We start from the raw sequence: 56,181 nt of genomic DNA on the forward strand, positions 1-56,181 counted from the left end.
CAGTTTGCGTGAGCCCCGCGGCCGCGGAGTATGGGTCCCTGCTTTCGCAGGGACGACACTGAGGGTGTGGATTGCTGGAGCGAAACCGTTACGCCTCGCCCTCGGTGTCGAACATCGCTGCGGCCATCGCCTCGGCGGTCGACTTGCCGGCCCATACCACGAACTGGAACGCCGGATAGTAGCGCTCGCAGGCGTGGATCGCGTTGACCACCATGGCCTCGCACTGCGCGGTGGAGGCGGTGAGGCCGCCAGGCAGCACCAGCGCCTGACGGTGCATCACCATGCCGGTGTGGGTCCACAGATCGAAATGGCCAACCCACAATTGTTCGTTGATCGCGGCGACCAGCCGCTGCACCTCGGCGCGGCGCGCCTGCGGCATCTTCATGTCGAAGGCGCAGGCGAGATGCAGCGCCTCGATCTCGCCCATCCAGGTGAACGAGAGCTGATAATCGATCCAGTCTCCCTTGGAGACGATCGTCACCTCGTCTTCGCCGGAACGCTCGAACGCCCAGTTGTTGTCGGTGGCGATATCTTCGACCACCGCAAGCGGGTTGTTCCGGGAATCGATAATGCTTTCGAGGAGGGACATGCCGTCTCGGACCTTGTTCTTATGATCGCTTGATACGCACACGGAAGCCGGCACTTGCGACATACTGCGTCGTGGCCGAGTGCAGTTCCTTGACCGGGCTTCCGGATGCCCCTGGACCTGACGCCGATGAAGTGATGTGATTTGCGGAATCCGCGCAACCGCACGCCGAGTCCGTCCACAGCCAAAGCGCGCATCGTCCACAGCTGATCTCCGCCACATCTGTGATTTTGAGAACAAATCGGAATCTAAGCGTTCGCGTAACGCTTTGTTAACCATTTGCCTGCGCTTCGCCGCGCCTGTGAATCAGTGGTCGGGCCCTCACATCAACCTCGCAGAGCCGCAACGCGCTCATGGGGACATGCCGTTTCCCCATGCCAAAGGCCTTGCCCGGCTGTCGCGCTTTGGTCATATTTCGCCTCAGGCACGTCCATCCCGGGCGTGCCGAGTTCTCAGGGCGGGGTGAAAATCCCCACCGGCGGTAAGGGTGACGAGCCCAAGCCCGCGAGCGCCTTCCTTCCGCGAAGCCGGGGGGAAGGGTCAGCAGATTCGGTGCAATTCCGAAGCCGACGGTTACAGTCCGGATGAAAGAGAACGGTTGCGGCGGCCAACGCGATTTTCGCGTGGGCTCGTGTCGTTGTCCGTGTGCCCTGATTCTGGTCCTGAAAGAGGAAAGCCATGAATCAGATGTTGCAAGACCAAGACGTTCAAGCTTCTCAAGTCCAAACCTCCCAGGCAGAAAGTGCCCCCGATACGCCGGCCATTCCGCCGGCGCCGGAGCATCCGCACTTCGCAAAGCCGCAGCGCGTTGCCTTCGTGCAGTCGTCCTGGCATCGCGACGTGGTGGAAGAATGCCGCATCTCCTTTCTGAAGGAGATTGAGGCGCGTCACATCACCAATGTCGACGTGTTCGAGGTGCCGGGCTCGTTCGAGATCCCGCTGCACGCGCAGCTGCTGGCGAAGACCCGCCGCTACACCGCGATCGTCGCAGCCGGGCTCGTCGTCGATGGCGGCATCTACCGCCACGAATTCGTCGCCGACACCGTGATCAAGGCACTGATGGATGTGCAGTTGCGCACCGAGGTGCCGGTGTTCTCGGCGGTGCTGACGCCGCAGCAATTCCACGAGACCGAGGTGCATTACGAGTTCTTCCGCAAGCACTTCGTGATCAAGGGGATCGAGGTCGCGGAAGCCTGTGCCAACACGCTGCTCAGCCTCGAGCGGCTGCGCGGCCAGGTCGCGGCGGGAATCCCCGGTTAGCATCGGCGGAAAAGCGATTCCGGCATGCGTGCCGGGATCGCTCTCGCCTGCGGCGCGTTCGGTTATGCTTGCGGCATAAAGCCAAAACGCGCGGGAGGCGCCCATGACCGAACAACATTCCTCCGACTGGCTCGGCCTGTCGGGCCGCGTTGCCGTCGTCACCGGCGGAGGCGGCGGCATCGGCCGCGCCACCGCCGTCAGCTTCGCGCGTGCCGGCGCCAGGGTTGCCGCGCTCGATCGCGACGAGCGCTCCCTTGCGGAGACCAAGGCAACGCTTCGCGAGTTCGGTGACGGTCATCTCGTTGCGAGCTGCGATACGACCAGCGAGGACAATGTCGCCGCTGTCGCCGACGCCGTCGCGCGCACGTTTGGCGCTTGCGACATCCTCGTCAGCACCGCGGCGGTGCTGCGCCCGGGCGGGCTCGATACGCTCGCGCTCGCGGAATGGAATGCGGTGCTGGCGGTCAATCTCACCGGCTATTTCATCTGCGCGCAGGCGTTCGGCCGCCAGATGCGCAAGGCCGGACGCGGCAGCCTCATCCACGTCGCCTCGATCGCCGCCAGCAATGCGCAGGGGCAGAGCGGCGCCTACAGCGTCAGCAAGGCCGGCGTCGTGATGCTCTCGCAGCAACTCGCCGCGGAATGGGGGCCGCATGGCATCCGCAGCAATGTGGTGAGCCCCGGCCTTGTCGTGACGCCGATGAGCCAGGCCTTCTACGATACGCCAGGGGTCACCGAGCGGCGCACCGCCGTGGTGCCGATGCGCCGGATCGGCGCACCGCAGGACATGGCGGACGCGACCCTGTTCCTGGCCAGCGATCGCTCGTCTTACGTCAATGGCGAGGAAATCATCGTCGATGGCGGCTATGCGCGGACGCTGATGAGCCACGTGCCGCGGCCGGGGTTCTAACGCGTCTGGCGCCAGATGCTCGGTGTCGTCCCGGCCTTGAGCCGGGCACCCGGTTCGAAAACCGACGCAAAATAGGGAGTATTCGGGGGCGGGTCGAGCCCGGGGCAGCAATGGGGGCATGCGCCGCCCGTGAGCCGCGACGACGCCCAGAGGGGAGGCATCGCCGCGGCCCGCCCTCGACGAGGACGCAGGGCGCGGGCCGCGCCGGGAGCGAACCGGCCGCCCGCTGTGGGTGTTGTTTGCTTGTCGCGGACACTTGCCCACTTGTCCGCGCCCGGACCAGCCGGGTGACGGAACCACTCGCTGCGAGACGAGCGGCCCGAACTCATGCGCTGAGCAGCCACGTGTCGAAGTCCCCCTCGATCAGCGTCAGCATCAAGTCATCGTCCGCCAGCTCCTCGTCGGACAGGCCGAAGAACACGTGAGTGCAGATCGAGCCGTCGGCCTCTCTCACGGTGATCTCGTGGCCGATCTGCGCCTCTCCGGGCGCGAGCGAGACGCCGACCCGCAGCAGAGCGCCGCGCGCCACGGCGTCTCCGCGACGACGGCGGACGAGCTGCACGCCGCCGCGCGAGGCGCGAACGGGACGCTGCTGCCCGGACGCCGCGCCCGCGAGGAGCGCGACAGCGGCCGAGAGCGTCGCGCCGTCTGTCTGCGCGGAAGCAGACGCGTGGCCCGGCACGACGGAGAAGGCGCTCTGCAGCAGGACGCCCGCCGCAGTCGCCGATCCCGACGCAGCGCCCGCGAGCAGGCCGGAGGACGCGGCGAGCAGGACGCCTGCCGCGGTCGCGTTCACGTCGTCGCTCGCCTGACCTATCGCCTGCGTGCCGGGAGCGGCCGTGCCGGGGGCGCTCACGCCTGCGCCTCCACCGGCTGCGGCTGCACGGGAGCAGGCTGCGCGTCGCGAACTGCGAACCGCACGCCGAGAATGGCGAGCGGGCTGGCCTTCTCGCGTCGCCGAATGGCGGTGTTCTCCTGTTCGGCGTCGCGGATCAGGCTCTCCTCCTCGCGCTCCTTCTCCAGAATGAGGCGGTCCATCATGCGCAGCTTGGCCGCGCGCTCCGTCGACGACATCACGGTGAGCCTGTCGGTGGTCTCTCGCGCGCGGCGGCGGTCGATCTCTTCGCGAAGCTGCTCCTTCATGCGATCGGGGAACAGCCACGCTGAGTGGACGATCGCCTGATCGGCGTAGCCCTCGACCTCGTGCCTGATGACCAGCCTGTCGCCCTCGAACCGCAGCGAGGGAGTGCCGCGAGCCGCGAGCGCGTCCACGTGAGCGTCGGCCTGCGCGTACAGCTCGTCGAGGGGAGCCACGGCGCGCGATATCTTGGAGCGAGCCCCGCGCAGCTCGTCTATCTCGGCGCGGACGCGGAGAACAGCGTCTGCGTAGTGCTCGCCGCTCTTCGGCGAGACCAGCTCGCCCTCTGCGTCCTCCAGCTCCGCCGCAGCGCCGAGCTGATCGATCCACGCGCGAACGGCGGTGTGCACCCGCGACAGAGCGACGAAGTTCTCCTGCGCGGCCTCGCTGCGGCTCCGGTGACGCTTCAGCTCGCGCTGCAGTGGAGCAATCAGCGCGGCCTGCGTCTCGGGACTGTAGTTTCTGATCTGCCGCTCGATCTCCCCTATGCGACGCTGCGACGCGTTCATCTGGTCGCGGGCCTCCTCGACCTCGCTCGTCATGTCGGCAAAGCGCGCTGCGGCCCTCTCGGTAAGTCTGCTCAACATTCCTGTTCCCTCCTGAAAGTGATGAGGGCCCCGAAGGGCCCTCGATCACGGTTGCTTCCAAGCGTCCTGGATCATCTGCTCGTATCGCTGGTACTCCTGTCGCAGGCGCTGATCGCTGACGTGCGCGAGCTCTCGATCGCGAACCGGCGTCGGCGCGGCGTCGCGGCGGAACGGCGCAGACGGATCGCGCCACGCGTTCGACAGGCGCTTCTTCTCCTCGTCGCGCAAGGCCTGCCGCTGCTCGTCGGTGAGCGGCGTCGGCGCGCCGTCCATGAGACGCGCTGCGGTGCGCATGGCGTAGCCCGGCCGTATGACGCCCCGGGCGTCGAGGGCCTCTGCGTCGGCGACCTGCTGGCCGTCGACATTGCGGTGGTAGGTGATCATCTGGTGTCCTCTTGTCGGGCGGGAAATCGGCTGATGAACAGCTCTCGGCGCAGCCCGTTGCGCCGAACATTCGGGGGAGAGCTAGTCGGTGATCGCCGCATCGGGCTCCTCCTCCGATCCAACTCCATTGAGTTCGTCCTCGTAGTCGTCGGCCAGCGGGCGACTCGCGCCCTCGGCCAGCCGCAGCAGGGGCGGCGGCACGGGAAGGTGTTTCTCGCGCAGACGCTGGACGGCCTCGGCGGGCGAGAAGATCGGGGCGGTCTTGTTCTCCAGATGGAGCTGCATGGGCAGCACCTTCTCCAGCAGACGCGCGTAGACCGCCTTCTCTCGGACGGCGAGCATCTGCAGATAGCCGACGAGCCCGTCCTTGCCCTTGCCATCATGGCCGACGCGCGTTGCCGCCTCGAGGATGGCGTCCTTCAGGATCGTCGTCGTCCGATTGCGCGTGCCCTTCGCGCGTCCGCTTCCCGGCTTGACGCCCTTCTTGAACGTGCCGTTCGCCCGCTGCCTGGACGCGTCGATGCGGGTGGCTGTTCGCTGATCTCTGGGCATTTGCAGTAGTGATCCCGTATAGAAAAACCATAGGTTGAATGCTGCCCCACCATATGCCCCGTGGTGTCGCGCGAGCAAGCGAGGTGCCGCTCGGCCTACAATTGCAGCGGAATGCGCGTTTCGGGTGCCCGGCCACTTGGCGGGTAGCGCGGGCGGAACGAACCGGGTTCGGGGGAAGGCGCGCGCCGGGCGAATGTGCTTCGCTATCGGCGCAATCTTAGGTGGGCACGCATCGCGTAAGCGCCCCAGAAGCCACGATTTTTCCACCGTTTTGGTGGCCGCGTGCGGGGGGGTGGAAGTGGTCGAAGTGGCCCTTAACCTGAACTGTTCCATAGAGCGAGTACCGAACGGGTACAACGGCTATAGGAAAGTTCTAGGCCCCGGCCACTTCGAACACTTCCTGCCCCCGAATAAAACCACTTTATCTAGCCAAAACAGTGTCTTAACCGCCGGAAATACAACCGGCGGCCCAGTTACCCACAGGGGCGAAATGGTGCCTATTGCGCCGTCACGCCGCGCCGTGGCAGCGTACAACCGCTGTATGGGTGCAGGGCGGTGGCCTGCCAGCACCCAGCCTGTCCAGCGCAACTAAGCGCTTGGCTCCGGGTCAAACGCCACAGGTCGCACGCGCGCTCTCCGCGAAGCCCGACCTCAAGGGGCGAGACATGGGCAAGACCGAACCCTCGGGTTCTCTTGCTTTTGCGCGCCCGGTATTCCCGCCAACGCACATCGCATCGAGAACCCTCCTGTCAAGGAGAGCATTCGTGCGCACCGCATCCAAGCCCGACGTCGTCGATCGAAGCAACGAACGCATCATCAACACCAAAGAGTTCTGCAGAATTCTGGACGGCATCCACCCGCACACGCTGATGCGACGGATGAAGAAGGACAAGCGCTTCCCGCCGCCGATACCGACCATTCGCCTGAACGGACACCACTGGTACGAGGCCGACGCATACGCCTATCGCGAAGCGCCGCGCGTGCGAGCCGCTTGAGACATCATGGCCCGGTCTGCACTCGCCATGCAGCCGGGCCGCGCAACCGACAGAGAAACGCTCATGAACCCTGCCAGCTACTCGGCAACAATTTTACACGCACCACCGAACAACCACAAGTGCCCCATCTCAAGCGATATCGCGCAGGAGGTGAGGCATGGCCAGTAAGCCCAAGATCGCGAGTCTAGACGTTGAAAAGCGCGCTCGCCGCCTCCAGTCGCATTTCCCGGGGGCACCAAACTTCTACACGGTCACGTATCCGAAGAAGCAAGAACCGGGCAAGCTCAAGTCCGCGCTGGGCTACAAGCGCGTTCCCAGTGAAGACGAGATTGCGTCTGGTGCCCCCGAAATGCCAGCGCCGACCAGCGCCTACGTCGATCACATCGAGGGGCGCACCGGCATAGTCGTGCCGCTCTGCGACGTGGCGACAATGACCACGCGATGGGGAGCGGTCGACGTCGACGTCTACGATGCCCCGGACAAGATACGCGAGCTGGTCGAGGCGGTCGGACGAGTCGGGTTGTCGTTCACCTCGCATCTGACCAAGAGCGGCGGACTGCGAATTCTCTTCCGGTATGACGTACCGGTATCGTTGCAGGAGAATGCCGAGGTGATCCGAGGACTGAGCTACAAGCTTGGATTTTCTGGCCTCAAGTACGAGCCATTCCCGCCCATACAGGATTTAGAGTCGGGTGGCGATCCCAAGCAGCTCAACATGCCGTTCTTCGGCGACAAGTATCATGTCATCAGAAGCATCAGCGGCATTGGATACAGATACTTTACCCTCGATCAGTGGCTCGACCGAGTTGAACAGCACCCGCTCGGCGATCAACGCGAATACTACATCGCTGAATCGCAAAAGCATCCGATAGCCGAGGAGAAGAAGGCGGCGAAGGCCAGCAGGCGGCGCGCGAACACGGACGCCAAGAAGGGCAAGGCCTATGCGCAGCACTGGCTCGGCGTGTACTGCAAGAAGCTGGAGACCAGTGTAGAAGGCAGAAAGATCGAGGTCAGCCCCGGTGCGAAGGAGATCGAGGGACGCAACGATGCCGTCGCGTTCTACGCCTACCACATGGGACAGATGGTCGCCCGCGAGTGGATCACGGAGGCGGAGGTCATCGAGGCGTTCGAGACTGTCACCGAGCAGTGGGGCGAAGATAGGGCCAATCGCGCGAAGACGGTCAAGACGCTCCGAACGCAATTGACCAAGGGTCAGCGCGAGCCGCATGACGAACTCGCGAATAAGGTCTTCATGACGGAGGACATCGCCGCCATCGAATTCGTCGAAGTCAATCGTGATCGCCTTCGCTACGACATCGACGAGAAGATGTACTACGCGTGGAATCAGCATCTCGGCTACTGGGCGCCCGACAGTCTCACGCCGATCTATGAGATGATACGCGACTTCCTGCGCGAGCAGGTGGCGGACGAACCACCCAAGGTGCAGGCTCGCGTTGTCACGAAGACGTTCATCAGCGCCATCGAATTCCACGTTCGACACTCCACGGCCATCCGCGTCAAGTCGAACGTATGGAATGCCGACCCGCTTCTGCTTGGCGCCCCCGGATGTACGATCGACCTGCGCACCGGTCAGACGCGCTCGCCTATCCGGGGGGATTTCGTGACGAGGGTCGCCGCAGTTGCGCCAGCGGAGACCTCCGACTGTCCGCACTGGATCGAGTTCGTGCGTCAGATCACGCGCGGCGACGAGGGCTATGCTCGGTTCCTGCAGCTCGGCATGGGGTACAGCCTGATCGGGGACAACCGGGAGAACAAGCTGTTCTATCTGCACGGATACACCGGCTCGAACGGCAAGGGCCTTGTCCTGAGGACGCTGGGATGGGTGCTCGGGCGAGTGACCAGTGGCACGGGCCTTCACTTCGCGGCCCCCGAGAGCATGTTCGCATCGTCGAGCGTTCCAAAGCCGTCATATGACCTAGCCTCAGCGCGGCACGCTCGCGTCATCACCGTAGACGAGAACCCCACCGACAAGTTCTGGAACGAAGAGTTCGTCAAGAACGTGACGGGCGGTGTCGATCAGACCGCCCGCGCGCTCTATCAGAACAACGTCACGTTCGACGCGCGTTTCACTCCGTGGTTTGCTGGGCAGTCGCTACCGAGGATCAGGAACGTCGACGGCGGCATCAAGCGTCGCGTTCTCATCTTCCCGTTCATGATGCACGCGACGGAGAGGCCAGAGGAGGTAAGCGAAGCGGAGTGGGTGTTTCTGAAGGACGTGGAATTGGAGGCGAAGCTGCGAGCGGAGTTGCCCGCCATTCTGCGATGGATGGTGGATGGCACGCTCTTGTATCATGAGCGCAGGTTTCACCGCTTGCCCGCCATCGTGCAGGAGACCACCGACGAGTTCTTCTATGCAGAGGACCACCTCGGGCGGTTCATGGAGAACGGCTTTGCGCGGACGAAAAACCCCGCTGACAGAATAACGGCAGCCAGCATCTACGAGAGCTACAGGTTTACGATGGAGAGGGCCGGTCAGTTTCCGGAGTCGCAGGGCCAGTTCACCAAGAAGCTCCAGGATCGTGGGTACGAAACCGTGAAGGTGGACGGCTACAGGGTGTTCGTAAAGTTGCAGTGGCGGAGGGCCGAGAAGCAGCCCCCGGACGAACTGCCCATCTGAGCGCCCGAGCATCCCATGGGTTGCAGCGCTGGCGCGTAGCCGCTCTCGGGTAGCCGGTTTTGGCGAGCCGGCCAGCGCCGCGGGCACCCCGGGCGAGTATGGGGCACCGCCCCGGGCCGCCACCGCGACCTGCGCGACCGCCAGCGAGCCCGGAAGGCTCGCAAATAGCTGCCAACCGCCGCCCCCGGGGCTGCCAGCGGGCCAACCGGCTCGGCCGCGCGGCCACCGGGCGGGCGCTTGGGCTGCCCGGCCGCTGGGCCGTCCGGCGGCTCGCTGCGGCCCGCCAACCTCGGCCCGTCGCAGTCAATTGGCAGCCCAGACCTATGACTATATTCCTATTTCTCGGCGCGAGCATGCCGCTCGCCGAGGGAGAGGGTCATGGGTGCAAAGCTGGGCGATGCCGGGCGGGCGCGGGAGCTGGCTAGGCTGTTTGAGGCGTGGCGGCGGGCCTGCGACCGCGAGGACCCGCGAATGATGGCGGTCGTCCGGCGGGCCATCGATGCCGTAGCTGCGGGCGATAGCCCATCCAATGATGATCGGCGCGCAATCGCAAGCTTCCGATCCTAGAAGCTTCCGATCCTAGACAGTCTTCTTCACGACTTGCTCTCCGCGCGTGCCTTCGCTGCGGCCTTTCTGTCCGAGCGCGCCTTCTCGTAGGCCTTTACGAAATCGCGCGGCAGGTGGAGGTTGTCCCTTGCCCACGTCCACAGGTCGTCCGCGTGCTTGTCCTTCTCGGGCTTGCCCGCATCCAGCGGATCGAGGAAGCGCCGCACCAGCACGGGGTTCACGGTCATCCAGCCATAGGCCATGCGCGTGTGCCTGAAATCCGACGGGGCGAATGGAAGATTCCAATTCAGCAGGACGTGTCGCTGCAGCTTTCCGCGCTTGCCGCTGATGACCTGTTCGAGGTTCGTGTAGAGATTTCGAGACGACGGATCATCCTGGAGCATTCTCTCGCGTCGCGTCTGATTTGGTATCCAAGCTTCGCTCTTGTATCGGTCGCTGCCGCCGAGGAAATGCACCTCCAGGGGCTGGCACAATCGCCTGACGGCAAACACGAGCTGGTCCAACTTGAGAATGTCCGATCCTCGCCGGATGTAGCCGATGAAGCTGTAGCGATTGTCCGGTTGGCCGTAGAAATAGAGCCGCTTGATGAAGGCTTCGGTTGACTCATCGCCCAGCGAGAACAGGCTCGTCGGCAGATGATCTGGGACTGTGAGCATCGCCGGCAACAATTCGGGGGCAAGCGGCTTCACGTCCGCATAGAGCTTCTCGATGTCGTGGCCATAATTCCTCGCGGGCCTCTCGTTCAGGAGAAGAGCGGCCTTCAGGTACTTCTCGACGCAGTGCGCAGCGAGCCAAAAGAAATCTGTGTCGAGCCCGTTCGCAAAGCACCATCGCGCGACAACATAATTGTCGTCGGCCGTCTTGATGTACAGCTCGTTGACGATGTCGTGCTGATACGGATAGAGGTCGTCGAGACTTCTCACTCCACCTCCGGCATCCTGATCACGTCCTACGAGGTGGGGCTGCCTTATGAGCCTTCTGCAACTCCTCGTCGCCAACTCCCCGTAACAGCTCATTTCTGTGACTCGATGCGCGTATGCTTTCTCGGAGCATTCGCAGCGTGACCCCCCGAACAATGCTCGCTCGCTCGCCCCCGCCTCTAGTCATACCCGCAGGTCGACTGTCTCTATTGGTGATTTCGTCGGGAACGCCAGCCTCCTTGGCGACAATGCGCCACTTGCGTCTAAACTCCGCTGCGCTCCATGGCATGGCGGTGATCTCGTTGATCACAACAGGTCCGTCGGTTGTCCGGTGGATCACGTGCTGCAGTTCATCCGTGACCATAGGAGCCGTTCGGAGATCAACTTCAATTCGACGCTGTCGTTTGCCGACGGAGTGCCGCAATACATTATTTGCATCGATGTCCGACCAGCGCAGGCCTCGTAGCCACTTTTGACCTCGCCATCGAACATCGGACACACCATCTTCGGTGAGGGGCACCCATTCTCCGATCACGTCCCTCTGATTAAGCAGAAGCTCAAACTGCAGTGCCTGCGCCAGCGCTATCGACGGCCAACCAAAATCATGCGCCGCCAAGCGGATTGCGTTGGCCTGGTCTAGGGTCATAGTTTGATAGCGAGGACCGATCATTTCAAAGCGCGTACCCGACAGTGCATCGAACAGCCGGGCGCACTCTTTGTCTTCAAGTATAGTCGCGCCAAATCGAAACAGGACGCGAAGCCGTCCCACGAGCGAAAGCGCCATTGCTACCTTGTCGTCGGCGCCGACCCAGTCGTTGTACCAGGAGATCAAGTTGCGCGTTCGAATACGCAAGAACGAACTGTTCCCATGCTCGCGAGCAATCCTCGAGAGCAATCGCTCGTGTTTGACTCGGACGTCGTATTTGAGCCTGCGGAAATCCGAGTCCGGATCCGTGCGGTAGGCCTCAATCAGCTTTCCGAGCTTCATTCGCCTCTCCGGCCTCAACTTCCGAAGTAAAAAGCCAACACAATGGCGGCAATCGTAACTGCTCCGATGATGCCTGCAATGCCCTCGGCATGAATGTATGTTCCTACAAATTTGAATTCCATACGCGGTGGTTGGCTCACGGTTTGTCTCCCTCTGGTAGAGTCCAGCGGCCCAAGTGGGCGGCCTGTAATGGGTGACATTCGATCCGCGCTTCAAGCAATCAGGCTCGGCGATAAAAGTGATAATCAGCGTAGAATCAATAACATGCGACCCTTCAGCGCTCATGGGAAAAGAGCGCGGACGCCTCGCGGGCCTCCGAGACATACTGGTAAGTGTTTGAGCTGACGAGAGAAATGCTGCGCGATTCACAAGCGGACCGACGCTCGGTTGCGTCGATGGAGAGCCGGCCGAAAAAATTCATAGATCGATCAATACGATAGCGGCCCATCCGCGCTCTTTTCCCGGGAGTGCGGATGGGCCGTTCGAACTCATCGTGGAGCCGCTGGGTTTCGCGCGGCTCAGGCCGCCTTCTTCGCGACTTCGGAGAATGTGAATTTTCTAGCCTTGTAGTCGCGCTTTGCAACCGGCCAGATCGCCTTCTTGTGTCTGTTGACCTCGGGCGCCTCCGTCTTGCTCGTTGGTCCACAGCGGGAGTTGTGCGCGCGGCACATGAGGGCGACGTCTGTCGGCGGCGTGTCGAAGAATGACCGCCACTTCGGAACGATCTCCGCGACCGCCTCGACGAGATGCGAGCCGCGCTTACCGTCGTCCCACGCGGCCGTCGCGAGACAACTTACGTAGGCTCGCATCGGCGCGTTCCATGACTGCACGATGCGCGGCTGACGGTAGCGCGATGATGGCTTGGCCTTCTTGGCCGCGTTCCTGCGAGCGGTGCTTGAGTTCTTTCGCATTGGAGTAGGCTCCTTTGTTTGAGTAGAGCCTCTCTAGATGCATGCATATTTCCGGCCGTCTACAAGCCGTGGTGCGGAGTGGGACAGCGCGCTGCTTCGTGCAGTCGTGTGCTGTCCCGATCCCCCGGATCACGCTCGCAGCGCGACGACGTTGCTATCCGGGGGATGCAGGATGGTGTGCAGACGCGCCGACCAGAGCTCGAAGCCGCGGCGCTTCTGCTTGGCGTATTCGTAGTGATCGTATGTGTCGCTCATGGCTCCCTGCGCATGGGCTACTATGCGCTCGCGTATCTCCTTGCTCAGCTCGTCGATGTCCGACAGGTTTGTGCGCACGGTCCTGCGAATGTCGTGAAATACCCAAGGCTCCTTGAACTCGCCGGTCAGCTTGTCGATGCGCTCCTTGCACTTGGCGAAACCGTTGACCGGCTTCGAGTGATCTCGCGCGGAAAACAGGTATTCGCCGCCCTTGAACCGGGGAAGGTCGGCTAGTATCGCGGCCATCTCGACGGTATAGGGCACCAGATGGCCCTTCTTCTTTTTCATGCGAGCGCCGGGTATCGTCCACTCTCGCTTGGCCAGATCGAACTCCGACCACACGGCATCGCCGACCTCGGAGCGGCGCTGCCCGGTCAGGATCAAGAGGCGAATGATTGGGCCGTAGGGATAGCCCAGCTCTCCGGCGGCGCTCCACACGGCGCGAAGCTCGCCGTCGGACAGCACGCGCTCGCGCTTGACCCGCTCGCCGATCATTTTCTTCGCGAACAACAACTGCACCGGCGAGGAGGCAATGATGTCGCGGTCCACGAGCCACGTGAAGAAGCGCTTGCCGTAGCCCAATAGATTTCGCGCCTGAGCGGGGTGGATGATCGCCTTCGCCTCGATCATGTCGCGTATCTCGGCCTTCGTGATCTCGTTGACCGGTCGTCCGCGGAACCGCTCGACGTACTCGCGTCCGAAGTCCTTCTCGACCTCGCGGCCGCGCCGCTGCCCCCGGATGGTGGCGAACCACTTCTCCGCGAGAACCTCGAACATGATATCCTTCGCTTGCTGCCTGGCGAGCTTCTCGGCCGCCGCCTTTGCGCGGCGCTCGGCGTGCGGGTCGACGCCCAAGGCGACCTTGGCGGCCCAGTCGCGCGCTACTATGCGAGCGGCTTCGACTCCGCTCTTCTCGTCGTCGAGTTTCTCCTTCTTCTTGTTGCCCTCGACGTAGTGCGCGTTCGTGATCTCGCGACGCGAAGCAAAATCGCAGCCCGGCCACTTCTTGAACAGGAAGTATGTCTTGTGACCCGTTTCGGTAACACGCACTCCGAAGCCAGGAACCTCGGTGTCGAACACGTCAACGCGCTTGCCCTTCGGTGCCTTTGGAAGCTGGCGAACATACGTATCGGAGAGTTTTCTGCGCATCCTCTGTCCCTATCAGCACGACCACCGGGCATGACAGGGGGCAAAAGTTAGATTGGTGCCGCGTGCTGCACCGTGATGCGTCGTGGGCTACCGTGCTGCCAGTCCGCCGACGCTGGAGCAAGGGGCAAATGGACTAGTTGCGGCCAAGTGGGACGCGCTGCTACACGTGAAACCCTGCCCTTGAGCCGGGACCCATAACCACCAATGCGAATTGATTTACAACGCTGGAGCCACAGCCTTCGCAACAACAGCGGCTGTGGTTATGGGTCCCTGCTTTCGCAGGGACGACAGCAAATATCGATTTAATCGAACAGGCTCGAGACCGACTCTTCCGCCGCGGTGCGGCCGATCGCTTCGGCGATCAGGCCGGCGATCGAGATCTGGCGGATGTTCGGCGCCTTGTTGACGGCCTCGGTCGGCAGGATCGAGTCGGTGATGACCAGTTCCTTCAGCCGCGACGAGGCGATGCGCGCGGCGGCGCCGCCGGACAGCACGCCGTGGGTGATGTAGGCCGAGACCTCCTTGGCGCCGTGCGCGATCAGCGCTTCGGCCGCATTCACCAGCGTGCCACCGGAATCGACGATGTCGTCGACCAGGATGCAATTGTAGCCGGCGACGTCGCCGATCACGTTCATCACCTCGGACTCACCCGGGCGCTCGCGGCGCTTGTCGACGATGGCAAGCGGGGTGTTGATGCGCTTGGCGAGGCCGCGGGCACGCGCCACGCCGCCGACGTCGGGCGACACCACCATCACCTTGGCGAGGTCGAACTTCTCTTTGATGTCGCGCACCATCAGGGGCGCCGCGAACAGGTTGTCGGTCGGGATGTCGAAGAAGCCCTGGATCTGGCCGGCATGCAGGTCGAGCGTCATGACGCGGTCGACGCCGGCGTGCGAGATCAGGTTGGCGACGAGCTTGGCCGAGATCGGCGTACGCGAGCCGGACCGGCGATCCTGCCTGGCGTAGCCGAAATAGGGCACCACCGCGGTGATGCGGCGCGCCGAGGAACGGCGCAGCGCGTCGGTGATGATCAACAGTTCCATCAGATTGTCGTTGGCCGGAAACGACGTCGACTGCAGGATGAACATGTCCGAGCCGCGGACGTTCTCCTGGATCTCGACGAAGATCTCCATGTCGGCAAAGCGCCGGACCACGGCCTTGGTCAGTTCGATGCCAAGTCCCTTGGCGATGTCCTGCGCCAGCGCAGGATTGGAGTTGCCGGCGACGAGTTTGATTGATCCGTTCTTTGCCGACATCGATGCTTCCCCCCGCGCCTTGCTGGATACGACGTTCAGCATCTCAAGTCCTTACAGAACCGGCGGGTTTTCGGTGCGCGAGGGAATATCAGGCAGGCGCCTCCGATGGCAACCCATTAGCCGGCCTTGGCCGCCGTTTTTCCTGGGCAAAAAACCCATTTCCCCGGGAGATAAGGGGGTTTAGTCGGCGGAATAGCCGAGCGCCACGGTCTCGGGCGCGGCGGAGGCCGGGGCGCTTGCCACCGTGGGCCCGCGGAGGTCCGGTGCCGGGGCGGGCGCGGGGCTGTCCGCCGGGCCGCCATTGAGCATGCTGGAGAGGCCGCTGAACCCGGCCTGGGCGATCTTGCGCAGCACCAGGTCGTCGGCGGCGGCCCAGGCGTCGCGGCCGGCCTTGCCGGCGGGCTCCTCGCCGGAGAGCCGCAGCGCGCGTTGCTGGTTGCTGTCGTAGACGTCCCACACCCACGAGATCATGGTGCGGCCGCGCACCACCTGCGCCGACAGATAGCTGCGCACGCGATAGGCGGCGGCGCCCTGGCGCGACACGATCGACAGGCTGCGCAGCTTGGACTCGCTGTCGAGCACGCCGACCATGCGGTCGAACACCTGGGGCGGTGGGCCGTCGATCGATTCGAACGCAACCGTTGCGCCGCTGCTCGCCGGCGTGGCCATGGCGTAGGAGTCGGCCACGTTGCCCCCGGCCGCGCAGCCGCCAAGCGCGCACGCGATCGCGAGCCACGTGCCTGCGATCGCGGCGCGCGCGGCTGTCCCAGTTTGAAACCGGCGGTTCGACGCTTCCCTCATTGCGTCCTGCGATATCGTTAAAACGGCTTAACGTCTAGGGCAGGACGGCCACAGCCCTTAACCGATCCGGGCGGCGCGCCACGACGTTTCGGATTTCCCTGCTCAGTCAGAGAGATGGTGCCGCATGGCTGCGGTGATCCAGGCCCATTCGCGGTTCGGGCTCGCGTCCGGCGATTGCCCGCGCATGATGGCGACGAGCTCCCAATAGCGCGCGGCGCGGGCGTCGTGCAGGGCATATTTGCCGCGAATCCAGTTGCGGAATTCCGGATCAGGTTTTCGCCTCAGCAATCGCGCCGATGTTTCCAGCCAGTCGCGCGCCAGCGCCTGGCCGGCCTCCGACGTCGGGCCGAGGTCGCGCGCGATGATCTCCCTGGCTCTCGCCAGCACGGTTTCGTTGGCCGCTTGCCAGGCGGCGAGATCCAGCACGTGATGATTCCAGACGTCCTCCGCGTTGGCGCGGATGTTGGCGACGAGGGAAGGGTCGTTGAGCATTTCCGAAAGCTCGATCCAGGCATCGCACTGCTCGGGCGTCGGCTCGTCGGGCAATTCGGGCACGCTGGTCTCGATCATCTGCCGGATCCATTTCCGGTCGATGTTGATGCCGTCGGACACTTTCTCGAAGAAGCGCTCGACGACGTTGCGGCGCTCGGTGCGGGACAGCTGCGTCATGGTCAGGAATCTCCTCAAATCTGCTTCGGTGAGTTGCGGTGAACGCAACGCAGCCCGCAGGGCCGAGGCGACGCGGCGCTGCGCCGCGATCTCCGCTTCCAGCGTCTCGAGGCGAAGCTGCAGCGCTTCGACCAGCGAGAGCTGCTTGGTCAGGACCTCGCGGATCGCGTCGAGACCGAGCCCCGCATCGCGCAGGCAGCGGATCAGGTCGAGGCGAACCAGTTCGTCGTCGGTGAAGACGCGATAGCCGCTCGCGGTGCGGCCGGCCGGCGGCAGCAACCCCTGGTCCGAATAGAAGCGGAGCTTGCGGACGGAAATTCCGCTGAGCCGCGCCGCCTCGCCGATGCTGTAGGTGCGTTGTGTCATGCGCCGCTTGTCCGGTCTCCAGCAGGTGGAGAGTCAAGACGCTTGTCGCACAAAAATGAGGAGGACGCCCGGCGTCAGCTTTCCAGCGCGATGGCGTGAACGAGCCGGCCGTAATCGCCTTCCTTGCGATGCACGGAGCGGCGGTAGCTGAAGCAGCGCTCGTCGGAATAGGTGTCGATGCCGAGATCGTCGATCATCAGCACGCCGGCATTTTCCAGCCGCATGCGGATGAAGCCGGCAAGATCGAACATCGCGTGTCCGTCGCGTTCGGCGGGCATGAAGAACATGCCGTTCTCCGCATCGGCCTCGATGAAGCGTTCGACGAATTCGTTGCCTACCTCGTAGGACTCCTTGCGGATCAGCGGGCCGATGGCGGCAACGATGCCGCCGCGCTCGGCGCCGAGCTTCTCCATCGCGTCGATGGTCGATTCCAGCACGCCGGTCAGCGCGCCCTTCCAGCCGGCATGCGCCGCGCCGATCACCCGCGCATTGGGATCGACGAACAGGATCGGGCCGCAGTCGGCCGTCGTGACCGATATCGCAAGGCCTTCGGTGCGGGTGACGAGCGCGTCCGCCTTCGGGCGCGCGGCGCCGTTCCATGGACCGGTCACGACCACGACGTCAGGCGAGTGAACCTGATGCACGCTGACGAGGTGATCGAGCGGCACGCCGAGCTGCGCCGCCATCCGCCGCCGGTTCTCCGCGACCTTGGCCGGATCGTCGCGCGAGCCGAGCCCGCCATTCAGCGCGGCATAGATGCCCTCCGACACGCCGCCCTCGCGCGAGAAGAAGGCATGGCGCAGGCCCGGAATAGCCGACAGCAGCGGTGATCCAAATGTCATTGTTCGGTCTCGTCAGGCTGATCGCTCAATCCGGCGATCGAGGTGAGGCGCGGGTCGGAGATGGCCATGACCTTGAACATCGAGCCCATCCCGCCGCGCCCGGAATCGGTCAGCCGCTTCAGCGCGCCGGCAATGTCGGCAGAGACTTCGGGGCTTGCTTTCGCCATCAGCCCGGCGGCGCGGGCCTCGACGCCGAGGCGCTTGAGGAAGTCGCCCTGCGTCGCCGGTCCGTGGACGCGCGCGCCGACATCCTCGGCGGCCCGCGCCATGGCCTGGAAATCGACATGCGCGGTCACATCGGCCTGTCCCGGGTTCTTCAGCGGGTCGGCGAAGCTGTGGCGCGCGATCGCCTGGAAGGTATCGCCGGCGTCGCTGCGCAGATGGCCGTAATCGATGATCAGCGCGGCGCCGTCCTGGTCGCGCAGCCGCGTCGCCAGCTTCATGATCTCGTTGTCGGGCCGCCATTCGAACACCGCCCCGAGCGGGGCGGCGCGCACCAGCGGCGGCAGCAGCACCTCGAAATGCGGTGTCGGCTCGGGGGCGGGAGCGAAATACAGGTTGCCGTTGGCATCCATCCCAACCGTGCGCTCGTGCCAGCCGGTCTCGCGGCGGACCATCTGGTGGATCGGCAGCACGTCGAAATATTCGTTCGCAAGGATCACCGCCGGTCCCTCGGGCACGTCGTCGATGCTGTCGTGCCAGGTGATATCGCGCACGCCCGTCAGTGTCGCGTACTGCTTCTCGCGCAGCACCGGATTGACCTCGACGAGGTGGATGCTGAGCGACTGGTAGAGCGGCGGCAGCACGCGAAGCGCGCGCAGCGCGTCCGCCATCATGGTGCCGCGGCCGGGGCCGAGCTCGATCAGGCGGAGCGTCTCAGGTGAGCCGATCGCGCGCCAGATTGAGGCGCTCCACAGCCCGAGCAACTCGCCGAACATCTGGCTGACCTCGGGCGATGTGGTGAAATCGCCCTCGCGGCCGAGCGGATCGCGCGACAAATAGTAGCCGTACCGCGGATGCATCAGGCACAATTCCATGTAGCGCCAGACCGGCATCGGCCCGGACAGCTTGATCAGCTTCCTGATCTCATCCAGCAGCGGGGAGGGTTCGCTCACGGCCTTCCTTGGATTGCACTTGCTTTGGATTGAACTTGTTCAGGTTGAACTCGGCGCCGGACCGCTCGCCCTGCGGCGGACGGCGGCCGTGATGAGGATAACGCCCACGATGATCATTGGCACCGACAGCAGCATGCCCATGGTTAATCCGCCCCACAGGAAGCCGAGCTGCGGGTCGGGCTCCCTGAAGTGCTCGCCGATGATTCGGGCAACGCCGTAGATCGCAATGAAGCTGCCGAGGATCAGGCCGGGACGCTTGAGCGCCGCCATCCGGATCATGACGGCCAGCGCCGCAAACAGCACGATGCCTTCGAGCCCGGCCTCGTAGAGCTGGCTCGGATGCCGCGGCAGCGGCCCGCCATTGGGGAAGATCATGGCCCAGGGCAGGCTCGGGTCGGCGTGACGGCCCCACAATTCGCTGTTGATGAAATTGGCGAGCCGGCCGAGGAACAGCCCGATCGGCGCGACCGCGGTGGTGATATCGCCGAGCGACAGGATCGGGATGTTGTTGCGGCGGGCAAACAGCATCACTGCCGCGACGCAGCCGAGGAAGCCGCCGTGGAACGACATGCCGCCCTTCCACAATTCCAGGATTTCGGCCGGATGCGCGATGAAGAAGGGCAAATTGTAGAACAACACATAGCCGGTGCGGCCGCCGACGATGATGCCGATGGTGACCCAGAGGATGAAATCGTCGAGCTGCGGCAGCGTGATCGGCGCCGGGCCGCCCCACAGCCGCTCCTTCTTGATCAGCGAGCGGGCGTAGATCCAGCCCAGCACGATGCCGACGATGTAGGCCAGCGCATACCAGCGGATCACGATCGGCCCGAGCGAAAGCGCGACGGGATTGAACACCGGGAACTCGATCAGCAGGAACGGCATCGTGCGTCTTGGGACTCAGCTCACGAGGTTGCGGCGGTAAAGCGCCAGCAGCCGCTCCCAGTGGCGTTCGGCGGCGTCGCGGTCATAGACCGGGCGCTTGGGGAACGCAAAGCCGTGATGCGTGCCGGGATAGATCTCCACCTCGTTGTTCGATCCCTTCATGCCGGCCTTCACCTGCTCGATGATTTCCTGTGGCGCGTAGATATCGGTCTCGGCGCAGGCGAAATAGAGTTCGGCCTTTGTCTTTTGCGCGGCAAGATGCGGACTGTCGGGCTGGTCGGTCGCCAGATGCGTGCCGTAGACCGAGGCGGCGGCCTTGACGCGATCGCCGAAATGCGTCGCCGCGTTCACCGCATAGCGGCCGCTCATGCAATAGCCGACGGTGCCGATGATGCTGGTGTTGGCCGCCTTCTGCGTCTCGGCATAGGCGAGCAGGCCTTTGGTGTCTTCCATCACCAGCGGAATGTTGAGCGAGTGCATCAGCTCGAACATGCGCTTGCGTTCGGGCGATTCCGGATCGGGATTGATCGGACCGAGCTCCATCACGCCGGCGCGGTAATACATATTGGGCAGCATCACATAATAGCCTGACGTGCCGAGCCGGCGCGCCATGTCGCGCAGCTCCTCGCGGATCGCCGGCGCGTCCATGTAGAAGATGACGACCGGGAAGGGGCCGCCGCGCTCGGGATGGGTGATGAAGGTGGTGGTCTTGCCGTCCTTGGTCGGGATCTCGACGGTCTCTTCGATCATGGCGTTTCTGCTCGCGTTATGTGTGCGATTTCTGTTGTGAGTTCATACGATTGCAAGGAAACCGGAGCATGACAAGGCAAGCCTCGGGAGGCCTGCCATTCGCGGCGGACTTGAACCGGATGGCTGAGATCGCCATTGTCTTTGGCGCGAGGCCAGTGAACGCGGAGAGTTTTGCCAGATGACCCAGACCAGCAACCGGTTTTTCGATGAGATCGGCCGTCTGATGAACGATGCCGCGGGCGCCGCCCAGGGCGTCAAGCGCGAGGTCGACACGGTCATGCGCAACCAGGCCGAACGGATCCTGCGCGACCTCGACGTGGTCAAGCGCGAGGAATTCGACGCGGTCAAGGACATGGCCCGCCTGGCGCGCGAGGAGAACGAGGCGCTGAAGGCGAGGATCGCGGCGCTGGAGGCCAAGCTCGGCGGCTCGGCGGGCTGAAACGGCATGTAGCCCGGATGGAGCGAAGCGAAATCCGGGACCACTGCCTCCGCGGGGCCGGCCCCGGATTGCGCTTCGCTCCATCCGGGCTACGCTCGGTAACCCAAGAAAAATCCCTTCATTTCCTTGTCATTTCGGCCCTTTGGGGCTAAAAGCCCGCCACGTCCGCGGCCCCCGCACCCCTGGAGGCTTGCTGTGGACCTGAGCATGGGCCGCGCTGCGGCCTTTAACTTTTTAAATACAAGGACTTAACGCTATGGCGACCGTCAAGGAATTGAAGGCGACCGCGCGTCCGAAGAGCGGCAAGGGGGCCGCCCGGGCAGAGCGTCGCGCCGGGAGAGTTCCCGGAGTGATCTATGGAGACAACCAGCCCCCGGTGACCATCTCGGTCGACGATCGTGAACTGCGCCAGCGCATCCTGGCGGGCCGATTCCTCACCACGCTGTTCGACATCGATATCGAGGGCAAGAAGCATCGCGTGATTCCGCGCGACTACCACCTCGATCCGGTGAAGGATTTCCCGCTCCATGTCGACTTCATGCGGCTCGGCGAAGGCGCGACCATCCGCGTCAGCGTGCCGCTTCACATCGTGAACGGTGAAAGTTCGCCGGGCGTCAAGCGCGGCGGCACCGTGAACATCGTCACCCACGCGCTCGATCTCGAGTGCTCGGTCGACAACATTCCGCAATACATCGAGGCCGACGTCGGCGCGCTGGAGATCAGCTACTCGCTGCATCTCTCCGACGTCAAGCTGCCCACGGGCGTGAAGTCGCTGACCCGCGAGGACGCGACGCTGGTCACCATCGTGCCGCCGTCCGGCTATGCCGAAGAGCAGAAGGCCGCGGCTGCGGCGGCTGCCGGTGGCGCTGCTCCGGCCGCGGGTGCTGCAGCTCCGGCCGCTGCGGCGGCTCCGGCTGCGGGTGCTGCGGCTCCGGCCGCGGGTGCCAAGGCTGCCGCCGGTGGCGACAAGAAGAAGTAATCGATCAGGTCGGCGCGCGATCGTCTGATGGCGCGCCGACGCGGGATGCCGCGCCATGCGCCTTTTTGTCGGTCTCGGTAATCCCGGCGCGAAATACGCCAGCAACCGGCACAATATCGGTTTCCTGGCGGTCGATGAGATTGCACGGCGTCATGGTTTCGCACCATGGCGCCGTCGCTTTCAGGGCGAGACCTCCGAGGGCGTGGTGGATCGTGAGAAGGTCGTGCTGCTGAAGCCGACCACCTACATGAACGAATCCGGGCGCGCGGTGCAGGAAGCGGCGAACTTCTTCAAGCTCTCGCCCTCCGACATCACCGTGTTCCAGGACGAGCTCGAACTGCCGCCCGCCAAGGTGCGGGTCAAGATCGGCGGCGGGATCGCCGGCCACAACGGCCTGCGCTCGATCTCCGCGCATATCGGCAACGAGTATCGGCGGGTGCGGCTCGGGATCGGTCATCCCGGCGTCAAGGAGCTCGTGCACAGCCACGTGCTGTCGGACTTCGCCAAGAGCGACCGGGCGTGGGTGGAGGCCTTGTGCCAGGCCGTCGCCGACAATGCCGGCCTGCTGGCCGCGGGGCACGACGCGTCGTTCGCCAACAAGGTGCATCTGACGATGCAGTCCAAGGGATTTTTCGACAAGGGTGAGAACGGCGGCGAGGAGCCGGCCTGATCTCCCTTAATCGTCATCGGCACGAGCCCGCCATGGCGAACCAGAGATTATTGAGGAAGACATGGGATTCAAATGCGGGATCGTCGGGCTGCCTAACGTCGGCAAGTCGACGCTGTTCAATGCGCTGACCGAGACGGCGGCCGCCCAGGCGGCGAACTATCCGTTCTGCACCATCGAGCCGAACGTTGGCGAGGTCGCGGTACCCGATCCGCGGCTGGAGAAGCTCGCGGCGGTCGCGAAGTCCGCGCAGATCATTCCGACCCGGCTGACCTTCGTCGACATCGCGGGCCTCGTCCGCGGCGCGTCGCAGGGCGAAGGCCTCGGCAACCAGTTCCTCGCCAACATCCGCGAGGTCGACGCCATCGCCCATGTGGTGCGCTGCTTCGAGGATTCCGACATCACCCATGTCGAAGGCAAGATCGCGCCGCTCGCCGACATCGAGACCATCGAGACCGAGCTGATGCTGTCCGACCTCGACAGCTTGGAGAAGCGCGTCGACAACCTGTCGAAAAAGGCCAAGGGCAACGACAAGGAAGCCAAGGAGCAGCTCGAGCTCGTCAACCGCGCGCTGGTGCTGCTGCGCGACGGCAAGCCGGCGCGTGCGCTGGAGCGCAAGCCGGAGGAGGAGCGGGCGTTCCGCATGCTCGGGCTCCTGACCTCGAAGCCCGTGCTCTACGTCTGCAACGTCGAGGAAGGCTCGGCCAAGGACGGCAACAATTTCTCCAAGGCGGTGTTCGAACGCGCGAAGGAGGAGGGCGCGGTCGCGGTCGTGATCTCGGCCAAGATCGAATCCGAAATCGCGACGCTGTCGCGTGAAGAACGCACCGACTTCCTGGAGACGCTGGGCCTGGAAGAGGCCGGGCTCGATCGGCTGATCCGCGCCGGCTACCGGCTGCTCGATCTCATCACCTATTTCACAGTCGGCCCCAAGGAAGCGCGCGCCTGGACCATCGACCGCGGCACCAAGGCGCCCGCCGCCGCCGGCGTGATCCATACCGATTTCGAGAAGGGCTTCATCCGCGCCGAGACCATCGCCTATGCCGATTACATCGCCGGCAACGGCGAAGCCGGCGCGCGCGACGCCGGTAAGCTGCGGCTTGAAGGCAAGGAGTACGTCGTCGCCGACGGCGACGTCATGCATTTCAGATTCAATACCTGAGCAGGCGATCGCCAGCTGCGCGCAACGGCGGCGGCAAACTGAGCCTTGCTTTCTCCCCACGTCGTCCCGGGCAAGCGAAGCGCGACGCGGGACCCATAACCACAGGGTTGCGTTGTTGAAGCGAGCTGTGGCCCCAGCTCGCTCCATCCCACGTCCTGTGGTTATGGGTCCCTGCTTTCGCAGGGACGACATCGAGTGTGGGGGGCGCTCTTTCTCACGTCGTCCCGGGCAAGCGAAGCGCGACCAGGGACCCATAACCACAGGGTCGCGTTGTTGAAGCGGGCTGTGGCCCCAGCTCGCTCTATCCCCACGTCCTGTGGTTATGGGCTCCTGCCTTCGCAGGGACGACATCGAGTATGGGGGTGGCGCTCTTTCCCACGTCGTCCCGGGCAAGCGAAGCGCGACCCGGGACCCATAACCACAGGATTGCGTTGTCGAAACGAGCTGTGGCCCCAGCTCGCTCCATCGCCACGTCCTGTGGTTATGGGTCCCCGCTTTCGCAGGGACGACACTGAGTGTGCGGGCGGCGCTCTTTCCCACGTCGTCCCGGGCAAGCGCGGCGCGACCCGGCAACTGTTATGTTGGTTTGGTCTGCAGGTACGGCTTTCGGTCTCGCATCATGGCATTGAGGACCGTGAGCAGCTTCCTGGCGACGGCGATGAGGGCGAGTTTGGCTGGTTTTCCGGCCTGTCGCAGTCGTGCATAGAAGGCCTTGAACGGATCAGCTCTGCGAACTGCGTTGAGGGCCGCCATATAAAGGGCGTCACGAACGCGCTTTCGGCCGCCCGCAATCTTGCGCTTGCCGCGGAAGGCGCCGCTGTCGACGTTGAAGGGAGCAAGGCCAGCGAGCGCTGCGAGTTGTTTCGGTCCGACCCGCCCGAGTTCCGGCATCTGCGCGATGAGCTGTATGCAGGCCACGGGACCCACGCCGGGCAGCGAACGCATTAACTTCGCATCGTCCGCGATCTGCGCTTCGGCTTTAATCAATGCGCTGATGTCGGCCTCGATCTCGGCGATCTCGCTGTCGAGGACCTCGATGAGGCGGCCAATGCGTTCGGCCATGGCGCGATCGTCGGCCTCGCTGCGCCGGTTCTTCTCCTGGGCGCGCATGAGGACCAGCTGATCCCGCCGTTTTGCAAGCCTCGCCAAGGCGCCCCGTGCAGGATCGGCGACCTGCTCGGGGGCGGGCTGCATGGCCCGCGCAAAGGCCGCCAGCATCCGCGCATCGATCGGATCGGTCTTGGCGAGCAGGCCGCTGGCCCGTGCAAAGTCGCGGGCACGGGCCGGGTTGATCCGTGCGAACTGGATCCCGGCCTGACGCAGCGCCTCGCGAAGCGCGAGGTCATAGATACCCGTCGCCTCGAAGACCACCAGCGCATCGCATTGCCAACGCGCCACCTGCTGTGTGATGGCCTGTGTCGCGTTGGCAATGCGCCTCGGCACGCCGTCAGCCTCATCAAAGATATCGAGGTGTTTTTTGGAGACGTCGATTCCGACGTAACGAAGAGCTATGATCACGGTGCCTGTCCCTGTGATGCGAGGTCTGTTGGCGCAGCCTCGTGCAACTGTTCAGGTTGATAGATGGAACGGGCGGGAGACCGAGCCGGCTCGCGGCGTCAAGCGCCAAGGACCCAACGGCTTCCCGCCCACCCACATCCTGACAGACTTCCAAGACACAGGGACCCATACGCCGCGGCCCCCGTTGTTGCGCAAACTGGTTGTCGCCTTTGCTGCCTACCAACATCGGTGGTTATGGGTCCCGGCTTTCGCCGGGACGACATCGAGTATGGGGGTGGCGCCTAGATCACCGATCCGCGCGCCCGATCACGTCCATCAGCTCGGCGATCTTGCGCCGCTGGTCGGCCTTGTCGCCGGACGAGATCGCATGCTCGACGCAATGCGCCACATGATCGCGGAGGACTTCTTCCTCGACGCGGCGCAGCGCCGCGCGCGCGGCCGCGATCTGCGTCACCACGTCGATGCAATAGCGGTCGTCCTCGACCATGGCGGCCAACCCGCGGATCTGACCTTCGATCCGTTTGAGCCGTTTTAAGCAGGATGTCTTGACCTCGTCTCTCATAGGTCTCATATACCCCCCTAGGGTATGCAAATCAAGAGGCCGGGTTAGCGGCCGGGAAGAGTTTCGTGGCACACGCAAAGCACGACCATTCGCACGCGGATCATCACCACAACGGCGCGGCCGCGCATTCCTGCTGCGGCGGCAAGCATGATCACGACACGACGCCGGCCGAGGCGGCGTTCGCGATCGATCCGGTCTGCGGCATGAAGGTCAACCCGGCGACCGCCAAGCACCGCTTCAGCTACAAGGGCGAGGAGTACCTGTTCTGCAGCGGCCGCTGCCGCGAGCGCTTTGAGGCCGAGCCGGAGAAATTCCTCAAGCCGCGTGAACCCGAACCGCCCGCGCCCGCGGGCACCATCTACACCTGCCCGATGCACCCCGAGGTGCGCCAGGTCGGCCCCGGAAGCTGCCCGATCTGCGGCATGGCGCTGGAGCCCGAGCAGGTCTCGCTCGACGACGGACCGGATCCTGAACTGATCGACATGACGCGGCGATTCTGGATCGGCCTCGCACTGACCTTGCCGGTGTTCGTGCTCGAGATGGGCAGCCATCTCGGGCTGATGCATCTGGTGCCACAGGGCTGGTCGAACTGGATCTCGTTCGTGCTGGCGACGCCGGTCGTGCTGTGGGCCGGCGCGCCGTTCTTCGTGCGCGGCTGGCAGTCGCTCGTCACCCGCAATCTCAACATGTTCACGCTGATCGCGATGGGCACCGGCGTCGCCTATGTCTACAGCGTGGTCGCGACACTGGCGCCGCAGCTGTTCCCGCCCGCGTTTCGCGACATGCACGGCGCGGTCGCGGTGTATTTCGAGGCGGCGGCCGTGATCACGGTGCTGGTGCTGCTCGGCCAGGTGCTGGAATTGCGCGCCCGCGCGCAGACCTCGGGCGCGATCCGCGCGCTGCTCGGCCTCGCGCCCAAGACCGCGCGGCGCATCACCGAGCATGGCGACGAGGACATCGACATCGACGCAATCAAGGTCGGCGACCGCCTGCGCGTGCGGCCGGGCGAGAAGGTGCCTGTCGACGGCGTCGTCGTCGAGGGCAGTGCAGTCATCGACGAGTCCATGGTCACAGGCGAGTCGATGCCGGTCACGAAGGCCGAAGGCGAGAGGGTGATCGGCGGCACGGTCAACCAGAGCGGTGGCCTCGTGATGCGCGCCGAGAAGGTCGGCCGCGACACGATGCTGTCGCGGATCGTCGACATGGTGGCGAAGGCGCAGCGCTCGCGTGCGCCGATCCAGCGGCTCGCCGATCGCGTCGCCGGCTGGTTCGTGCCGGCGGTGATCGCCGCCGCCGTGCTCGCCTTCATCGCCTGGACGGTGTTCGGCCCCGAGCCGCGCCTGACCTTCGCGCTGGTCGCCGCCGTCACGGTGCTGATCATCGCCTGCCCGTGCGCGCTGGGATTGGCGACGCCGATGTCGATCATGGTCGGTGTCGGCCGCGGCGCGCATTCCGGCATCCTGATCCGCGACGCGCAGGCGCTGGAGCGGATGGAGGCGATCGATACGCTGGTCATCGACAAGACCGGTACGCTCACCGAGGGCAAGCCGAAGGTCGTGCGCGTCATTGCCGCCGAAGGGGTTGGCGAGAGTGATCTGCTGCGCCTGGCAGCCAGCGTCGAACAGGGCAGCGAGCATCCGCTGGGGCAGGCGATCATCGCCGCTGCCAGCGAGCGCAAGCTTGCATCCGCCGCCGTCAGCAATTTTGCCTCGCCCTCCGGCAAGGGCGCGACCGGCACGGTCGACGGCAGGCAGGTTGCGCTCGGCAACGCGGTGCTGATGGCCGAGTTGAAGATCGCGACGGCCGCGCTCGACCAGACGGCCGAGGCCGCGCGGCGGGACGGCGCGACGGCGATCTATGTCGCGGTCGATGGCCGCATCGCCGGGGTGATCGCGATTGCCGATCCGGTCAAGCCGTCCGCGACGAGCGCGCTGCAGGCGCTGCGTGCCGAGGGCCTGCGCATCGTGATGTTGACCGGCGACAATGAGACCACCGCGCGCGCGGTGGCGAAGACGCTCGGCATCGACGAGGTCGAGGCCGGCGTCCTGCCGGAGCGCAAGAGCGAGGTCGTGCAACGGCTGCGTGGCGAGGGGCGCACCGTCGCGATGGCAGGCGACGGCGTCAATGACGCGCCGGCGCTCGCCGCTGCCGATGTCGGCATCGCGATGGGCGGCGGCACCGACGTCGCGATCGAGAGCGCCGGCATCACGCTTTTGACCGGCGACCTGATGGGCCTCGTGCGCGCGCGGCGGCTGTCGGTCGCGACCATGCGCAACATCCGCCAGAACCTGGCGTTCGCGTTCGTCTACAACGCGGCAGGCGTGCCGATCGCAGCCGGCGTGCTGTATCCGCTGTTCGGCATCCTGCTGTCGCCGATGGTCGGCGCCGCCGCGATGGCGCTGTCCTCGGTCAGCGTGATCGGCAATGCGCTCAGGCTTTCGCGGGTGAAGCTGGATTGAGCCAGCAAGATCGGTAGCCCGGATGAAGCGCAGCGTAATCCGGGGCCGGTCTCGCCACGTGGAGATGACCCCGGATTTCGCTTCGCTGCATCCGGGCTACAAGACTTCGGCCGGCAGCAGAAGCTGCGCGCGGCGTTCCATCTCGGCGTCGAGCCAGGTTGCGAGATCCTCGCTCACCGCGACCATCGGCAGCCGTACCTCGGGGCTGTCGATCAGCCCCTGCCGCCACAGCCAGTGCTTGGCCGGCGCGGGGCTCGGTTCGGCGAACAACAGCCTCGTCAGGCCGACGACGCTCTGCCAGGCAGCCAGCGCCGCGTCGCGCTGGCCCTGCTGCAACAGCGTGCGGATCGCAGCGAATGTGTTTGTTTCCAGATGTGCGGACAGCAGGATCGCGCCGTCGGCGCCGTCCGAGAGCGCGTCGAAAGTCTGCGCATCCTCGCCGGTCAGCACGCGGAAGCCGGCCGGCCGGCGGTTGAGGAAGTCGATCGACTGCGCGCGGTCGGCACAGCAATCCTTCATGCTGACGATGTTCGGATGGTCCGCGAGCGCCAGCAGCGTCTCGTTGGTCAGGTTCACCGCCGTGCGATAGGGGATGTTGTAAAGCACGATCGGCCACGACGTGTGATCGGCGAACGCGTTGAAGTGCTGCACGAGTCCGCGTTGCGAGGGTCTGATATAATAGGGGCTTGCGATCAAATAGCCGTTGATCGGCCAGTCGGCCGTGTCGTCCAGCGCTTCCTTCATCCTGGCGGTCGAGGCGCCGGAGAGCCCGAGGCAGACCGGCAAATGGCGGGAGCTGGCACTGAGCTCGTCGAGCACGACGCTCACCAGGCCCTCCAGCTCGTCCATGCTGAGCGCCATGCCCTCGCCTGAGGTTGCGCCGAGAATGAACCCGTCGACGGGGCCATTGGCGTAGTGCCGTACGAGACGCCGCAGCGAGGTGACGTCGAGCTCGCCGTTACGGAATGGCGTGATCAGGGGCAGCCAGAGGCCCTGCAATTGCTGGTGTAGATCGGTCATGTTCCATCTCCTCAAGAAGGCAAGGCCGGAGACGGGACCAACAAAAAACCCCGTCCAGGCGGCGGGGTTTCGGGATCGGTTTGAATGCGAAGGTGATCTTATCGCGCGCGATCTCGTGTCCCCGGGAGGGGAGCTTTTTTCGACGACAGAACGGCGCACGAAGTCGTGATCATGGGATAATGATGCTGCGCTGCGAGGTTGTTGTCAATGCACATGCTGATCGGCGCGTGCGGCGCGTTTTGCGCATGACGTGAAGATGAAAAGGCACGGCGAAGAAAAAAAGCCGGGCTCAAGTGAGCCCGGCTTAAGGTATTGGCCACGTGAGGCCGACACAATCACCTTCCAAGAGGGATTACTGAACTTCCGCGCCACTGGAGGAGGGGGACATATGCGCGACGCGAACGCTCAGCGTGTAAGCACTATGATCCCCATCGACGCCTTGCAGCAACTATCCAGGTCGCATGTCAGTCATGCGGAGACCGGGGGCAGCACGGATATCCCTATAAACCAGCCCTATAAGGGCCGCTTAATCACGACGGCCAGCGCTGCGCCTTGCTGACCACGAAATCGCGGAACACCTGCACGCGGGCCACCGTCTTCAGCTCTTCCGGATAGACGAAGTAGGTGTCGAGCGCGATCGAGTCGGATTCGCCGAACAGCTGCACGAGGTTGTTCTGTTCGACCAGATAGTCCGGCAGCGCGGCGATGCCGAGGCCCTGCTGGCAGGCGCGCACGAGACCAAGGATGTTGTTGACCTTGAAGTAGGGCTCGCGCGGACCGGAGCCGTTGCGGCCGGCATCGATCAGCCAGCTGCGGTTCTGCAGATGCGGCGGCACCTGCGAGTCGCCGAGCATGATGATGCGGTGCGAGTCGAGATCATCGAGCGTGCGCGGCGTGCCGAAGCGCTTGATGTATTCCGGCGAGCAATAGGCATGGAAGCCGATCGAGAACAGCTTGCGCTGGATCAGGTCCGGCTGGGTCGGCTTGCGGGTGCGGATCGCGACGTCGGCCTCGCGCATCGAGAGGTCGAGATCCTCGTCGGTGACGATCAGCGAGATCCGGATGTCGGGATAGAGCGCGGTGAACTCGTCGAGCCGCGGGATCAGCCAGTTGATGCCGAGCGCCGGCGGCGTCGTGATCTTGAGGTCGCCGCTCGGCCGCTCGCGGCTGTCGGTGAGCTTTGCGCGGGCCGCCTGCAGCTGCATGAACACGTCATGCGCGGTGCGGAACAAGAGGTCGCCCTGTTCGGTGAGGATCAGGCCGCGGGCGTGGCGGTGAAACAGCGACACCGAGAGCTCCTGCTCCAGCGCGCTGACTTGGCGGGAGACCGCCGATTGCGACAGGCCAAGCTGTTCGCCGGCATGCGTGAAGCTGCCCGCCTCCGCCGCTGCGTGAAAGACCTTCAGCTTGTCCCAATCCATATCCGTAAATCCGTCGCGAGATCGTGCCATGATTATTCCGCCGCTGCGCGATCGCTCGCGCGAAGAGCCAGGAAGCGTTCCGCCTCGAGCGCAGCCATGCAGCCGAGGCCGGCGGCGGTGACCGCCTGCCGGAAGGTTTCATCCGCCACGTCGCCCGCGGCGAACAGGCCGGGCATCGAGGTCGCGGTGGAGTTCGGCGCGACCTCGACATAGCCCGACGGTTTCAGCTTGATCTGGCCTTTGACGAGCTCCGTCGCCGGCGCATGGCCGATCGCGATGAAGACGCCGTCGGTCTTGAGGTTCGTGAGCGCGCCGGTCTTGACGTTCTTCAGCCGCACATGGGTGACCTTGTTCGGGTTCTCCGATCCGCAAATCTCGTTGATCGCCGAATCCCACACCACCTTGATCTTGGGATTCTTGAACAGCCGCTCCTGCAGGATGCGCTCGGCGCGGAAATGATCGCGGCGATGCACGATGGTGACCTGGGAGGCGTGATTGGTCAGGTACATCGCTTCCTCGACCGCGGTGTTGCCGCCGCCGACCACCACGACGTTCTTGCCGCGGTAGAAGAAGCCGTCGCAGGTCGCGCAGGCCGACACGCCGCCGCCCTGGAACTTTGCTTCCGAGGGCAGGCCGAGCCAGCGCGCCTGGGCGCCGGTGGCGAGGATCACGGTCTCGGCGAGATAGACGTCGCCGGAATCGCAGGTCAGGCGAAACGGGCGCTGGCCGAGTTCCAGCTTGTTGACGTGATCGGTGACGATCTTGGTGCCGACATGGGCCGCCTGCTTCTCCATCTGCTCCATCAGCCAGGGGCCCTGGATCACATCGGCGAAGCCGGGATAGTTCTCGACGTCGGTGGTGATGGTGAGCTGCCCGCCCGGCTGGATGCCCTGGATCAGCACCGGCTCGAGCATCGCGCGTGCCGCGTAGATCGCTGCGGTGTAGCCGGCGGGGCCGGACCCGATGATGACGACCTTGGCGTGGACAGGCGCGGGCATTAGCTGATCCCTCTCTTCTGGGGACTTTGACGGGGACTTGTGTGGGAAGCACCCCGGAGGCAGGTCACGGCGGTGCTAAAAGTGTCAAATCCAAGTCTAGGATATCTGGGAAGCTATGCAAGATTTGCAATCCATGGCAGCGATTTTTCCCCGGAACTGAAGTCACATTCGCGAAATCGTGCGCTGCACGCGCAATAAAATTGCGCAATGCCGGCTGGCTGCGCTATGAGAGTTGCCGGCGGACCTGCCAAGCTTCCAAACCCTTAGGGAACTGTAGTCGCGTGTCGAAGAACCTTGACGAGATCGACCTCAAAATCCTCGCCGAGATCCAGGCCGATGGCCGAATCACCAATGTGGAACTGGCCAAACGCGTCGGTATCTCGCCGCCGCCCTGCCTGCGCAGGGTCCGGGCGCTGGAGGAGGAAGGCTACATCCAGGGATACCGCGGCCTGCTCGATCCGCGCCGCCTCGGCTACGACGTCACGGTGTTCGCCTCGGTGCATCTGTCGAGCCAGGCCGACGCCGATCTCCGCGCCTTCGAGAATTTCGTGCGCGCCGAGCCGCTGGTGCGGGAATGCTGGATGCTGTCGGGCGAAGTCGACTTCATCCTCAAATGCGTCGCGCCCGACATGGCGACGTTCCAGGATTTCGTCACCCATCTGACGGCGGCGCCGCATGTGCGCAACGTCAGGACGTCACTGGTGCTGCACAACTCGAAATACGAGGCCGCGGTGCCGCTGGGATTGAAGGCGGTCGGCTGACGCGATCCATGACGTGATTGCTTCGCGCAGCGACGCTTGAATCGGACGACGTGCATTTCGGCTGATCGCTTTCTTCTCCCTCCCCCTGAAAGGGGGAGGGCAGGGTGGGGTCAAGCCGCAAGCGAGAGCGTTGCGTGGAAACAGATCCCCACCCGGTTTGCACTTTCAGCGCAAACCGACCTCCCCTTTGCAAGGGGGAGGTGAGATCGCGCTGCTACCTTTTCCCCATCGCAGCGTCGACGCTGATCGGGCCCGGACCCGAGGTCGCGAGGTAGAGGCAGGCAAAGCAGAACAGGATCGCCGCGGTGCCGTTGTTGAGCAGCGGCAGGAACACCGGCTCGGCCGGGTTCTTGAACATGTGGCCGAGGAAATAGGCGAACGCCATCTCGCCCGACAGGATGAACGCGACCAGCCGCGAGAACAGGCCGAGCATCAGGAGCGCGCCGAGCACCAGTTCAAGCCAGCCCGCAGCCTGGATCAACGGCGGGATATTGGCGAAATACGCGACCACCGGAAACTTGAAGATCTTCGCGACGCCGTACTGAAACAGCAGCAGTCCGGTGATGAACCGGAACAGGCTGAGCGCCACCGGCTGAAACTTGGAGAACATCTGGTCCATTGTCATTGACCCCCTGTTTGACACACTGGAACGTTGCAAGATGCAGAAACACACGGTGTCCGCCACCAGAGTGTGATGTCAACACCTTGCGCCTGGAATCATTCCTCGCGCGATGGCAGTTGCGAGAGAACGTGGCAGCGGCACGGTGACGCGCAGCGATGCGTGTTGCGACGCGATCGTCAGCCCGAACTCCGTCCCCCGACATGATTATACTGCATAATAATGTCACGGCCTCACTGGCATGGCGTGCAGCGGCTCTCCACTCACATTGCTGTCAGACCGGGGTGAAACGCGGGGCATAAAAAAAGCCGCGTGCGGGACGCGGCTTTTCTGCACCAGTCACGTGAAGGTAACTACCGCCACTCGACCTTGGTGATCTCGTAGGCCTTGGCGCCGCCCGGCGCCATCACCTCGACGGTGGTCCCCTTCTTCTTGCCGATCAGCGCGCGCGCAAGCGGCGAGGTGATGGAGATGCGGCCCTTCTTGGCATCGGCCTCGACTTCGCCGACGATCTGCCACACCGCCTTCTTCTCGGTGTCCTCATCGATCAGCGTCACGGTCGCGCCGAACTTGATGGTGTCGCCTGACAGTTTCGAAATGTCGATGATGTCGGCGCGCGCGAGCTTGTCCTCGAGCTCGGCGATGCGGCCCTCGTTGTGCGACTGCTCTTCCTTGGCGGCGTGATACTCGGCGTTCTCGGAGAGATCGCCGTGCGAGCGCGCTTCCGCGATGTGTTCGATGATGCGCGGACGATCCACCGATTGGCGATGCTTCAACTCGTCCGTCAGCGCGGCGTATCCGCCCGCGGTCATCGGAACCTTATCCATCATCTTCGTCCTTCATCGCGCGCGCCCGGCGGCCGTGCACGAATATCCAGTTCAGCTAACGCAGGAATCAGGGCGCCAACGCGCCCGGAAGCCCAGTGATTTTCGGCCCCGCTAAGGGCCGTGACAACATCCAATCGCGCGGTGAGTTCCAGCCATTCGGCTAATTGACCGCTTCGGGCCTTCAGCCCGGGCAGCGGTCAGCTTTCGGAAAAGTAACTCTGAAGCGTGCGGACCTCAAGGTCCCCGGCCCGATAGGCCCGGATTCCCCGTGCGGCCGCCACCGCGCCCGAAAGAGTGGTGTAATATGGCACTTTATGCAAGAGGGCAGCCCGCCGCAGCGAGCGGCTGTCGGCCAGCGCCTGCGGACCTTCGGTGGTATTGAAGACAAGCTGGACGTCGCCATTGGTGATGGCGTCGACGATGTGCGGACGGCCTTCGAGCACCTTGTTCACCTTTTCCGTCGGCACGCCGTTGTCGCTGAGGTAGCGCTGCGTGCCCGAGGTTGCCATCACCTTGAAGCCGAGCGAGTGCAACAGCCGCACCGCATCCGCGATGCGCATCTTGTCGTCGCCGCGCACCGAGACGAACACCGTACCCTGCCGCGGCACGCGCGTGCCGCCGCCGAGCTGGCTCTTCGCGAACGCGACCTCGAAGGAGCGGTCGATACCCATCACTTCGCCGGTCGAACGCATTTCCGGTCCGAGCACGGTGTCGACGCCGGGGAAGCGCGCGAACGGGAATACCGATTCCTTCACGCCGACATGTCCGAGCTTCTTCTTCTTCAGCTTGAAGTCGGCGAGCTTCTCGCCGGCCATGATCCGTGCCGCGATCTTGGCGACCGGCGTGCCGATCACCTTGGCGACGAACGGCACGGTGCGGGATGCGCGCGGGTTGACCTCGAGCACGTAGATCTCGCCATCCTTGATGGCGTATTGCACGTTCATCAGGCCGACCACGTCGAGCCCGAGCGCGAGTTCGCGGGTCTGCCGCTCCAGCTCCTCGATGGTCTTGGCGTCGAGCGAATGCGGCGGCAGCGAGCAGGCGGAGTCGCCGGAATGGATGCCGGCTTCCTCGATGTGCTCCATGATGCCGACGATGAAGGTGTCCTTGCCGTCGCAGAGGCAGTCGACGTCGACTTCGGTCGCGTCGGACAGATAGCGGTCGAACAGCAGCGGATTCTTGCCGAGCACGGTGTTGATCTGCCCGGTCTTGTCGTTCGGGTAGCGCGCCTTGATGTCGGCGGGCACCAGCTCAGGCAGCGTTCCCAGCAGGTAGTCGTTGAGCTGGTTCTCCTCGCGGATGATCTGCATCGCGCGGCCGCCGAGCACGTAGGACGGACGCACCACCAGCGGCAGGTCGAGATCGGCGGCGACCAGGCGGGCCTGCTCGACCGAATAGGCGATGCCGTTCTTCGGCTGCTTGAGACGCAGCTTGTCGAGCACGCGCTTGAAGCGGTCGCGGTCCTCGGCGAGGTCGATCGCGTCGGGCGAGGTGCCGAGGATCGGCACTTCGGCGGCTTCGAGCGCGCGGGCAAGCTTCAGCGGGGTCTGGCCGCCGAACTGCACGATCACGCCGTGCAGCGTGCCGTTCTTGCGCTCGGTCGCGATGATCTCCAGCACGTCTTCGGCGGTGAGCGGCTCGAAATACAGCCGGTCGGCGGTGTCGTAGTCGGTCGATACCGTTTCCGGGTTGCAGTTGACCATGATGGTCTCGTAACCGGCGTCCTCGAGCGCGAAGCAGGCGTGGCAGCAGCAATAGTCGAACTCGATGCCCTGGCCGATGCGGTTCGGGCCGCCGCCGAGGATGATCACCTTCTTGCGGTCCGACGGCGCGCTCTCGTCGGCAAACTCACCGGCGAACGGCCGCTCATAGGTCGAATACATGTAGGCGGTCGGCGAAGCGAATTCCGCCGCGCAGGTGTCGATGCGCTTGAACACCGGGCGCACCCCGAGCGCGTGGCGCTTGGCGGTGACGTCGGCCTCGGTGGTCTCCGTGAGCACGGCGAGCCGCGCGTCCGAGAAGCCCATCGCCTTCAGCATTCGCATCGCGAACGCATTGGTCGGCAGGCCGCTGCTGCGGATCTTGCCTTCCATCTCGACGATGGCGCGCAGCTCCGCGAGGAACCAGGGATCGATCTTGCAGGAATTGAAGATATCCTCGTTCGACCAGCCGAGCCGCATCGCCTGCGCGACCTGCAGCAGGCGGTTCGGCGTCGGCGTGCCGAGCGCTGCGCGGATCGCGTTCTTGTCGTCGCTGCGGCCGAGGCCTTCGATGTCGATCTCGTCGAGGCCGGTCAGCCCGGTCTCGAGCCCGCGCAGGGCCTTCTGCAGGCTCTCCTGGAAGGTGCGGCCGATCGCCATCACCTCGCCGACCGACTTCATCGAGGTGGTCAGCGTGGAGGAAGCGCCGGGGAATTTCTCGAAAGCAAAGCGCGGAATCTTGGTGACGACGTAGTCGATCGTCGGCTCGAACGAGGCCGGCGTCGCGCCGCCGGTGATGTCGTTGGCGATCTCGTCGAGCGTGTAGCCGATCGCGAGCTTGGCCGCGACCTTGGCGATCGGGAAGCCGGTGGCCTTCGAGGCCAGCGCCGACGAGCGCGACACGCGGGGATTCATCTCGATCACGACCATGCGGCCGTCGTCCGGATTGATGCCGAACTGCACGTTGGAGCCGCCGGTCTCGACCCCGATCTCGCGCAGCACCGCAATCGATGCGTCGCGCATGATCTGGTATTCCTTGTCGGTGAGCGTCAGCGCCGGCGCCACCGTGATGGAATCGCCGGTGTGCACGCCCATCGGATCGACGTTCTCGATCGAGCAGATGATGATGCAATTGTCCTTCTTGTCGCGCACCACCTCCATCTCGAACTCTTTCCAGCCGAGAACGGATTCCTCGATCAGCACCTCGTTGGTCGGCGAGGCGTCGAGGCCGCGCTCGATGATGTCGAGATATTCTTCCTTGTTGTAGGCGATGCCGCCGCCGGTGCCGCCGAGCGTGAAGGAGGGGCGGATGATCGCGGGCAGGCCGATGTCGGACAGCGCCATCAGCGCTTCGGCCAGGGCCTGCTGCTGGTAGCGCTTGCGCCGCTCGTTCTCGCCGCCTTCCCACTGCCGTTCGAAGGCTTCGAGCTCAGGGCCGGACAGCTTGGCCTGATCGGCGAGGTACTTGTCGCGGTCGGACTTCTTCAGCGCCGACGCATTGGCGAGCCGCGACCTCGGCGTCTGCAGCCCGATTTTCTCCATGGCGTCGCGGAACAGCTGGCGGTCCTCCGCCTTGTCGATGGCGTCGGCGGTGGCGCCGATCATCTCGACGTCGAACTTCTCCAGCGTACCCTGCTTGCGCAGCGACAGCGCGCAGTTCAGCGCGGTCTGGCCGCCCATGGTCGGCAGCAGCGCGAAGCCGCCGGGCAGGACGTAGCGTTCCTTTTCGATGATCTTGGCGACGATTTCGGGCGTGATCGGCTCGATATAGGTCGCGTCCGCCAGCTCCGGGTCGGTCATGATCGTGGCCGGGTTGGAATTGACCAGGACGATCCGATAGCCCTCTTCCTTGAGCGTCTTGCAGGCCTGCGTGCCGGAATAGTCGAACTCGCAGGCCTGGCCGATCACGATGGGACCGGCGCCGATGATCAGGATGGTGGAGATGTCGGTTCTTTTGGGCATCAGCTCTCGCGGACTGGAATTTGGGCACAAAAAAAGGGCGCGCTTCCCGCGCGTCCCTCGAGCCATGCGCTACATCTTGTAGCGCCGGAAGCGCGATCCTTCGCGCGCGGGTGGTCTTTAGACCAGTTTCCGCACCCGCGAAACCCCCAAAAGCGCCCCATCAACCGCGATTCTGGGGGAAATTCCTCGTTCGACGCATGGCCAGGTGGGGGCGAGGGATGTTGGAGGGGGCTACCGGCCCGGCTTCGCCCTGCGGGCTACGCCGCGGCAGCCTTCGCCACGAGAAGGCTTGCCGAGCCGAAGCTGCGTCAGCAGCGAAGGCTGGAGGCCCGGCCTGGATTTGAACCAGGATAAACAGTGTTGCACCACTGCCGCGTCGACGCTTCCGCCACCGGGCCGAGCGGATCATTGCTGATTATTTCAGCCGCCGCCATGTTTCCTTCTGGGTAACGTTAACGCGTCGTGCAACCCTGGATCAGTGGTGCGCCACGAACGTCATCCGCCACGGATTGTGCCCGATGTTGCGCGGCGCGCGCGTGGCGCTGAAGCCGGCGGCGCCGAGCTTCGCGATCATCTCGTCTTCGCGGTAGCGCTGCAGTCCGATCCTTGTGCGCAGCTGGCGGTAGTCGGACAGTGCGGTTGAAGCCAGCCCGACCAGCGCATCGCGCAGGAAGCCGTGGGTCGCCGCAAAGCGCAGCAGCGCCACGACATCCCTCGCCATGCCGACTTCGGGCCGCAGGATATCGCCGAGCACGAACCGGCCGGAGGGCTTCAGCACGCGGTGGATCACGTCGAACGCGGAATCGAGCTCCTGCGGCGTCATGTATTGCGCGACCGAGTTCATCACCACGAGGTCGATCGAATCCGCGTCCATGTGCTTCAGATCATCGAGCGAGCGGACACGGATTCGGGTGTCGGGCGCAAAGCGCGCGACCAGACGGCCGCGTACGCCGGGCGCCGGCTCCGCCAGATAGAGCTGGGCGCAGGCATTGGCGACCTTCGCCGCCGACAGCGCCTCGCCGCAGGCATAATCGAGCACCACGGCATCCGGCGAAGCGATGTAGCCGATGATGTCGTTCGCGATGATCTGGAAATGCAGGTCACGGTGCAGTCGGCTCGCATAGATCGTATGCGTGGAATCGTAATAATCGATCCATTCATCCATCGCGTTTGGTATCCGGCAGAACGGGTTCCTGGCCCCAGGAACGGGTGGGCTGATGATGCGTTAGCGGTCCGGCGGCCAATGTTCAATGCGCCGAAATACGGGTTCCTAACAGGAAGGTCCAACGTGAGCAAAGCCAAGACTGACAAGATCTCGCCCGATCTCGACACGCCGAGCGACCTGCCGCAGGCTGCGGTGGACACGATCTCGGCCTCGCTCAACACGCTTCTGGCTGATGCCTTCGCGCTCTACCTGAAGACCAAGAATTTCCATTGGCACGTCAGCGGCCGGCATTTCCATGATTACCATTTGTTGCTGGACGAGCAGTCGGAGGCGATCTTCGCGACCACCGACCAGCTCGCCGAGCGGGTGCGCAAGCTTGGCGGCGCGACGCTGAAGTCGATCGGCGATATCGCCAGGCATCAGACCATCAAGGACAATGACGACGATTATGTGCCGCCGCGCGAAATGCTGCGCGAGTTGATGGAAGACAATAAGCACATGGCCGCCGCGATGCGCAAGGCGCACAAGCTGGCCGACGACCAGGAGGACTCCGGCACCGCAGGCCTGCTCGAAACCTTCATCGACGAAACCGAGCGCCGCACCTGGTTCCTGTTCGAGGCAAGCCGCCAGGAAGGCAGCAACGCGGCGTAGCTGCGCGCCCGCACCCGCGAGGAAGCAATCCGGAGCTGTTTGCTCCGGATTGCTTTGCCAGGGTCGCTGTCTGGCCGCTCGGCAGCGGTCAGTGCGGTTGAAGCTTACTGAGCCGAGAGACCCACCGTCGTCTGCGATCTCTCGATCGGCGGAGGATTCCACTTTCCGGTCAGCGCCTCCGATTTCGGACCGTAGAGGCGCATGGTCAGGTTGAAGGCTCCCTTCGGCGCCGGAAGCCAGTTGGCTTCCTTGTCCTTGCCTGGATTCTCGTTCTGGAAGTAGAGATCGAGCGAGCCGTCCGGGTTGTATTTGAACGGCATCCAGCTGGACACAGCGAAGCGGTTCAGCACGTTACCGACCTGGAATCCTTCCTGGTCGTAGAGCGTGATCGACCAGAAGGCATTGACCGGCGGGGTGGCGCCCTTGTCGAACGTGATCGTATACTTGTTAGCGCCGTCGAGCGGTTTGCCGGTACTGTCGGCGAGATTGAGCGGATAAATGGCGTCCTCCGGCAGGTTGGCGCCAAGCCCGACCTGCGCGACAATAGCACGCTTCAAATAGTAGTTGCCGTAAACGCCCATCGTGTCGGTGTTCATCGACCAGCCATTCGCAACGCGCGCCAGCGTCGGCACCTTCCACGCCATCAGCTTCTGCCCGTCCTGCGGCGCTGTCTCCAGTGCCCGTTGCAGGACCGGGTCGAGCTTGCTGATTTCAAAGCTCTTGCCAGGCTCGATGCCTATCTTCTTCATCTGCGCGATGATCGGCTCATCGGTGATGTGCGGCGGGTGAAGCTTGAGTAGCTCTGCGGCTTGCGCAAAGTAGACACCGGCCGACATGGTATCGACCTGCACCTTCGGCGCCGTCTTCATGTCGATGCCGGGATCGATCCTGACCTCGGTCGGCTTCGGCGTCTTGCCGAACTCGGACAGCAGCGTGACCTTGTAGCCGGCCTGGATCTTGTGGACCGCATCATAGTCCGGCGGGCCGTCCGTCTTGGTGCGGCCGATGACCCAGACGTAAGGCGTCGGCGCGTCGATGCGCTGGGTATCCTTCGGAAGCTTGAACTCCTCCGCAAACCTGTCGCGCAGATCAGGCCGCCATCCCGGGGCCGTCACCAGAAAGGTCCCCGCTTTGGTACCCGTGGTGCGCCAGCCGGGCGAGGCGAACACATCCGACCACATGTCCAGCATGGGCAGCAAATAGAAGCGTCCATCGGTATCGGGAACGGAGACGACAACCGGCTCCTTGGTCATGTCCAGCCATGAAACGGAATAGAGCGTATCGAAGTTGGACCGCACCACGCCCTTGAAATTCGCCGGTGGGTATTCGGGGATGTTGACGAAGGTGTTCATCGGGCCCTTGAAGTTCTCTTTGCCGGGCTCGACGTTGGTGAACTGCTTTCGCGTGATGTCCATCGTCAGGAGCGGGTAGAAGTAAATATAGGCGTCCACCGCGATCGCGTGCGCCTCCTGCTCGTTGATTGCTGGGGCCGTCTGAGCCAGCGCTGCAGGCGCGGCAGCCGCGCCGATGCAGAGAGACAATGTCAGCGTCAGAATTCCTCGAAACATGTCGAATTCTCCTCTTCTGATATGTGTTGCGGTTGCTTGTGGGAAGCGCGGAGCATCTGATGCCGTCAGGTGATGTGTATGACCTCCATTGCTCATGCAAAAAAGCAGCAGCGGACGCGGAAGCTCTGTCGCTCCCGCAGATGAATCGCGTGCCTTAAGGTGTCATTGGCGGCATAAATCGCCGCAGCGATGCTGACTTAAATCAAGGTTCTTTGAAAAGTGATGCCGGCAGGCTTAACGTTGAAAAGGGCTGCACTACCTCCACGCGTGGCACTCTAGCACGGGCAGGAAGCGGGAGCGAGTAGCGCTCAATATGGCGACAGGTCGAATCGTCAGCGGCCTTCCGTGATCACGGGCATTCTCTGCCCGCATAGTTTCGGGAATCCGTTGAGCGCGCAAAAAGAGCCCCACGCATAACGATTGGGCTACGTAATTCCGATAATCAATTTAGGTTGCCTGTATCCTGTCACCTTCCCCAAGGGGGAGAACGACGCACAGCCCGTTCGAGAATCTTGAATCCTAGCGCTTCCACAGCCGCACCAGCGGCCCGTCCTTGCCCATCACCGGATCGGTCGCGGGGGGCGCGACCAGCGGGATCGTCTTCAGCGCCCTGGCGCGGTTCTCGGGCGTCGGCCGCTGCAGATCCATCGGCGGGCCCGGCGGATAGGCGCCGACCACGCAGAAATCGTCGCTCGCCGACAGGCATTGATGCCCGGTGCCGGCCGGCAGGATCGCGACGTCGCCTGCTACGATCTCCAGCGCCCGCCCGTGGTCGCCGCCAAACTGCACGCGCGCGCGGCCGCGCGCGACGCCCAGCACCTCGTGCACGGTGGCGTGGTAATGCGCGAAGTCGTAGACGCCGTTGCGCCACATCGCGCCCCAGCCGTTCTTGCCGAACAGCTGCTCGATCGTGGCCTCGGGATTTTTGCTGACGTCGACCGTGGCCTTGTAGACCAGGAACGGCATCGGGTTGTTTGGCACCAGGCCGTCGTCCTGGAAGACGATGGTCAGGGGCTCGATATCGGCACGGACGACCGACATGGTGGCTCTCCAGCGTTGCGAGGTGCCGTGGTCTCCAGACCAACAAAGCGTCGGTCCGCAAACCGTTCCAGCTAGATTTTGAACTTCAGCACGTCTTCCTTGAATTTGAGTCCGTGCCCGGGCCGCTCCGGCGCGGTGATCATGCCGTTGGCGATCTCGGGCGGGTCGACCCAGAGATCGTCGATCAGCGCCATGTTCTCGCACCAGATGCCGTTCGGAATCGAAGCCAAGAGGTGCACATTGAGTTCAGGAAACAAATGCGGCGCGATGGTGATGCCGAACGTGTCCGCGAGCGCCGCGATCTTGCGCAGGTCGGTCATGCCGCCGCGCATCGGGTCGGGTTGCAGGATCGGCAGGCAGGGATTCAGAAAGAACGGCCGCAGATCGTAGCGCGTGAAATGCGTCTCGCCGCCGACGACGCGCATGTCCAGCGCCGCCGCGATGCGCTGATAGCCGGCGAAATCATCGGCCGGCACCGGCTCCTCGAGCCAGTAGATATCGTACTTCTCGAACTTGCGTCCCATCTCGATGGCGACATCGGCGCTCCAGCCCATGTTGACGTCGATCATGATGTCGATGTCGGGCCCGAGCGCCTCGCGCATGCGGCGCACATTGTCGAGGTCCTGCGCGGGCGTGTGAACATGCGCGACCTGCATCTTGATCGCCTTGTAGCCCTGCTTCACGAAATGCAGCGCTTTCTCGATCATTCCGTCGCCGCCGGCGCCCCGGAAGCAGCCGGAACCATAGATCGGGATTTCCGAGCGATAGTGCCCCCACAGCCGGTGCAGCGGCAGGCCGGCGCGTTTCCCCACCGCGTCCCACAGCGCGATGTCGAGCGCCGACATGGCCATCGCAGCGATGCCGCCACGGCCATAGGTCATCGTCGCCGTCCACAGATCGCGCCAGATCGCCTCGATTGCGGTGGCGTCCTTGCCGATGACGCGCGGGATGATGCACTCATCGAGACAGGCCGCAATCGACTTCATCGCCGGCTTGAATACGAACAGGTAGCCCATGCCGGTGACACCGCCGGACGTCTCGACGTCGCAGATCAGAATGTCGCGCGTCGCGCCGAGCGCCGCGCCTTTCAGCCAGGGATCGTCGGCCCAGGGCAGCCGCAGCATCGTCACGCGGATGTCGCGGATGGTCATGTCTGAATGGGCTGAAATCATCGGCGTTCCCTTTCCAGGCCGGATCATGTTTGCCTGATCTCGGACAGGGAAACTCAATCACAGAGCGCAGGCCGCGATCCAGCGCGCTTCGTCATGGCTCCAATGCGCCAAGATCTGGCGCCAAGATCTGGCGCCAAGACGCGATTGCCTTCAGGCCGTCCTGGGCAACTCGAACACCAGGCAGGTCGTGGTGGCATGCGCGAGCAGCTTGCCCTTGTCGTCGGTGATGCGTGCTTCCGCGGTCGCAACCCGGCGCCCGGCGTTGAGCACGTGGCCCTCGGTGCGGATTTTGCCGGTGTCCTGGCTCATGCCGCGGACGAAGGAGATCTTGAACTCCAGCGTGGTGTAGCCAAAGCCCTGCGGCAGCGTGGTCTGCACCGCAAGCCCCATCGCGGAATCCAAGAGGATCGCGGTGTAGCCGCCATGCACCGAGCCGATCGGGTTGTAGTGGCGCAGGCCCGGGATGCTATGGATCACCACATGGCCGGTCTCGGCGGAGCAGTCGAACGGCTCGACATTCTCCATGATCGGCGGCTCCGGCAGGGTTCGGGCGAAGATGCCGCGCACGAAGTCGAGCCCCGGCATCGAGGCCATCACCGCCATCGAGGAGACGCCGTAGACGGGCTTCGGGGTGGCGGGGGCGGTCATGTCGGCATTTCCCGTGATGTGATGCGAAGACGCATTGTCGCTGTCGGTGCTAGCCGCGCACAACTGCTGTCATGCCCGGACTTGATCCGGGCATCCATCTTTCTTCAAGGGATGGATTGCCGGGTCAAGCCCGGCAATGACGATCGGGCTCTAAGCCGCGCGCCTGTTCTTCCGCATCAAATCGGCAAAGCGCTGGAACAGGTAATGCGAGTCGCGCGGGCCGGGCGAGGCTTCCGGGTGATACTGCACCGAGAATACCGGCTTGCCCTCGAGCGCGATGCCGCAATTGGAGCCGTCGAACAGCGAGATATGGGTCTGGGTCGCGCCTTTCGGCAACGTCGTCTGATCCACGGCAAAGCCGTGGTTCATCGAGGTGATCTCGACCTTGCCGGTGGTCTCGTCCTTGACCGGATGGTTGGCGCCGTGATGGCCCTGATGCATCTTCATGGTCTTGGCCCCGACGGCAAGGCCAAGCATCTGGTGGCCGAGGCAGATGCCGAACGTCGGCGTCCCCGAAGCGATCACCTTCTGGATGACGGGCACGGCATATTTGCCGGTCGCGGCGGGATCGCCGGGGCCGTTCGACAGGAATACGCCGTCCGGCTTCATCGCCAGGATGTCCTCGGCGGCGGTCGTCGCTGGCACCACGGTCACCTTGGCGCCGACGCCGGCGAGCAGGCGCAGGATGTTGCGCTTGATGCCGTAGTCGATCGCCACCACGTTGAATTCCGGCGCAGTCTGCTGGCCGAAACCGTTGCCCCACACCCAGGGCGTCTCATCCCAGGTGAAGCGCTGGCCCGAGGTGACCATCGGCACCAGGTCCATGCCCTCGAGGCCGGGCCATTCGCGGGCTTCTTCCTTCAGGCCGTGCAGGTCGAACTCGCCGTTCCTGGCGTGCGCGATCACCGCATTGGGCATGCCCTTGGAGCGGATCAGCGCGGTCAGCGCGCGGGTGTCGATGCCGGAGAGGCCGATGATGCCGCGCGCCTTCAACCACAGGTCGAGATGGCGGGTGGCGCGGTAATTCGAGGGATCCGTGATCGCCGAGCGCAGGATCACGCCGCGCGCGCCGGGCGTCGCGGCCATGTTCACCGTCTCGATGTCTTCCTCGTTGGTACCGACATTGCCGATATGCGGGAAGGTGAAGGTGATGATCTGGCCGGCATAGGACGGATCGGTGAGGATCTCCTCATAGCCGGTCATCGCGGTGTTGAAGCAGACCTCGCCGACGGCGTGGCCTTCCGCGCCGAGACCGAAGCCTTCCAGCACGGTACCATCGGCGAGCACAAGGAGCGCGGTCGGTTTATGGTCCGGCCAAGCGGGAGCGTTTTCGGATGTTGTCATGAGCCCTTTAAATAGACGCCGCACCCTGCGGCGTCAAAGCGAAAGGGCACGGATTCACACGGCAATACCGCCCGATTTGACAGGCCCGAACGGCCTTTTAATCTAAAGTTCCTTGTAACGGCCGTTTGCTTGCCGAAAATGACCCGTCCGGAGCTCCCGCATGGATAATACGATGCCGATCCTGCTCGTCCCGGGCCTCATCTGCTCGCCGCGGATTTTCGCCCCGGTCATCCCGGCGCTGTGGCGATGCGGGCCGGTGACGGTCGCCAACCATGTCAGGGACGACAATATGGGGGCGATCGCCCGCCGGATCCTGGCCGAGGCGCCGCCGCGCTTTGCGCTCGCCGGGCACTCGATGGGCGGCTACATCGCCTTCGAGATCATGCGGCAGGCGCCGGAGCGGGTTGCGAAGCTGGCGCTGATGAGCACCCAGGCGCGGGCCGACACGCCGGAAGCGACCGCACGCCGCCGCGGCATGATCGAGCGTGCCAAAAGCGGCCAATATCGCAGCGTGGTCGACGAGCTCTATCCGGGCTTCGTGCACCCGTCGCGGCAGGGCGATGCAAGTTTGCGCCAGATTGTCGACGACATGAGCGAGGACGTCGGCGCCGAGGCCTTCATCCGCCAGCAAAACGCGGTGCTCAGCCGGCCGGATTCGCGGCCGAGCATGGCCTGGATCAAGTGCCCGACACTGGTGCTGACGTCGGATACCGACAACACCGTTCCGAATTCGCTGTCGGACGAGATGGCCAACGGCATTCCCGGTGCCAGGCTCGTGGTGCTGGCCAATTGTGGTCACCTGCCGCAGCTGGAACAGCCGCAGGCCTGCGCCGACGCACTGGTCGAATGGCTGAGGAACTAGGTTGTTCTGCCGGTGCAAACTGCCTAGATGAGGGGATTGCTGGTTCAAGGACAACGAAATGCTGCGCGACGACATCAATACTGCGGTCAAGGAAGCGATGAAGGCGAAGGACGAGCGCAAGCTCTCCACGCTGCGCATGGTTAATTCGACCATCAAGAACGCCGACATCGACGCGCGCGGGCAGGGCAAGCCGCCACTCTCCGATGCCGACCTGCTCGGCCTGCTGCAGAAGATGATCAAGCAGCGCCAGGAGTCGGTCGAGCTCTACGACAAGGGCGGCCGCGCCGAGCTCGCCGCCCAGGAGCGCGAGGAAATCGCGGTGATCTCGGCGTACCTGCCGAAGCAGATGTCCGATGACGACGTGAAGGCCGCGATCTCGGCGATCATCGCCGAGACCAACGCTGCCGGCATCAAGGACATGGGCAAGGTGATCGGCGCGCTGAAGGCGAAATACGCCGGCCAGATGGATTTCGGCAAGGCCAGCGGCCTGGTGAAGGCGGCGCTGACGGGCTAGCCGTTCGTCCCGGGTGGCTTGCGGCGCAAAGTGCCGCGGGCCGAATTGCGGGAACCTTTCTGCTGACGGAGCATCTGACGGGCATGATCTCGTGATGACGCCGCAAAGGAAAGGCCCCGATGAAGCCGATTGTGCATGCGCTGGATCGTGCAAGAGCCGCTCAAACCGAATCCGACAAGCCGACCCGGGCCGAAGTCGAGGCCGCAGTCCGCACCATCATCCGCTGGACCGGTGACGATCCCGAGCGGGATGGTCTGCTTGAAACTCCGGCGCGCGTGACGCGTTCGTTCGAGGAATTCTTTGCGGGGTACGACCAACGTCCCGCGGAGATCCTGGAGAAGACCTTCGAGGAGATCGAAGGCTACGACGAAATGATTGCCCTGCGGGGCATCCGCTTCGAGAGCCATTGCGAGCATCACATGGCGCCGATCATCGGTCAGGCCTGGGTTGCCTACATCCCGAACGGCCGCGTGGTCGGCATCAGCAAGCTCGCACGGGTGGTCGATATCTATGCCAGGCGTTTGCAGATCCAGGAGAAGATGACGGCGCAGATCGCCAACACCATCAACGACGTCTTGAGGCCTCAGGGCGTGGGCGTCATCATCAAGGCGTCGCATCACTGCATGACGACCCGTGGTGTGCACAAGCCGGACAGTGACCAGCCGCATGCTGGGTTGCTTTCGCGACAATGCGCTAACCCGCCAGGAATTCCTCGGGATAGCGGTTTAGAGCGTCACAGGGCGATGGAGGAATGATATGGCCGATCAGCAAGCTCCTTCCGGTCCGGATCTGACACAGGGCGTGGCACTCTCCGACTTCCCGGGCGCGATGCTGCTCGGCCATGTCGGCGACGAGGACGTGCTGCTGGTGCGTTCGGGCGCGGATATCTTCGCCATCGATGCGCATTGCAGCCATTACCATGGCCCGCTCGCCGAAGGCCTTCTTGAGGGCGAGACCGTCCATTGCCCCTGGCATCACGCCTGTTTCGATATTCGCACCGGTGAAGCGACCGCCGCGCCCGCCTTCAGCGCGCTCGCGGTCTGGAAGGTCGAGCGCGACGGCGATCGCATCATCGTGCGCGAGAAGCGCGCGCAGCCGAAATTCCGCGTCAAGGGTCCGGTGGATGCGCCCGGCAGCATCGTGATTGTCGGCGGCGGCGGGGCAGGGTTTGCCGCCGCCGAGATGCTGCGACGACAAGACTATCGCGGCAGCATCGTCATGCTGAGCGGCGAGGCCACGCCGCCGGTGGATCGGCCGAACCTGTCAAAGGACTTCCTCGCCGGCAGCGCGCCGGAAGACTGGCTGCCGCTGAAGCCGAACAGTTTCTATGCTGACGCGGCGATCGATCTCAGGCTCAGGACCGAGGTCCAGTCGATTGACGCCGGCCGCCGCAACGTCGTGCTCGCCGGCGGCGATACGATTCCATATGACCGGCTGCTGCTGGCGACCGGCGCAGAGCCGGTGCGGCTGCCGATCCCGGGCGCGGACCAGCCCCATGTTCATGTGTTGCGCACCGTCGACGATTGTCGGGCGATCATCGCCGCGGCCAGCGGAGCGCGCCGCGCGGTCGTGATCGGTGCAAGCTTCATCGGCCTCGAGGTGGCGGCCTCGCTGCGCGCGCGCCAGATCGAGGTGCACGTGGTCGGGTTGGAACAGCGGCCGATGGAGCGCGTGCTCGGGCCTGAGATGGGCGATTTCGTCCGCGCGCTGCACGAAGAGCGTGGCGTCGTGTTCCACCTCGGCGACACCGTGACCGCGATCGAGGCCAAGCGTGCGCACCTGAAGGGCGGGCCCGTGCTCGAGGCCGATCTCGTCTTGGTCGGTGTCGGCGTGAAGCCGCGGCTGGCGCTGGCGGAAGCGGCCGGGCTCGCGATCGATCGCGGCGTGAGGGTCGACGCCTATCTCGAAACCAGCGCTCCCGGCATCTACGCGGCCGGCGATATCGCGCGCTGGCCCGATCCGCACAGCGGCGAGACGATCCGGGTCGAGCACTGGGTGGTGGCGGAGCGCCAGGGCCAGACCGCCGCGCGGAATATGCTTGGGCAGCGCGAGGTCTTCGACGCGGTGCCGTTCTTCTGGAGCCAGCATTACGACGTGCCGATCAACTATGTCGGCCATGCCGAGCAGTGGGACGAGATCGCGGTGGATGGCAGCATTGCCGGCAGGGATTGCGTGCTGCGCTACAAGCGTGGCGGGCGCGTGCTCGCGGTCGCATCGGTCTATCGCGACCTCGATAGCCTCAAGGCCGAGGTCGCAATGGAGCGGGCGGCAGCCTGACCGCTTTCTCCTCAAGGATGTTCGTAGCCCGGATGGAGCGGATCGAAATCCGGGTGAGCCTGTCCACTCGATGAGAACCCCCGATTGCGCGGAGCCTGTCATCGGGCGCGCGTTCGCGCGACCCGTTGGCTCCATCCGGGCTACGCATTCTTCATCCGGGCATTACATTCTTCGTCATGACCGGGCTTGTCCCGGGCATCGACGTCTTTACAATCTGCCCACAGCAAAACGCGGATGGCAGGGGCAAGCCCGGCCATGACGAGGGACGGAAACAACACACACCATGCTCAAGGAAGCCGCTACTTACGACGAGCTCTATCGCAACTTCCGCTGGGACGTTCCCGCGCGCTTCAACATGGCGACCGCGTGTTGCGACCGCCATGCCGACGGCACCGGGCGGCTCGCGCTGGTCTATGTCGACGAGGATGGCGGCACCACGCGCACCTCGTTTGACGAGGTCGCGGACGCCTCGCGCCGCTTCGCCAATGTGCTGACTGCCGACGGCCTGGTGCGCGGCGACCGTGTCGCGGTGTTCCTGTCGCAATCGCTCGAACTGCCGGTCGCGCATCTCGCGGCGTTTCGCGCCGCGATGATCTCAATCCCGCTGTTTGCGCTGTTCGGCGAGGACGCGCTCGAATTCCGCCTGTCGAATTCTGCGGCCAAGGCCGTGATCACCGATGAGGCTGGCTGGGAGAAGATCGCGAAAATCCGCGATCGTCTGCCCGAGCTGAAGAACGTCTATATCGTCGGCGAAAAGACGCCGGCGGGGACGAAACCGTTCTGGAGCGCGATCAAGTCGGCGTCGCCTGAGTTCGCGACCGTCGACACCTCGGCCGACGATCCCGCGCTGATCATCTACACCTCAGGCACCACGGGCAACCCGAAGGGCGCGCTGCATGCGCATCGCGTCGTGCTCGGCCATCTGCCCAATGTCGAGATGTGCCACAACTTCCTCCCCAAGCCCGGCGACCTGATGTGGACGCCGGCCGACTGGGCCTGGATCGGCGGCCTGATCAACGGCCTGTTCGCGTTCTGGTACCACGGCATTCCGATGGTCGGGCACCGCGCCCGCAAGTTCGAGCCGCAGGCGGCGATGCAGATGATGGCCGAGCTCGGCATCCGCAACGTGTTCCTGCCGCCGACCGCGCTGAAGCTGATGCGGCAGGCCGATGTGAAGAATTCCGGCGTCAGGCTGCGCAGCATCTTCACCGGCGGCGAGTCGCTCGGCGGCGAATTGCTCGACTGGGTGCGCGACACCTTCGGCATCGACGCCCATGAGGTGTTCGGTCAGACCGAATGCAATCTCGTGATCGGCAGCAATTCCAACCTGTTTCCGATCCGTCCGGGCTCGATGGGCCGCGCCACGCCCGGCTTCGACGTCCGCATCGTCAACGAGAAGGGCGAGGAGCTGCCGCGGGGCCAGCGCGGCATCATCGGCGTGCGCCAGCCGTGCCCCTGCACCATGATCGAGTACTGGCGCAATCCGGAAGCGACCGCTAAGAAATATGCCGGCGAATTCCTGCTGACCGGTGATCTCGGCGTGCAGGATGAGGACGGCTATTTCTGGTACGTCAGCCGCGAGGACGACGTCATCACCACGGCCGGCTATCGTGTCGGCCCGTCCGAGATCGAGCACACGCTGATGAAGCATCCGGCGGTCGCGATGTCGGCGGTGGTCGGCATCCCCGATCCGATCCGCACCGAATCGATCAAGGCCTGGATCGTGCTGCGGCCGGGCTACGCGCCGGGCGATGCCCTGGCGCGCGAGATCCAGGAATTCGTCAAGGTCCAGCTCGCCGCCCACGAATATCCGCGCTTCGTGCAGTTCGCCGACAGCCTGCCGATGACGGCGACGGGCAAGGTGCTGCGGCGCGAGTTGAGGGCGCTGGGGTAGTTTTCTCCGTCGTCGTCCCGGGCAAGCGCGGCGCGACCCGGCAACTGTTATGTTGGTTTGGTCTGCAGGTACGGCTTTCGGTCTCGCATCATGGCATTGAGGACCGTGAGCAGCTTCCTGGCGACGGCGATGAGGGCGAGTTTGGCTGGTTTTCCGGCCTGTCGCAGTCGTGCATAGAAGGCCTTGAACGGATCAGCTCTGCGAACTGCGTTGAGGGCCGCCATATAAAGGGCGTCACGAACGCGCTTTCGGCCGCCCGCAATCTTGCGCTTGCCGCGGAAGGTGCCGCTGTCGACGTTGAAGGGAGCAAGGCCAGCGAGCGCTGCGAGTTGTTTCGGTCCGACCCGCCCGAGTTCCGGCATCTGCGCGATGAGCTGCATGCAGGCCACGGGACCCACGCCGGGCAGCGAACGCATTAACTTCGCATCGTCCGCGATCTGCGCTTCGGCTTTAATCAATGCGCTGATGTCGGCCTCGATCCCGGCGATCTCGCTGTCGAGGACCTCGATGAGGCGGCCAATGCGTTCGGCCCTGGCGCGATCGTCGGCCTCGCTGCGCCGGTTCTTCTCCTGGGCGCGCATGAGGACCAGCTGATCCCGCCGTTTTGCAAGCCTCGCCAAGGCGCCCCGTGCAGGATCGGCGACCTGCTCGGGGGCGGGCTGCATGGCCCGCGCAAAGGCCGCCAGCATCCGCGCATCGATCGGATCGGTCTTGGCGAGCAGGCCGCTGGCCCGTGCAAAGTCGCGGGCACGGGCCGGGTTGATCCGTGCGAACTGGATCCCGGCCTGACGCAGCGCCTCGCGAAGCGCGAGGTCATAGATACCCGTCGCCTCGAAGACCACCAGCGCATCGCATTGCCAACGCGCCACCTGCTGTGTGATGGCCTGTGTCGCGTTGGCAATGCGCCTCGGCACGCCGTCAGCCTCATCAAAGATATCGAGGTGTTTTTTGGAGACGTCGATTCCGACGTAACGAAGAGCTATGATCACGGTGCCTGTCCCTGTGATGCGAGGTCTGTTGGCGCAGCCTCGTGCAACTGTTCAGGTTGATAGATGGAACGGGCGGGAGACCGAGCCGGCTCACGGCGTCAAGCGCCAAGGACCCAACGGCTTCCCGCCCACCCACATCCTGACAGACTTCCAAGACACAGGGACCCATAACCACAGGTGAAGTTGTTGCGCGACGCTGTGGCCCCCGCGAGGCCCACACGCAAAGCGGTGGTTATGGGTCCCGGCTTTCGCCGGGACGACGGTGGGATATGTTTACGGCATCGGGATTCCCAATTCCTTCAGCGCGGCCATCATGCGCGCTGGCGGCTGCATCGGGATCACCATGGCCTTGCCGGTCTCCACGAGGCTCTTCAGGCTGGAGAGGATCGCCGGCCAGCCGGTGCGGCCGCCCGACAGGATGTCGTCGCTGATCGGACGGTCATGCGATTGCAGCAGCGTCAGCTTCACGCCGTCGCCGGCCGGTTCGATCTCCCAGGTGACGAGCGTCGGCCCGAGCTTGTCGACCAGCTGCGGCCAGTTGACGTTGAAGGTGACGGTCAGACGCTTCAGGGCATCGCACTCGATCACCTCGCCGGAGATGTGCAGCGCGCCGTCAGGCGTGCGCACGACGTAGGCGCCGCCGAGGCGAAGATCGACCTCGACCGCGTTGCCGGAGAAATACTGCCGGCTGAGTTCGGCAGTGGTCAAAGCCTGCCACACCTTCTCGGGCGTGGCGGCGATGTAGATCGCGTAGACGATCGCCGGTTTGAATTTTTCGATGTTCATGTCCGTTCGCACCCGTCGATAGATTTTCATTGTCATTCGAAGCCGTCGATCCCGAGCGCGACCGGCGGGATCGTGACCGCCTTGCCGGTCTCGAGCAGGCTCTTGAGTCCCGACAGGATCGCCGGCCAGCCCTTGGAAATGCCGTCGAGCAGCTTGCTGCCCGCGCCGAAGCCCTCATGGGTCACGGTCAGCTTCACGATCTTGCCATGGGCTTCGAGCGTGAAGACCACCTTGGTTGCCGGTTCCTTGCGAATGTCCTCGTCGAGCACGTGCTTGAAGGTGTAGGCGAGGCGCCGCGGCCGGTCGGCCTCGAGAATCTCGCCGGTGTCGGTTGTCTTGCCGCCCATCACCAGCGCGAGCGGCGAGCCGACCTTCCAGTCCGATTGCAGCTCGGTGTCGAACCAGTATTGCCGCGTGAACGTGCTCTTGGTCAGCGCGTCCCACAGCTTCTCCGGCGTGGTCTCGATGTAGGTGACGTAGGCGAATTCGGGCTTAGGCATGGTAGGCCTCCCTCGCGCCGCTGGTGAGCAGGTCGGCCGGCAGTTCGCGCCCGGTCTCCAGGAAGCTCTTCAGGCTTGCGATCACCATCGGCCAGCCGCCGGAGATGTCGCGCAGCGTCTTCGGACCCAGATTATCATGCGTCACGGTCAGCTTGACCACTCCGCCGTGGGGTTCGATGTCGAAGGTCACGCGCGAGACCTGTTCGCGCTCGACGCCTTCCTTCACCACATCCCAGGTGTAGGCGAGCTTTTTCGAGGGATCGGCGATCAGCACCTCGCCCTGCACGCTGCGGCGGCCGTCCTTGGTGAGAGAATAAAGCGAGCCGACCTTCCAGTCGGAGCTGACGCGATAGCCGAACCAGAAGCGTTCGGTGAAGTCGCTCGATGTCAACGCGTGCCACAGCTTGTCGGCGGTGGTCTCGATATAGGTGACGTAGACGTAGTCCGGTTTACTCATCACGCTTCTCCAATTGTCTTTTCAACTCGCTCAGCGCGGCGAGTTTCCCGCGCTCGAACTTCCTGATCCACCGCTCGCCGATCTGATGGATCGGAACCGGGTTGAGATAGTGCAGCTTCTCGCGGCCATGCTTGATCGTGGTGACGAGGTTGGCCTCCTCGAGAATCACAAGGTGCTTGGTGACGGCCTGACGCGTCATGTCGAGACCGTCGCAGAGCTCACCGAGCGTCTGCCCGTTCTGATCGTGAAGCCGGTCAAGCAGCGTTCGCCGTGAGGCATCCGCGAGGGCTTTGAAGACTTCATCCATGGGTCGAATAATAGGCAACCAAATGGTTGCATGTCAAGAGCGTGTGTTTGGAGGCCGGCGGCGCCGTGCTAGCCTTGCCGGCAGCCAACGCAGATTGGTGTGGAACATTGGGTGGTGCGCATGGGTGGTCGTGTTACGGCAGCTTGCTGCACGTTCTTTCTTGTCCTGTTCGCGAATGGCGCGAGCGCCCAGCAGAAGATCGGCGACCCGCCCGAAGCCTCCAACATGAGGCTGGTTGGAACCAGCGATTTGCAGGCCCGCAGCGCCTATCAGCCGACCATTCATCATCAGGGCGACAAATGGATCGCCTATATCGGCCATCACGGCGGCACCGACGACGTTCCCGATCCTGTCAACCCGATGACCGGCAAGGCCGAGCCGAACGGCACCTCGATCGTCGACGTCACCGATCCCGCACATCCGAAATATCTGCGGCACGTTCCCGGACAGGAAGGCAAATATGAATCCGGCGGCGCGCAGATGGTGCGGATCTGCGACGGCAAGGATCTGCCGAAGGGCGACCGCAACGCGGTCTACATGCTGCGCACCTTCGGCAGCGAGGCGCATGAAATCTGGAACGTCGCCGATCCCGCCAATCCGGTGCTCGTCACCCGGATCGGCGGGTTGAAGGACACGCACAAGAGCTTTTGGGAATGCGGCACCGGCATCGCCTTCCTGGTGTCGGGCGCGCCGGATTGGCGCACGCGGCGCATGACGCAGGTCTATGATCTCTCCGATCCCGCGCAGCCCACGAAGATCAGGGATTTCGGCCTGCCCGGGCAGGAGCCGGGTGCGACCGGCGCGGTGCCGACCGAACTGCACGGGCCGATCTCGACCGGGCCAACGGGCAATCGCGTCTATTTCGGTTATGGCACCAACAAGGGCGGCTTCCTGCAGATCGTCGACCGCGACAAGCTGTTGAACGGACCGAAGCAGCCGACCCCGGACAATCTGAAATTCCCGGAGATCGCGCGGATGCCGCTGTCGGCGATGAACGGCGCGCATACGGTGTTTCCGATGCCCGGTATGCCGATCGCCGAATTCGCCCGCGACAAGGATGGCAAGAGCCGGGACATCGTGATGATCGTCGACGAGGCGATCCAGAACGAATGCGGCGAGGCGCGCCAGATGGTGTGGTTCGCCGACGTCACCACCGAGGCGCGGCCGATGCTGATCTCGAGCTACACGGTGCCCGAGGCCTCCGGCGCGTTCTGCGAGCGCGGCGGCCGGTTCGGGTCGCATTCGTCGAACGAGAGCATGGCGCCGGTCTACTACAAGAAGCTGGCGTTTATCGCCTTCTTCAACGCCGGCGTCCGCGCGCTCGACATCCGCGATCCCTACCACCCGAAGGATGTGGGCTACTTCATTCCCTCCATCACGGCGGCGACCGACAAGCGCTGCGTCACGATCGACGGCAAGGACCGCTGCAAGGTCGCGATCCAGACCAACAATGTCGAGACCGACGAGCGCGGCTACATCTATGCGGTCGACCGCGCCAACACCGGCCTCCACATCCTCGAACTGACCGGCGAGGCGCGCGCCGTCGCCGGTCTGCCGTGAGCGCGCGATGATGCGCTCATGGCCGGTCATCGCGGCGATGTTCCTGGCGCTCGGCGGGCTCTCCGCCGTTGCCGGCTACGAGATGGCGCCGCCGCGCGCGGCCGCGTGGCGTGAAATCGCCTGGCCGTTCCCGCGCGACGGCTGGCCCGCCGGCCGCGCCTTCCGCTGCGGCGCGGCGGAGTGCGGTGACGACGTCGAGGTTTATCTCAGGCCGAAACTCGGCTTCTGCAACTGCGACAGCGGCGTCGCCGATGACGACGAGGTCGATCGCGTCGCCGATGTCGACATGATCGGACCGCGCTTTGTGCCGCTGAAGGCGGGCGATGCCGTTGCTGTCGCCGACATGCCGGGGCGGATCAGGGTCTATGATCTCGAAATGCCCAAGGGGAAGCGCATCGCGATCGGCATCGCGGTGTCGCATCGCTGCGACCTGATGGCGGTGGCGGCGCAGGGCAGGGGAGATGCCGCAGGGGTGCAGCGGGCGACGTTGAAGTTTCTGGAGTCGCGAGAGATCAGAGCATGGATGATTACGGCAATGGAGGGACATTGAGGAACCCGTCTCTCGCATGCGAAAATGGTGTCGTCACCCGCGAAAGCGGGTGACCCAGTATTCCAAAGACGCTGATGCTTGGCTGATGGGCCGCGGCGTACTGGATACCCCGCTTTCGCGGGGTATGACAGAGATGAGCAGGAGCCGCTTCCTCTTCGCCTGTCCTATGTGCATAATTCAGCTTCACCGTCAGTGAGCTCCCCATGTCCCTGCAAGCCTATTTCGCCTTCGTCGCCGCCTGCATTGCGCTGGCGCTGTTGCCCGGTCCGATCGTCACGATG

The 56,181-nt window shown here is 64.2% G+C and carries 54 protein-coding genes, 1 tRNA gene, 1 pseudogene and 1 riboswitch (1 of these 57 only partly in view); of the genes and pseudogenes, 19 read left to right on the forward strand and 37 right to left on the reverse strand.

The genetic code is table 11. From position 1 onward, the window contains the following. Positions 1-88: 88 nt before the first annotated feature. Positions 89-589, reverse strand: a complete 501-nt coding sequence (locus ACE10X_RS08150) for a YbjN domain-containing protein (RefSeq protein ID WP_016844492.1) — start codon at positions 587-589, stop codon at positions 89-91. A gap of 441 nt (positions 590-1,030) precedes the next feature. After that, a riboswitch (FMN riboswitch) is annotated at positions 1,031-1,186 on the forward strand. 78 nt (positions 1,187-1,264) lie between these two features. Here ACE10X_RS08150 and ACE10X_RS08155 point away from each other — a divergent pair. Both ACE10X_RS08155 and ACE10X_RS08160 read left to right on the forward strand, forming a co-directional pair. Further along, complete coding sequence (locus tag ACE10X_RS08155) at positions 1,265-1,846, forward strand: 6,7-dimethyl-8-ribityllumazine synthase (protein WP_038388176.1); 582 nt, start codon at positions 1,265-1,267, stop codon at positions 1,844-1,846. A 103-nt stretch (positions 1,847-1,949) separates the two neighbouring features. Continuing rightward, a complete protein-coding gene (locus tag ACE10X_RS08160) occupies positions 1,950-2,756 on the forward strand; it encodes an SDR family NAD(P)-dependent oxidoreductase (RefSeq protein WP_038388177.1) in 807 nt (268 codons plus the stop codon). Positions 2,757-3,081: 325 nt separating this feature from the next. On the opposite strand, the gene ACE10X_RS08165 is transcribed toward ACE10X_RS08160, so the two are convergent. The 4 genes from ACE10X_RS08165 to ACE10X_RS08180 form a co-directional block, all read right to left on the reverse strand. Beyond that, positions 3,082-3,612: a hypothetical protein gene (locus ACE10X_RS08165; protein ID WP_375764139.1), complete on the reverse strand. Its 531-nt coding sequence runs from the start codon at positions 3,610-3,612 to the stop codon at positions 3,082-3,084. After that, complete coding sequence (locus ACE10X_RS08170; RefSeq protein ID WP_375764140.1) at positions 3,609-4,436, reverse strand: hypothetical protein; 828 nt, start codon at positions 4,434-4,436, stop codon at positions 3,609-3,611. Before ACE10X_RS08170 ends, ACE10X_RS08165 begins: the two co-directional genes overlap by 4 nt. 90 nt (positions 4,437-4,526) lie before the next feature. After that, on the reverse strand, positions 4,527-4,865 hold the full coding sequence (locus ACE10X_RS08175) for a hypothetical protein (RefSeq protein ID WP_375764141.1): 339 nt from the start codon (positions 4,863-4,865) through the stop codon (positions 4,527-4,529). Between the two features lie 81 nt (positions 4,866-4,946). Next, positions 4,947-5,417: a hypothetical protein gene (locus ACE10X_RS08180; protein WP_375764142.1), complete on the reverse strand. Its 471-nt coding sequence runs from the start codon at positions 5,415-5,417 to the stop codon at positions 4,947-4,949. A 665-nt stretch (positions 5,418-6,082) separates the two neighbouring features. On the opposite strand from ACE10X_RS08180, the gene ACE10X_RS08185 reads away from it, so the two are divergent. Together ACE10X_RS08185 and ACE10X_RS08190 are read left to right on the forward strand one after the other, a co-directional pair. Beyond that, on the forward strand, positions 6,083-6,412 hold the full coding sequence (locus tag ACE10X_RS08185; protein ID WP_375764143.1) for a hypothetical protein: 330 nt from the start codon (positions 6,083-6,085) through the stop codon (positions 6,410-6,412). Positions 6,413-6,569: 157 nt separating this feature from the next. Continuing rightward, positions 6,570-9,050, forward strand: coding sequence for a phage/plasmid primase, P4 family (locus ACE10X_RS08190; RefSeq protein ID WP_375764144.1), 2,481 nt, complete (start codon positions 6,570-6,572; stop codon positions 9,048-9,050). A gap of 593 nt (positions 9,051-9,643) precedes the next feature. Here ACE10X_RS08190 and ACE10X_RS08195 read toward each other — a convergent pair. The 12 genes from ACE10X_RS08195 to ACE10X_RS08250 all read right to left on the reverse strand — a co-directional run bounded on the left by ACE10X_RS08195 (position 9,644) and on the right by ACE10X_RS08250 (position 20,521). Next, a complete protein-coding gene (locus tag ACE10X_RS08195) occupies positions 9,644-10,633 on the reverse strand; it encodes a hypothetical protein (RefSeq protein WP_375764145.1) in 990 nt (329 codons plus the stop codon). After that, the gene (locus tag ACE10X_RS08200) at positions 10,560-11,525 is read right to left on the reverse strand and encodes a hypothetical protein (protein WP_375764146.1); all 966 of its coding nucleotides are present in this window, start codon (positions 11,523-11,525) and stop codon (positions 10,560-10,562) included. The genes ACE10X_RS08195 and ACE10X_RS08200 overlap by 74 nt, the downstream gene beginning before the upstream one ends. A 14-nt stretch (positions 11,526-11,539) precedes the next feature. Continuing rightward, positions 11,540-11,665, reverse strand: a complete 126-nt coding sequence (locus tag ACE10X_RS08205; protein WP_375764147.1) for a hypothetical protein — start codon at positions 11,663-11,665, stop codon at positions 11,540-11,542. Between the two features lie 378 nt (positions 11,666-12,043). Next, on the reverse strand, positions 12,044-12,436 hold the full coding sequence (locus ACE10X_RS08210) for a hypothetical protein (RefSeq protein ID WP_375764148.1): 393 nt from the start codon (positions 12,434-12,436) through the stop codon (positions 12,044-12,046). 129 nt (positions 12,437-12,565) lie between these two features. Beyond that, positions 12,566-13,840: a tyrosine-type recombinase/integrase gene (locus ACE10X_RS08215; protein ID WP_375764149.1), complete on the reverse strand. Its 1,275-nt coding sequence runs from the start codon at positions 13,838-13,840 to the stop codon at positions 12,566-12,568. A gap of 302 nt (positions 13,841-14,142) precedes the next feature. Continuing rightward, complete coding sequence (locus ACE10X_RS08220) at positions 14,143-15,096, reverse strand: ribose-phosphate pyrophosphokinase (RefSeq protein WP_028344316.1); 954 nt, start codon at positions 15,094-15,096, stop codon at positions 14,143-14,145. A 180-nt stretch (positions 15,097-15,276) separates the two neighbouring features. Next, positions 15,277-15,897: a hypothetical protein gene (locus tag ACE10X_RS08225; RefSeq protein ID WP_038388178.1), complete on the reverse strand. Its 621-nt coding sequence runs from the start codon at positions 15,895-15,897 to the stop codon at positions 15,277-15,279. A gap of 102 nt (positions 15,898-15,999) precedes the next feature. Then, a complete protein-coding gene (locus ACE10X_RS08230) occupies positions 16,000-16,932 on the reverse strand; it encodes a MerR family transcriptional regulator (protein ID WP_038388179.1) in 933 nt (310 codons plus the stop codon). Positions 16,933-17,006: 74 nt separating this feature from the next. Further along, positions 17,007-17,774, reverse strand: a complete 768-nt coding sequence (pgeF, locus tag ACE10X_RS08235; protein WP_375764150.1) for a peptidoglycan editing factor PgeF — start codon at positions 17,772-17,774, stop codon at positions 17,007-17,009. Beyond that, on the reverse strand, positions 17,771-18,829 hold the full coding sequence (locus ACE10X_RS08240; protein ID WP_051003282.1) for a class I SAM-dependent methyltransferase: 1,059 nt from the start codon (positions 18,827-18,829) through the stop codon (positions 17,771-17,773). The genes pgeF and ACE10X_RS08240 overlap by 4 nt, the downstream gene beginning before the upstream one ends. 99 nt (positions 18,830-18,928) lie before the next feature. Next, positions 18,929-19,771, reverse strand: coding sequence for a prolipoprotein diacylglyceryl transferase (gene lgt, locus ACE10X_RS08245; protein ID WP_038388182.1), 843 nt, complete (start codon positions 19,769-19,771; stop codon positions 18,929-18,931). Between the two features lie 15 nt (positions 19,772-19,786). After that, positions 19,787-20,521: a dienelactone hydrolase family protein gene (locus ACE10X_RS08250; protein ID WP_018269811.1), complete on the reverse strand. Its 735-nt coding sequence runs from the start codon at positions 20,519-20,521 to the stop codon at positions 19,787-19,789. A gap of 178 nt (positions 20,522-20,699) precedes the next feature. Here ACE10X_RS08250 and ACE10X_RS08255 point away from each other — a divergent pair, with 178 nt between their 5' ends. From ACE10X_RS08255 to ychF, 4 genes are all read left to right on the forward strand, one after another. Then, on the forward strand, positions 20,700-20,960 hold the full coding sequence (locus ACE10X_RS08255; RefSeq protein WP_038388183.1) for an accessory factor UbiK family protein: 261 nt from the start codon (positions 20,700-20,702) through the stop codon (positions 20,958-20,960). Positions 20,961-21,216: 256 nt separating this feature from the next. Beyond that, the gene (locus ACE10X_RS08260) at positions 21,217-21,939 is read left to right on the forward strand and encodes a 50S ribosomal protein L25/general stress protein Ctc (protein ID WP_304557537.1); all 723 of its coding nucleotides are present in this window, start codon (positions 21,217-21,219) and stop codon (positions 21,937-21,939) included. A gap of 55 nt (positions 21,940-21,994) precedes the next feature. Beyond that, the gene (gene pth, locus ACE10X_RS08265) at positions 21,995-22,609 is read left to right on the forward strand and encodes an aminoacyl-tRNA hydrolase (protein ID WP_038388186.1); all 615 of its coding nucleotides are present in this window, start codon (positions 21,995-21,997) and stop codon (positions 22,607-22,609) included. A 61-nt stretch (positions 22,610-22,670) separates the two neighbouring features. Further along, positions 22,671-23,768, forward strand: a complete 1,098-nt coding sequence (gene ychF / locus ACE10X_RS08270; protein WP_018269814.1) for a redox-regulated ATPase YchF — start codon at positions 22,671-22,673, stop codon at positions 23,766-23,768. Between the two features lie 576 nt (positions 23,769-24,344). Here ychF and ACE10X_RS08275 read toward each other — a convergent pair. Beyond that, positions 24,345-25,286 carry an IS110 family transposase gene (locus ACE10X_RS08275; protein WP_375764151.1) on the reverse strand — a complete coding sequence of 314 codons (942 nt, stop codon included), beginning with the start codon at positions 25,284-25,286 and terminating at the stop codon, positions 24,345-24,347. A gap of 286 nt (positions 25,287-25,572) precedes the next feature. After that, on the reverse strand, positions 25,573-25,848 hold the full coding sequence (locus tag ACE10X_RS08280) for a metal-sensitive transcriptional regulator (RefSeq protein ID WP_018269815.1): 276 nt from the start codon (positions 25,846-25,848) through the stop codon (positions 25,573-25,575). A 65-nt stretch (positions 25,849-25,913) separates the two neighbouring features. On the opposite strand from ACE10X_RS08280, the gene ACE10X_RS08285 reads away from it, so the two are divergent. Continuing rightward, on the forward strand, positions 25,914-28,307 hold the full coding sequence (locus ACE10X_RS08285; protein WP_038386883.1) for a heavy metal translocating P-type ATPase: 2,394 nt from the start codon (positions 25,914-25,916) through the stop codon (positions 28,305-28,307). 96 nt (positions 28,308-28,403) lie between these two features. On the opposite strand, the gene ACE10X_RS08290 is transcribed toward ACE10X_RS08285, so the two are convergent. The 3 genes from ACE10X_RS08290 to trxB all read right to left on the reverse strand — a co-directional run bounded on the left by ACE10X_RS08290 (position 28,404) and on the right by trxB (position 31,746). Continuing rightward, complete coding sequence (locus ACE10X_RS08290; protein WP_375764152.1) at positions 28,404-29,327, reverse strand: 4-hydroxy-tetrahydrodipicolinate synthase family protein; 924 nt, start codon at positions 29,325-29,327, stop codon at positions 28,404-28,406. A 530-nt stretch (positions 29,328-29,857) separates the two neighbouring features. Further along, positions 29,858-30,778 (reverse strand): LysR family transcriptional regulator, encoded by a 921-nt coding sequence (locus ACE10X_RS08295; protein ID WP_028344089.1) that lies wholly within the window; start codon positions 30,776-30,778, stop codon positions 29,858-29,860. 2 nt (positions 30,779-30,780) lie between these two features. Then, the gene (gene trxB / locus ACE10X_RS08300; protein ID WP_038386881.1) at positions 30,781-31,746 is read right to left on the reverse strand and encodes a thioredoxin-disulfide reductase; all 966 of its coding nucleotides are present in this window, start codon (positions 31,744-31,746) and stop codon (positions 30,781-30,783) included. Positions 31,747-32,027: 281 nt separating this feature from the next. Here trxB and ACE10X_RS08305 point away from each other — a divergent pair, with 281 nt between their 5' ends. Continuing rightward, positions 32,028-32,507 (forward strand): Lrp/AsnC family transcriptional regulator, encoded by a 480-nt coding sequence (locus ACE10X_RS08305; protein WP_016845095.1) that lies wholly within the window; start codon positions 32,028-32,030, stop codon positions 32,505-32,507. Positions 32,508-32,721: 214 nt separating this feature from the next. Here the strand turns inward: ACE10X_RS08305 and ACE10X_RS08310 are convergent, their stop codons facing one another. From ACE10X_RS08310 to ACE10X_RS08330, 5 genes are all read right to left on the reverse strand, one after another. After that, complete coding sequence (locus ACE10X_RS08310; protein WP_028344087.1) at positions 32,722-33,126, reverse strand: DoxX family protein; 405 nt, start codon at positions 33,124-33,126, stop codon at positions 32,722-32,724. Between the two features lie 353 nt (positions 33,127-33,479). Further along, complete coding sequence (gene greA / locus ACE10X_RS08315; protein WP_018269816.1) at positions 33,480-33,953, reverse strand: transcription elongation factor GreA; 474 nt, start codon at positions 33,951-33,953, stop codon at positions 33,480-33,482. 197 nt (positions 33,954-34,150) lie between these two features. Beyond that, entirely contained in the window at positions 34,151-37,615 is a 3,465-nt protein-coding gene (carB, locus tag ACE10X_RS08320) for a carbamoyl-phosphate synthase large subunit (RefSeq protein WP_304557540.1), read from the reverse strand. Positions 37,616-37,937: 322 nt separating this feature from the next. Beyond that, positions 37,938-38,013, reverse strand: a tRNA-OTHER gene (locus tag ACE10X_RS08325). Between the two features lie 77 nt (positions 38,014-38,090). Continuing rightward, positions 38,091-38,780: a class I SAM-dependent methyltransferase gene (locus ACE10X_RS08330; protein ID WP_038386877.1), complete on the reverse strand. Its 690-nt coding sequence runs from the start codon at positions 38,778-38,780 to the stop codon at positions 38,091-38,093. Between the two features lie 123 nt (positions 38,781-38,903). On the opposite strand from ACE10X_RS08330, the gene ACE10X_RS08335 reads away from it, so the two are divergent. After that, positions 38,904-39,431 (forward strand): Dps family protein, encoded by a 528-nt coding sequence (locus tag ACE10X_RS08335; RefSeq protein WP_028344084.1) that lies wholly within the window; start codon positions 38,904-38,906, stop codon positions 39,429-39,431. A 104-nt stretch (positions 39,432-39,535) separates the two neighbouring features. Here the strand turns inward: ACE10X_RS08335 and ACE10X_RS08340 are convergent, their stop codons facing one another. The 5 genes from ACE10X_RS08340 to carA form a co-directional block, all read right to left on the reverse strand. After that, a complete protein-coding gene (locus tag ACE10X_RS08340; RefSeq protein WP_038386876.1) occupies positions 39,536-40,999 on the reverse strand; it encodes a DUF1254 domain-containing protein in 1,464 nt (487 codons plus the stop codon). Between the two features lie 519 nt (positions 41,000-41,518). Beyond that, a complete protein-coding gene (locus ACE10X_RS08345; protein WP_038386875.1) occupies positions 41,519-42,040 on the reverse strand; it encodes a hypothetical protein in 522 nt (173 codons plus the stop codon). A gap of 71 nt (positions 42,041-42,111) precedes the next feature. Continuing rightward, entirely contained in the window at positions 42,112-43,212 is a 1,101-nt protein-coding gene (locus ACE10X_RS08350; protein WP_162136673.1) for a mandelate racemase/muconate lactonizing enzyme family protein, read from the reverse strand. A 150-nt stretch (positions 43,213-43,362) separates the two neighbouring features. After that, positions 43,363-43,860 carry a PaaI family thioesterase gene (locus ACE10X_RS08355; RefSeq protein WP_375764153.1) on the reverse strand — a complete coding sequence of 166 codons (498 nt, stop codon included), beginning with the start codon at positions 43,858-43,860 and terminating at the stop codon, positions 43,363-43,365. Positions 43,861-44,010: 150 nt separating this feature from the next. After that, positions 44,011-45,204, reverse strand: a complete 1,194-nt coding sequence (carA, locus tag ACE10X_RS08360; RefSeq protein WP_038386873.1) for a glutamine-hydrolyzing carbamoyl-phosphate synthase small subunit — start codon at positions 45,202-45,204, stop codon at positions 44,011-44,013. A 160-nt stretch (positions 45,205-45,364) separates the two neighbouring features. Here carA and ACE10X_RS08365 point away from each other — a divergent pair, with 160 nt between their 5' ends. The 5 genes and pseudogenes from ACE10X_RS08365 to ACE10X_RS08385 all read left to right on the forward strand — a co-directional run bounded on the left by ACE10X_RS08365 (position 45,365) and on the right by ACE10X_RS08385 (position 50,751). Beyond that, positions 45,365-46,066 (forward strand): alpha/beta fold hydrolase, encoded by a 702-nt coding sequence (locus ACE10X_RS08365; protein ID WP_038386872.1) that lies wholly within the window; start codon positions 45,365-45,367, stop codon positions 46,064-46,066. Positions 46,067-46,124: 58 nt separating this feature from the next. Next, positions 46,125-46,580 (forward strand): GatB/YqeY domain-containing protein, encoded by a 456-nt coding sequence (locus ACE10X_RS08370; RefSeq protein ID WP_028344077.1) that lies wholly within the window; start codon positions 46,125-46,127, stop codon positions 46,578-46,580. Positions 46,581-46,699: 119 nt separating this feature from the next. Further along, positions 46,700-47,309 (forward strand): annotated as a pseudogene (gene folE / locus ACE10X_RS08375) (GTP cyclohydrolase I FolE). 27 nt (positions 47,310-47,336) lie between these two features. Then, complete coding sequence (locus ACE10X_RS08380) at positions 47,337-48,857, forward strand: FAD-dependent oxidoreductase (protein ID WP_375764154.1); 1,521 nt, start codon at positions 47,337-47,339, stop codon at positions 48,855-48,857. 283 nt (positions 48,858-49,140) lie between these two features. Then, on the forward strand, positions 49,141-50,751 hold the full coding sequence (locus ACE10X_RS08385; RefSeq protein ID WP_038386868.1) for an acyl-CoA synthetase: 1,611 nt from the start codon (positions 49,141-49,143) through the stop codon (positions 50,749-50,751). Between the two features lie 47 nt (positions 50,752-50,798). Here the strand turns inward: ACE10X_RS08385 and ACE10X_RS08390 are convergent, their stop codons facing one another. From ACE10X_RS08390 to ACE10X_RS08410, 5 genes are all read right to left on the reverse strand, one after another. Next, positions 50,799-51,740 (reverse strand): IS110 family transposase, encoded by a 942-nt coding sequence (locus tag ACE10X_RS08390; RefSeq protein WP_375764155.1) that lies wholly within the window; start codon positions 51,738-51,740, stop codon positions 50,799-50,801. Between the two features lie 273 nt (positions 51,741-52,013). Next, positions 52,014-52,526: an SRPBCC family protein gene (locus tag ACE10X_RS08395; protein WP_304557543.1), complete on the reverse strand. Its 513-nt coding sequence runs from the start codon at positions 52,524-52,526 to the stop codon at positions 52,014-52,016. A gap of 32 nt (positions 52,527-52,558) precedes the next feature. Continuing rightward, positions 52,559-53,026, reverse strand: coding sequence for an SRPBCC family protein (locus tag ACE10X_RS08400; RefSeq protein ID WP_038386861.1), 468 nt, complete (start codon positions 53,024-53,026; stop codon positions 52,559-52,561). Beyond that, complete coding sequence (locus tag ACE10X_RS08405) at positions 53,019-53,483, reverse strand: SRPBCC family protein (protein ID WP_038386860.1); 465 nt, start codon at positions 53,481-53,483, stop codon at positions 53,019-53,021. The genes ACE10X_RS08400 and ACE10X_RS08405 overlap by 8 nt, the downstream gene beginning before the upstream one ends. Further along, entirely contained in the window at positions 53,476-53,790 is a 315-nt protein-coding gene (locus tag ACE10X_RS08410) for a helix-turn-helix transcriptional regulator (RefSeq protein WP_028343393.1), read from the reverse strand. Before ACE10X_RS08410 ends, ACE10X_RS08405 begins: the two co-directional genes overlap by 8 nt. 120 nt (positions 53,791-53,910) lie before the next feature. On the opposite strand from ACE10X_RS08410, the gene ACE10X_RS08415 reads away from it, so the two are divergent. From ACE10X_RS08415 to ACE10X_RS08425, 3 genes are all read left to right on the forward strand, one after another. Next, entirely contained in the window at positions 53,911-55,350 is a 1,440-nt protein-coding gene (locus ACE10X_RS08415) for an LVIVD repeat-containing protein (RefSeq protein WP_375764156.1), read from the forward strand. A 7-nt stretch (positions 55,351-55,357) separates the two neighbouring features. Continuing rightward, positions 55,358-55,900: a hypothetical protein gene (locus tag ACE10X_RS08420; protein ID WP_038386859.1), complete on the forward strand. Its 543-nt coding sequence runs from the start codon at positions 55,358-55,360 to the stop codon at positions 55,898-55,900. A 203-nt stretch (positions 55,901-56,103) separates the two neighbouring features. Continuing rightward, positions 56,104-56,181: the 5' end (the start) of a LysE family translocator gene (locus tag ACE10X_RS08425; protein WP_375764157.1), read on the forward strand. 540 nt of this gene lie beyond the right edge of the window; only the first 78 of its 618 coding nucleotides appear in the window; it begins with the start codon at positions 56,104-56,106; its stop codon lies off the right edge, out of view.

Origin of the sequence: Bradyrhizobium sp. Pha-3 (assembly GCF_042258325.1) — a bacterium.
Taxonomy (GTDB): domain Bacteria; phylum Pseudomonadota; class Alphaproteobacteria; order Rhizobiales; family Xanthobacteraceae; genus Bradyrhizobium; species Bradyrhizobium elkanii.

Coding starts and splice junctions, on each gene's coding strand:
- ACE10X_RS08150 (WP_016844492.1), bottom strand. CDS start 589: ATGTCCCTCCTCGAAAGCATTATCGATTCCCGGAACAACCCGCTTGCG.
- ACE10X_RS08180 (WP_375764142.1), bottom strand. CDS start 5,417: ATGCCCAGAGATCAGCGAACAGCCACCCGCATCGACGCGTCCAGGCAG.
- ACE10X_RS08400 (WP_038386861.1), bottom strand. CDS start 53,026: ATGCCTAAGCCCGAATTCGCCTACGTCACCTACATCGAGACCACGCCG.
- ACE10X_RS08220 (WP_028344316.1), bottom strand. CDS start 15,096: ATGTCGGCAAAGAACGGATCAATCAAACTCGTCGCCGGCAACTCCAAT.
- ACE10X_RS08295 (WP_028344089.1), bottom strand. CDS start 30,778: ATGGCACGATCTCGCGACGGATTTACGGATATGGATTGGGACAAGCTG.
- ACE10X_RS08405 (WP_038386860.1), bottom strand. CDS start 53,483: ATGAGTAAACCGGACTACGTCTACGTCACCTATATCGAGACCACCGCC.
- ACE10X_RS08365 (WP_038386872.1), top strand. CDS start 45,365: ATGGATAATACGATGCCGATCCTGCTCGTCCCGGGCCTCATCTGCTCG.
- ACE10X_RS08170 (WP_375764140.1), bottom strand. CDS start 4,436: ATGACGAGCGAGGTCGAGGAGGCCCGCGACCAGATGAACGCGTCGCAG.
- ACE10X_RS08195 (WP_375764145.1), bottom strand. CDS start 10,633: ATGAGCTGTTACGGGGAGTTGGCGACGAGGAGTTGCAGAAGGCTCATA.
- ACE10X_RS08395 (WP_304557543.1), bottom strand. CDS start 52,526: ATGAACATCGAAAAATTCAAACCGGCGATCGTCTACGCGATCTACATC.
- carA (WP_038386873.1), bottom strand. CDS start 45,204: ATGACAACATCCGAAAACGCTCCCGCTTGGCCGGACCATAAACCGACC.
- greA (WP_018269816.1), bottom strand. CDS start 33,953: ATGGATAAGGTTCCGATGACCGCGGGCGGATACGCCGCGCTGACGGAC.
- trxB (WP_038386881.1), bottom strand. CDS start 31,746: ATGCCCGCGCCTGTCCACGCCAAGGTCGTCATCATCGGGTCCGGCCCC.
- ACE10X_RS08385 (WP_038386868.1), top strand. CDS start 49,141: ATGCTCAAGGAAGCCGCTACTTACGACGAGCTCTATCGCAACTTCCGC.
- ACE10X_RS08185 (WP_375764143.1), top strand. CDS start 6,083: ATGGGCAAGACCGAACCCTCGGGTTCTCTTGCTTTTGCGCGCCCGGTA.
- carB (WP_304557540.1), bottom strand. CDS start 37,615: ATGCCCAAAAGAACCGACATCTCCACCATCCTGATCATCGGCGCCGGT.
- ACE10X_RS08160 (WP_038388177.1), top strand. CDS start 1,950: ATGACCGAACAACATTCCTCCGACTGGCTCGGCCTGTCGGGCCGCGTT.
- ACE10X_RS08290 (WP_375764152.1), bottom strand. CDS start 29,327: ATGACCGATCTACACCAGCAATTGCAGGGCCTCTGGCTGCCCCTGATC.
- ACE10X_RS08260 (WP_304557537.1), top strand. CDS start 21,217: ATGGCGACCGTCAAGGAATTGAAGGCGACCGCGCGTCCGAAGAGCGGC.
- ACE10X_RS08155 (WP_038388176.1), top strand. CDS start 1,265: ATGAATCAGATGTTGCAAGACCAAGACGTTCAAGCTTCTCAAGTCCAA.
- ACE10X_RS08215 (WP_375764149.1), bottom strand. CDS start 13,840: ATGCGCAGAAAACTCTCCGATACGTATGTTCGCCAGCTTCCAAAGGCA.
- ACE10X_RS08280 (WP_018269815.1), bottom strand. CDS start 25,848: ATGAGAGACGAGGTCAAGACATCCTGCTTAAAACGGCTCAAACGGATC.
- ACE10X_RS08415 (WP_375764156.1), top strand. CDS start 53,911: ATGGGTGGTCGTGTTACGGCAGCTTGCTGCACGTTCTTTCTTGTCCTG.
- ACE10X_RS08345 (WP_038386875.1), bottom strand. CDS start 42,040: ATGTCGGTCGTCCGTGCCGATATCGAGCCCCTGACCATCGTCTTCCAG.
- ACE10X_RS08370 (WP_028344077.1), top strand. CDS start 46,125: ATGCTGCGCGACGACATCAATACTGCGGTCAAGGAAGCGATGAAGGCG.
- ACE10X_RS08240 (WP_051003282.1), bottom strand. CDS start 18,829: ATGCCGGTCTGGCGCTACATGGAATTGTGCCTGATGCATCCGCGGTAC.
- ACE10X_RS08410 (WP_028343393.1), bottom strand. CDS start 53,790: ATGGATGAAGTCTTCAAAGCCCTCGCGGATGCCTCACGGCGAACGCTG.
- ACE10X_RS08340 (WP_038386876.1), bottom strand. CDS start 40,999: ATGTTTCGAGGAATTCTGACGCTGACATTGTCTCTCTGCATCGGCGCG.
- ACE10X_RS08355 (WP_375764153.1), bottom strand. CDS start 43,860: ATGACCGCCCCCGCCACCCCGAAGCCCGTCTACGGCGTCTCCTCGATG.
- ACE10X_RS08330 (WP_038386877.1), bottom strand. CDS start 38,780: ATGGATGAATGGATCGATTATTACGATTCCACGCATACGATCTATGCG.
- ACE10X_RS08190 (WP_375764144.1), top strand. CDS start 6,570: ATGGCCAGTAAGCCCAAGATCGCGAGTCTAGACGTTGAAAAGCGCGCT.
- ACE10X_RS08350 (WP_162136673.1), bottom strand. CDS start 43,212: ATGATTTCAGCCCATTCAGACATGACCATCCGCGACATCCGCGTGACG.
- ACE10X_RS08230 (WP_038388179.1), bottom strand. CDS start 16,932: ATGACACAACGCACCTACAGCATCGGCGAGGCGGCGCGGCTCAGCGGA.
- ACE10X_RS08420 (WP_038386859.1), top strand. CDS start 55,358: ATGATGCGCTCATGGCCGGTCATCGCGGCGATGTTCCTGGCGCTCGGC.
- ychF (WP_018269814.1), top strand. CDS start 22,671: ATGGGATTCAAATGCGGGATCGTCGGGCTGCCTAACGTCGGCAAGTCG.
- pth (WP_038388186.1), top strand. CDS start 21,995: ATGCGCCTTTTTGTCGGTCTCGGTAATCCCGGCGCGAAATACGCCAGC.
- pgeF (WP_375764150.1), bottom strand. CDS start 17,774: ATGACATTTGGATCACCGCTGCTGTCGGCTATTCCGGGCCTGCGCCAT.
- ACE10X_RS08250 (WP_018269811.1), bottom strand. CDS start 20,521: ATGATCGAAGAGACCGTCGAGATCCCGACCAAGGACGGCAAGACCACC.
- lgt (WP_038388182.1), bottom strand. CDS start 19,771: ATGCCGTTCCTGCTGATCGAGTTCCCGGTGTTCAATCCCGTCGCGCTT.
- ACE10X_RS08210 (WP_375764148.1), bottom strand. CDS start 12,436: ATGCGAAAGAACTCAAGCACCGCTCGCAGGAACGCGGCCAAGAAGGCC.
- ACE10X_RS08255 (WP_038388183.1), top strand. CDS start 20,700: ATGACCCAGACCAGCAACCGGTTTTTCGATGAGATCGGCCGTCTGATG.
- ACE10X_RS08310 (WP_028344087.1), bottom strand. CDS start 33,126: ATGGACCAGATGTTCTCCAAGTTTCAGCCGGTGGCGCTCAGCCTGTTC.
- ACE10X_RS08175 (WP_375764141.1), bottom strand. CDS start 4,865: ATGATCACCTACCACCGCAATGTCGACGGCCAGCAGGTCGCCGACGCA.
- ACE10X_RS08200 (WP_375764146.1), bottom strand. CDS start 11,525: ATGAAGCTCGGAAAGCTGATTGAGGCCTACCGCACGGATCCGGACTCG.
- ACE10X_RS08225 (WP_038388178.1), bottom strand. CDS start 15,897: ATGAGGGAAGCGTCGAACCGCCGGTTTCAAACTGGGACAGCCGCGCGC.
- ACE10X_RS08380 (WP_375764154.1), top strand. CDS start 47,337: ATGGCCGATCAGCAAGCTCCTTCCGGTCCGGATCTGACACAGGGCGTG.